Origin of the sequence: Roseateles sp., assembly GCF_046300915.1 — a bacterium.
GTDB lineage: Bacteria > Pseudomonadota > Gammaproteobacteria > Burkholderiales > Burkholderiaceae_C > Kinneretia.
Map to the genome: position 1 here is coordinate 1 of NZ_JBKCLH010000185.1, position 56,960 is coordinate 56,960.

At 66.0% G+C, this 56,960-nt stretch carries 39 protein-coding genes and 1 pseudogene; 9 read left to right on the top strand and 31 right to left on the bottom strand.

The features are described from left to right. A pseudogene (locus tag ACK5F2_RS13775) lies at positions 1–330 on the bottom strand (hypothetical protein); the annotation flags it as partial. Between the two features lie 170 nt (positions 331–500). Between ACK5F2_RS13775 and ACK5F2_RS13780 the strand changes: the two are divergent. Beyond that, positions 501–857, top strand: a complete 357-nt coding sequence (locus tag ACK5F2_RS13780) for a phage holin family protein (protein ID WP_409865560.1) — start codon at positions 501–503, stop codon at positions 855–857. Positions 858–881: 24 nt separating this feature from the next. Here the strand turns inward: ACK5F2_RS13780 and ACK5F2_RS13785 are convergent, their stop codons facing one another. Beyond that, entirely contained in the window at positions 882–2,462 is a 1,581-nt protein-coding gene (locus ACK5F2_RS13785) for a M48 family metalloprotease (RefSeq protein ID WP_409865562.1), read from the bottom strand. 98 nt (positions 2,463–2,560) lie between these two features. Here ACK5F2_RS13785 and moaC point away from each other — a divergent pair, with 98 nt between their 5' ends. Then, a complete protein-coding gene (gene moaC / locus ACK5F2_RS13790; RefSeq protein WP_409865497.1) occupies positions 2,561–3,043 on the top strand; it encodes a cyclic pyranopterin monophosphate synthase MoaC in 483 nt (160 codons plus the stop codon). 18 nt (positions 3,044–3,061) lie between these two features. Here the strand turns inward: moaC and ACK5F2_RS13795 are convergent, their stop codons facing one another. From ACK5F2_RS13795 to recA, 14 genes are all read right to left on the bottom strand, one after another. After that, positions 3,062–4,828 (bottom strand): Wzy polymerase domain-containing protein, encoded by a 1,767-nt coding sequence (locus tag ACK5F2_RS13795; protein ID WP_409865499.1) that lies wholly within the window; start codon positions 4,826–4,828, stop codon positions 3,062–3,064. A gap of 57 nt (positions 4,829–4,885) precedes the next feature. Next, entirely contained in the window at positions 4,886–6,568 is a 1,683-nt protein-coding gene (locus tag ACK5F2_RS13800) for a Wzy polymerase domain-containing protein (protein WP_409865500.1), read from the bottom strand. 218 nt (positions 6,569–6,786) lie between these two features. Next, on the bottom strand, positions 6,787–7,236 hold the full coding sequence (locus ACK5F2_RS13805) for a prepilin-type N-terminal cleavage/methylation domain-containing protein (protein WP_409865502.1): 450 nt from the start codon (positions 7,234–7,236) through the stop codon (positions 6,787–6,789). A gap of 225 nt (positions 7,237–7,461) precedes the next feature. After that, on the bottom strand, positions 7,462–8,247 hold the full coding sequence (locus ACK5F2_RS13810) for an MBL fold metallo-hydrolase (protein ID WP_409865504.1): 786 nt from the start codon (positions 8,245–8,247) through the stop codon (positions 7,462–7,464). 174 nt (positions 8,248–8,421) lie between these two features. After that, entirely contained in the window at positions 8,422–9,078 is a 657-nt protein-coding gene (locus ACK5F2_RS13815; protein WP_409865506.1) for an FHA domain-containing protein, read from the bottom strand. A gap of 64 nt (positions 9,079–9,142) precedes the next feature. Continuing rightward, positions 9,143–9,931: a Stp1/IreP family PP2C-type Ser/Thr phosphatase gene (locus ACK5F2_RS13820; RefSeq protein ID WP_133602137.1), complete on the bottom strand. Its 789-nt coding sequence runs from the start codon at positions 9,929–9,931 to the stop codon at positions 9,143–9,145. A 30-nt stretch (positions 9,932–9,961) separates the two neighbouring features. Continuing rightward, positions 9,962–11,026 carry a serine/threonine-protein kinase gene (locus ACK5F2_RS13825; RefSeq protein ID WP_409865508.1) on the bottom strand — a complete coding sequence of 355 codons (1,065 nt, stop codon included), beginning with the start codon at positions 11,024–11,026 and terminating at the stop codon, positions 9,962–9,964. Positions 11,027–11,033: 7 nt separating this feature from the next. Then, the gene (locus tag ACK5F2_RS13830) at positions 11,034–11,780 is read right to left on the bottom strand and encodes a TerC family protein (RefSeq protein ID WP_409865510.1); all 747 of its coding nucleotides are present in this window, start codon (positions 11,778–11,780) and stop codon (positions 11,034–11,036) included. A gap of 203 nt (positions 11,781–11,983) precedes the next feature. Beyond that, positions 11,984–12,877, bottom strand: a complete 894-nt coding sequence (gene sucD, locus ACK5F2_RS13835) for a succinate--CoA ligase subunit alpha (RefSeq protein ID WP_133602134.1) — start codon at positions 12,875–12,877, stop codon at positions 11,984–11,986. A gap of 23 nt (positions 12,878–12,900) precedes the next feature. Beyond that, positions 12,901–14,061, bottom strand: a complete 1,161-nt coding sequence (sucC, locus tag ACK5F2_RS13840) for an ADP-forming succinate--CoA ligase subunit beta (RefSeq protein ID WP_133602133.1) — start codon at positions 14,059–14,061, stop codon at positions 12,901–12,903. Positions 14,062–14,085: 24 nt separating this feature from the next. Then, entirely contained in the window at positions 14,086–14,637 is a 552-nt protein-coding gene (locus tag ACK5F2_RS13845; RefSeq protein WP_409865512.1) for a DUF2889 domain-containing protein, read from the bottom strand. Between the two features lie 234 nt (positions 14,638–14,871). Then, a complete protein-coding gene (locus ACK5F2_RS13850; protein ID WP_409865514.1) occupies positions 14,872–15,423 on the bottom strand; it encodes a regulatory protein RecX in 552 nt (183 codons plus the stop codon). Then, positions 15,423–15,893 carry a hypothetical protein gene (locus ACK5F2_RS13855; protein WP_409865516.1) on the bottom strand — a complete coding sequence of 157 codons (471 nt, stop codon included), beginning with the start codon at positions 15,891–15,893 and terminating at the stop codon, positions 15,423–15,425. The genes ACK5F2_RS13850 and ACK5F2_RS13855 overlap by 1 nt, the downstream gene beginning before the upstream one ends. Positions 15,894–15,912: 19 nt before the next feature. Beyond that, positions 15,913–16,950: a recombinase RecA gene (recA, locus tag ACK5F2_RS13860; protein ID WP_409865518.1), complete on the bottom strand. Its 1,038-nt coding sequence runs from the start codon at positions 16,948–16,950 to the stop codon at positions 15,913–15,915. A 147-nt stretch (positions 16,951–17,097) separates the two neighbouring features. On the opposite strand from recA, the gene ACK5F2_RS13865 reads away from it, so the two are divergent. Further along, the gene (locus ACK5F2_RS13865) at positions 17,098–17,769 is read left to right on the top strand and encodes a response regulator transcription factor (protein WP_133602128.1); all 672 of its coding nucleotides are present in this window, start codon (positions 17,098–17,100) and stop codon (positions 17,767–17,769) included. Positions 17,770–17,824: 55 nt separating this feature from the next. Continuing rightward, positions 17,825–19,342 carry a sensor histidine kinase gene (locus ACK5F2_RS13870; protein ID WP_409865520.1) on the top strand — a complete coding sequence of 506 codons (1,518 nt, stop codon included), beginning with the start codon at positions 17,825–17,827 and terminating at the stop codon, positions 19,340–19,342. Positions 19,343–19,355: 13 nt separating this feature from the next. Here the strand turns inward: ACK5F2_RS13870 and rodA are convergent, their stop codons facing one another. The 5 genes from rodA to ACK5F2_RS13895 form a co-directional block, all read right to left on the bottom strand. Then, positions 19,356–20,510: a rod shape-determining protein RodA gene (gene rodA / locus ACK5F2_RS13875; RefSeq protein ID WP_409865522.1), complete on the bottom strand. Its 1,155-nt coding sequence runs from the start codon at positions 20,508–20,510 to the stop codon at positions 19,356–19,358. Further along, positions 20,507–22,543, bottom strand: a complete 2,037-nt coding sequence (mrdA, locus tag ACK5F2_RS13880; protein WP_409865524.1) for a penicillin-binding protein 2 — start codon at positions 22,541–22,543, stop codon at positions 20,507–20,509. The genes rodA and mrdA overlap by 4 nt, the downstream gene beginning before the upstream one ends. Beyond that, a complete protein-coding gene (gene mreD / locus ACK5F2_RS13885) occupies positions 22,540–23,058 on the bottom strand; it encodes a rod shape-determining protein MreD (RefSeq protein ID WP_409865526.1) in 519 nt (172 codons plus the stop codon). The genes mrdA and mreD overlap by 4 nt, the downstream gene beginning before the upstream one ends. Continuing rightward, positions 23,055–23,999: a rod shape-determining protein MreC gene (gene mreC, locus ACK5F2_RS13890; RefSeq protein ID WP_409865528.1), complete on the bottom strand. Its 945-nt coding sequence runs from the start codon at positions 23,997–23,999 to the stop codon at positions 23,055–23,057. The genes mreD and mreC overlap by 4 nt, the downstream gene beginning before the upstream one ends. Positions 24,000–24,077: 78 nt before the next feature. Then, on the bottom strand, positions 24,078–25,121 hold the full coding sequence (locus tag ACK5F2_RS13895; protein ID WP_133602122.1) for a rod shape-determining protein: 1,044 nt from the start codon (positions 25,119–25,121) through the stop codon (positions 24,078–24,080). Between the two features lie 287 nt (positions 25,122–25,408). On the opposite strand from ACK5F2_RS13895, the gene gatC reads away from it, so the two are divergent. From gatC to gatB, 4 genes are read left to right on the top strand one after another with little or no spacing between them, the layout of a single operon-like run. Continuing rightward, a complete protein-coding gene (gene gatC, locus ACK5F2_RS13900) occupies positions 25,409–25,708 on the top strand; it encodes an Asp-tRNA(Asn)/Glu-tRNA(Gln) amidotransferase subunit GatC (protein ID WP_409865530.1) in 300 nt (99 codons plus the stop codon). Next, complete coding sequence (gene gatA / locus ACK5F2_RS13905; protein WP_409865532.1) at positions 25,708–27,201, top strand: Asp-tRNA(Asn)/Glu-tRNA(Gln) amidotransferase subunit GatA; 1,494 nt, start codon at positions 25,708–25,710, stop codon at positions 27,199–27,201. The genes gatC and gatA overlap by 1 nt, the downstream gene beginning before the upstream one ends. Beyond that, positions 27,198–28,145 (top strand): alpha/beta hydrolase, encoded by a 948-nt coding sequence (locus ACK5F2_RS13910; protein ID WP_409865534.1) that lies wholly within the window; start codon positions 27,198–27,200, stop codon positions 28,143–28,145. The genes gatA and ACK5F2_RS13910 overlap by 4 nt, the downstream gene beginning before the upstream one ends. Before the next feature lie 19 nt (positions 28,146–28,164). Further along, positions 28,165–29,613: an Asp-tRNA(Asn)/Glu-tRNA(Gln) amidotransferase subunit GatB gene (gatB, locus tag ACK5F2_RS13915; RefSeq protein WP_409865535.1), complete on the top strand. Its 1,449-nt coding sequence runs from the start codon at positions 28,165–28,167 to the stop codon at positions 29,611–29,613. A gap of 60 nt (positions 29,614–29,673) precedes the next feature. Here gatB and ACK5F2_RS13920 read toward each other — a convergent pair whose 3' ends face one another. The 10 genes from ACK5F2_RS13920 to ACK5F2_RS13965 all read right to left on the bottom strand — a co-directional run bounded on the left by ACK5F2_RS13920 (position 29,674) and on the right by ACK5F2_RS13965 (position 56,003). Further along, complete coding sequence (locus ACK5F2_RS13920; protein ID WP_409865537.1) at positions 29,674–31,128, bottom strand: S10 family peptidase; 1,455 nt, start codon at positions 31,126–31,128, stop codon at positions 29,674–29,676. 53 nt (positions 31,129–31,181) lie between these two features. After that, positions 31,182–32,321, bottom strand: coding sequence for a hypothetical protein (locus tag ACK5F2_RS13925; RefSeq protein WP_409865539.1), 1,140 nt, complete (start codon positions 32,319–32,321; stop codon positions 31,182–31,184). 4 nt (positions 32,322–32,325) lie between these two features. Beyond that, positions 32,326–32,970 carry a lysozyme inhibitor LprI family protein gene (locus ACK5F2_RS13930; RefSeq protein ID WP_409865541.1) on the bottom strand — a complete coding sequence of 215 codons (645 nt, stop codon included), beginning with the start codon at positions 32,968–32,970 and terminating at the stop codon, positions 32,326–32,328. Between the two features lie 129 nt (positions 32,971–33,099). Further along, entirely contained in the window at positions 33,100–46,482 is a 13,383-nt protein-coding gene (locus ACK5F2_RS13935; protein WP_409865543.1) for a VCBS domain-containing protein, read from the bottom strand. A 590-nt stretch (positions 46,483–47,072) separates the two neighbouring features. Next, positions 47,073–48,416, bottom strand: a complete 1,344-nt coding sequence (locus ACK5F2_RS13940) for an HlyD family type I secretion periplasmic adaptor subunit (RefSeq protein WP_409865545.1) — start codon at positions 48,414–48,416, stop codon at positions 47,073–47,075. Beyond that, positions 48,413–50,575 carry an ATP-binding cassette domain-containing protein gene (locus ACK5F2_RS13945; protein ID WP_409865547.1) on the bottom strand — a complete coding sequence of 721 codons (2,163 nt, stop codon included), beginning with the start codon at positions 50,573–50,575 and terminating at the stop codon, positions 48,413–48,415. Before ACK5F2_RS13945 ends, ACK5F2_RS13940 begins: the two co-directional genes overlap by 4 nt. After that, positions 50,572–52,194, bottom strand: coding sequence for an ABC transporter transmembrane domain-containing protein (locus ACK5F2_RS13950; protein WP_409865549.1), 1,623 nt, complete (start codon positions 52,192–52,194; stop codon positions 50,572–50,574). Before ACK5F2_RS13950 ends, ACK5F2_RS13945 begins: the two co-directional genes overlap by 4 nt. Before the next feature lie 133 nt (positions 52,195–52,327). Beyond that, positions 52,328–52,960 (bottom strand): hypothetical protein, encoded by a 633-nt coding sequence (locus ACK5F2_RS13955; protein WP_409865551.1) that lies wholly within the window; start codon positions 52,958–52,960, stop codon positions 52,328–52,330. A gap of 41 nt (positions 52,961–53,001) precedes the next feature. After that, the gene (gene pyrE / locus ACK5F2_RS13960; protein ID WP_409865553.1) at positions 53,002–53,679 is read right to left on the bottom strand and encodes an orotate phosphoribosyltransferase; all 678 of its coding nucleotides are present in this window, start codon (positions 53,677–53,679) and stop codon (positions 53,002–53,004) included. A gap of 95 nt (positions 53,680–53,774) precedes the next feature. Continuing rightward, a complete protein-coding gene (locus ACK5F2_RS13965) occupies positions 53,775–56,003 on the bottom strand; it encodes a TonB-dependent receptor (protein ID WP_409865556.1) in 2,229 nt (742 codons plus the stop codon). Positions 56,004–56,251: 248 nt separating this feature from the next. Here ACK5F2_RS13965 and ACK5F2_RS13970 point away from each other — a divergent pair. Further along, a partial coding sequence (locus tag ACK5F2_RS13970; RefSeq protein ID WP_409865558.1) for an exodeoxyribonuclease III occupies positions 56,252–56,960 on the top strand: 709 nt, incomplete at its 3' end.

Sequence of the window (56,960 nt, forward strand, 5' to 3'; positions counted from 1 at the left end):
CGCCGGACGCGGCTTGACGGGCTGGGCCGCGGGCGGCGGCGGCGGAGCCGGCTTGGGCGGCTCGGGCGCCTGGATCAGGCTGACCATGATGGGCGCAGCCTCCACCACGGCTTGGCGCACCGCGTCCACCTGCAGCAGGGCCCAGACCCCCAGCACATGGGCGGACAGCACGCCGCCCGTCAGCAGGCGCCGCGCCAGCGGCCCGAGCTCATCGCGCTGAACGGCACGCAGAGGCGCCAACCCGAAGCCACCGCCAAAAGGCGGCGCCGGGGAGCGGGGCGATGTCGGGTGGTCGGTGGCCTGAAGAAGGGCCGGGGAGGCTTGGGTCACGGGCTTGCTGCGCCAGCGGCGCCACAGGGTTCACGGCAAGCCAAATAGTAACACTAATGCGAACTATTCTTATTAGTAGTTCATAAATCAGGATGGCTTGCGGCCGATCATGTGCACGGCGTGCAACAGCCGCGCGGCATGCGCACCGCGCTTGTATGCTCGCGCCCATGATCAAGACTCTCACGCGTTGGCTGCTGCTGGCGGGCGCCCTGCTGCTGGTGGCCAGTCTCTATCCCGGTGTACAGGTCACCAGCTATGGCGCGGCCCTGATCGCCGCCCTGGTGCTCGGTTTGCTGAACACCCTGCTGCGCCCCATCCTCGTGCTGCTGACCTTGCCGGTCACGGTGCTGAGCCTGGGCCTCTTCCTCTTCGTGATCAATGCCCTGATGTTCTGGGCCGCCGCCTCGGTACTGGACGGGCTGGCGGTCACGAGCTTCGGAGCGGCCCTGATCGGCTCGCTGATCTACAGCCTGTGCGGCATGGGCATCGATGTGATCATCGAGCGCCTGTTCCCCGAGACGGACTGAGTTGCGGCGCTGCAGCCGCCCTGCTCAGGGCGCGGCGCTGCTGCGCAGTGGCAGCTCGGCGCCGGGTGGCGCGCCGCGCGGGTAGAGCTCGGCCAGCAGCGGGCGGCGCTCGTAGATCAGGCTGCGCAGTCGGGCATCGATGACGGCTGCCTCGATCTGGTCGACCTGGGGCCCGCGCGACTGGTTGAGCCCGGAGCGCAGGCGGTCGATGGCGCCATTGAGATCGCCCAGAGCCGCCCTCGCCTCGCCCAGGGCGCGCACCGAGCGCAGGGGTCGGTCCAGCTTCTGCCACAGCTGGGCCAGCAGATTCCAGGCCAGCGCGTCGCGGGGGTTGAGGCTCACATGGGTCTGCAAGGTCTCGGCCGCCTCGCGGGCCGGCTGCAGATCGGCGTCGTAAATGGCCAGCTGGGCCCGCTGCATCATCAGTGGGCGTGAACGGTCCTGGGCCAGCGGCGCCAGGGCGGCATAGCCGCGCGCGGACTGCTCCTGAGCCTGGGCCAGCTCGGCCCGCAGCAGGCGCAAGGCACGGCGAGCTCGGGCCTCATCGCCGATGAGCTCCAGCAGCTGCTCCGCGCTCTGCAAGGCCGTTTCGGCACGGGGCCAGTTGCGCAGCTTGATGGAGGCCAGGGCGCTGGCATAGCGCGCGCCCAGCTGCTCATAGGCATTTCCGCGGGTGCCGGCATCCAGGCCCTGCTGCTGGGCCAGGATCTCGGCGCGGCCGTCCATCAGCACGCGGGCCCGTGCCGCCATCAGGGCATGCTCGGCCAACCCCTGGGGACGCACCGGCGCCACGGCGCCCAGACGCGAACGCGCCTCACCAATGCGCTCGCTGGTCAGGGGGTGTGAGCGCAGATAGGGGTAGGCCCCCGAGTCCATCAGGTGATAGGCCTGCTCCATGCGCTCGAACATGCTCATCATGCCGGCCGGTGCATAGCCCGCATGGCCCATCAGATTGAAGCCCACGCGGTCGGCCTCGCGCTCCATATCGCGCGAGAAGCTGAGCGATGCCGCCGCCGCCGCGGCCTGACTGCCCACGATGGCCGCCTGCACCGCATTGGCATTGCCCGAACGCGAGGCCGCGAGCACGGCGGCAATCATGCCGGCCGTGGCCAGCAGGCTGTTGCGCGAGTCGCCCGCCATGCGTCGGGCGATATGGCGCTGGCTCACATGCGAGAGCTCATGCGCCAGCACCGAGGCCAGTTCGTCCGGCGCGCCGGTCATCGCAATCAGGCCCAGATGCACGCCCACAAAGCCGCCTGGCAGCGCAAAGGCATTGACGCTGCGGTCGCGCACCAGAAAGGTTTCCCAGGCAAAGCGGGTGCTGGTGTCCTCGCCAATATGACCCAGCTGACGCCCCGAGGCCACCAGCGGTGCCCACAGACGCTGCACGTATTCGAGCAGCATGGGGTCATCCAGATAGTCCGGGTCGACACGGATCTGCCGCATGATCTGATCGCCGAAGCGGCGCTCGTCATTCACATCCAGGTCTTGCGAGACCGAATCCCCCAGCGCCGGCAGACTGACTTGGGCCTGCGTCAGGGGCGTGGCCGACAGGCTCAGGGCAGCCACCAGGGCCACCGCGAGACGGCGCGGCCGATTCATCATGCGGGTCAAGGGCGTCACTCCCGAGGCACGGAGCCGGAAAACAAGGTCACTATGATGACAGACCTTTGATTGCTCGATTGTTTCCAGCCGCCATCATCATGAGCTCACCGCTGACGCATTTCGACTCCCAGGGCCAGGCCCATATGGTGGACGTGGCCGGCAAGTCCGAGACCCATCGCGTGGCCCGCGCGGCCGGTCGCATCCGCATGCAGCCGGGCACACTGGCCCTGATCGCCCAGGGCTCGGCCAAGAAGGGCGATGTGCTGGGCGTGGCCCGCATTGCCGCCATTCAGGGGGCCAAGCGCACATCCGATCTGATCCCGCTGTGCCACCCCCTGCCCATCACCCGGGTGGCGGTGGAATTCGAACTGGATGAAGCCGCCAGCGCCGTGATCTGCAGCGCCCAGGTCGAGACCCTGGGCCGCACCGGCGTGGAGATGGAGGCCCTGACCGCCGTGCAGATCGGTCTGCTCACCATCTACGATATGTGCAAGGCCGCCGACCGCGGCATGGTGATGGAGCAGATCCGCGTGCTGGAGAAACAGGGCGGCAAGAGCGGGGCCTGGCACGCGGAGATCTAGGCCGCGGCGCGCCACGCCTCAGCGCATCTCGCGATAGCCGAAGTCGCGGGCCGGGGGCTCACATTGGAAGGGCAGGTCGCGGATGCCTGCCTCCCGCAGGGCCTCGCACTCGAGCAGCCATTCCTCGCCCTGCTTGCTGCGGAACTCGCGCAGGCGCGCCACCACATAACGGGCTCGCTCCACATCGCCGCTGGCGTTCAGCGATTTGGCCCAGGCCATCATCAGGCGGACGTCGATGAGGTTGTGGGCCGTGCGCTGGGCCGCCTCAAGGGCCAGGGGCCCCGGGATCCAGGTGGTGGCTGCCGCATAGTCGGCCTGGGTGGAGAAGAACAGACTGCCCTGCCCTCGCTCGATACGCGACTCCAGCGACGCTGCCTTGGCTGGCGGCATGTAGATGTCCACCACACGCAGATAGTCCCAGACCGCCAGCGTGCTGCCGGCCAGCATCAGCACACCGCCCAGACGCAGCAGGGTTGGCGCGGTGCCGGGTCTTGCCCCCAGAGCCGGCTCGCGTGCCGGCTCCGGCGCCAGACAGACGCCCAGCGCGAACAGCGTGGGCAGCAGGAAGTAGGCATACCAGAGCGGGTACTCCAGCAGGCTGTGCAGGCCGATCATCAGCACCACCATGAAGGCACAGCGCTTGATCAGTGCCAACTCGCCCTGGGCGCAACGGCTGGCCCACCAGGCCGCGGCGACCGCCCCTGCCAGCAGACCCAGCACCAGCAGGCCCAGGGGCCAGCCCAGCTCCACCAGCAGCTGCATGACGATGTTGTGCGTGTGATCGAAGAAGGCCACGGGCCGATCCGGGAAGGGCGTCATGCTCCAGGCCAGATTGAACTCACCCCAACCCACGCCGGTCCAGGGATGCATCTTGAGCAGGGTCCAGGCATTGGCCAGGATGGCCAGGCGCGAGGGCGAGCCCGCGCCCTCGGCCAGACGGGACTCGGCCCCGAAGGCCTGACCGCTGGCATGCGACCAGCCGGAGAGCGCAGCCCAGCTCAGGGCCAGCATCAGGGGCGTGGCCATCAGCGCCCAGCGCTCGGCCCGCGGCAGACGCCGGTCGAGCAAGCCCCAAAGCGCCAGCAGCACCACGCCCAGCATGCCGGTGCGCGAAGCACTCAGCACCACACCGAACACCAGGGCGAACAAGAGCACAGGCAGCAGCCAGGGCCGGCTGCGGCGACCGAGCTGCCCAGCGGCAGACAACCAGACCGCGGCCACGCAGGCCCACATCAGCAGGCTGGCCAGATGATTGGGCTGGCGCAGATTGCCCACGGCCCGACCGGCAATGCCGGAGCGGGCAATGAGATTGCCGTCGGCCAGCTGAGGCGCGAAGACCTGAATCACGCCGATGAGCAGGGACAGCAGGCCCGCCGCCAGCAAGCCCCAGCAGAAGCCCGCCCAAAGGCTGGGCGCCGAGCCGGTCCCGCCCGGGCCGAGGCGCGCGCCGTACTGCAACACCAGCAAGGCCGCCACCAACAGGGCCCCGGCCTGCCAAGCCAGGCTCATGGGCAGGTCATTGAGCCAGGGCGACAGCAGGGCGCTGCCCAGGAGCAGCAGCAGAGCCAGCACCGCCGCACGCATGGCGGCGATGCCGCCACGCTGCGATTGACCGACAGACGCCACCGGCCAGAGCCACAGCGCCGCACCCCAGGCGCCCAGGGCCAGGAGTTGATTGAAGAGGGTGGCCGAGGGTGTCAGGTTGTAGGCCAGCAGGGGCGGCAGCGCAGTGGCCAGCAGCGGCCCCCAAGCCGGGCGGCCCTGACCTTGAGACATGGATTGCATGGGGGCGAATGATGGCATGGCGCACGTGCCCCCAATTGAGCCAGCACGAACAACGCGCTAACGGAAGTCTTGCGGCAAGTAACTTTGCGCAGGGCTGTCGCACCACAATGGGGTGGCATGGGCAAGTGCAACCACATCGCAACGAGATCGCCACGATGTGGTCGCGGGCTCCCAGTGAGTCACCACTTGCCGAGCAAGATATCTGGCCCTATCGACGTCACCTTCGCTAGCCAGAGTCTCGGACCAGCGCATTAACAGCCGTGGGTCAACAAGCACATGCGCGGTCCGCTCTATGGCCTGCAACTTCGCCTCTGATTCGGGCATCAGATCTGCATAGATCCTATCCGCCCAAGGGCCAAACAATACTGATCGTTGCCCGTGCCCAATCTCTTGGGGCATCGGGAGAGCCTCATCTAGATATAAAGAGGCCACTCGCTGATAGTCAAGCCAAGCAGTCAAGCTACAAACGATCATCAGCAACCCCGCCAAAGCAAACGAACCTCCTCTTTTCCTGATCGTCCGCGCATCAGATTTGGCTGGATCACTATCGCTCTCTGGCACAGCCCGAAAAGCCAAACAAATGCCAAGCAGAAGAGCACTTGGCAACAAAAAATAGAGATACCAAAGCGGGTACTCGAGCATGCTGTGAATCAGAACAATAACTAGCTGAGCAACGGCACACTTGTATGCAAAAGGCAGGCGATTCGACAAGTACTCCTTAGGGTTTATGGCATATATCAATGTGACAACCAAAAATACTATTACCAAACCACCAAGCGGCAGACCTAGCTCAGTCAGAACGTGAAGAGGCAAGTTGTGCACATGGTCCGGCAATTCAGCCGACTGTCGCTTAAATTCAGTAAGCGCCCAAGCACGATTAAACTCCCCCCAACCGACTCCAGTCCACGGTTCCCGCAGCAACAGCACAAAAGCATCATGCCATATTGCGACTCGGGTAGGTGAACCAACGCCCTCACTAAGCCTGGTAGCGCTTCCAACCGCAAAGCCCCCCCATCGCGCCAATATGGCCATCACCGCCATAGAAACAAAAAGAGCCAAAACCGCAACTAGGAGCCCATGTTTTGCACGATCAACAATTCTCCGATCAAATTGAGCCAAGATAAACAGTAGCACCAAACACAGCACCCCCGTCCTCGAAGCCGTCAGTGCAATCGCAAACGACAACACGACGAGCGCCGGCCACATTACAAAACCGAACTTTGCGCGCGAGCACCCGAGCCAAACGGCAGAGATACAAGCCAAGCAAAGAAATGACGCCGTATGATTCGGCTGCCGCATATTCCCAATTGCACGACCCGCATCGCTCGTGCGCGCAATCCAGTCTCCGTCAGCAGCCCCGGGAAAGAACACCTGAATGACACTGACAACTGCGAGCATCAGCCCAAGAATAAGCCACCCAACACAGATCAATTCAACCCATTTCTCCATTTCACCAGCCTGCCCTATCGCGCAGCCAGCAAGAAACGAAATCGCCGCAGCCAGCAAAAATCCTGCACTGATCAGGCCAATGGCAATGGGCAGGTCTCTGTAGACAACCGACCACACAACACCGAACAGCAGCAAAGACCAAAGAGACAGCGGGGCAAATACCTGATTAGGCAACTCAGCTGCCCTTACTTGCCGTTCAAACCCAGCCAGTGCAATGACTATTCCCCAGCACAATAGGGCCGCGAGCTGATGAAGCGCACTACTGATTGGTGCTTGGACGAAGCCAATCATAGGAGGGCTTGCACAGGCCACGACGACTGCTAGTCGCTGCAAGAAATCCCCGTGTCTATAGATAATGCCGCCGTATAGAACCATGAGGCACCGAAAACATCAAACTAACGCAGATGTACGCCGACGGCAGAGTAAGTCGTCAGTCAAATATCACCACCAAAAGAAAAGGGCGCCATCAAGGCGCCCCATCATACTCAAAGAATATCTAAATGATATCCTTAGGTCTTAGGCATGAACTTCGAAGCCACGTCGCCACCCACCGAGGTCTTGCAAGAGGCTCCAGCCGTGCAGGTGACCGTATAAACGATATCCTTACCATCAACGGAACTGTTACCAGTGGCACGCATACGCATGGTAATCGTAGCGGTGGTAGCATCCACGCCCGCCGCGGTTACGGATGCAACATACTTACCATTAATGTTGGTCGGCGTAGCGTCCAAGCCAAAGGCAGCGTTCGACAGACCTCCTGCCAGCGCTCCCTCGTTGAACATCACCTGCGCATTGCGAATTGCAGTGGAAGCCAAAGAAGATGCCTCGGACACCTTGCCCTTGGTGGTGTAGTCCTGATACGCGGGCAACGCCACAGCGGCCAGGATACCAACGATCGCCACGACGATCATCAGTTCGATCAGGGTGAAACCCTTTTGGACTTTGCGCTTCATGCTCATGTCAGACTCCTGCGGAAAGAGAGGTTGGGGAAGAGACATCCCCCCTGAATGCAGGGGTCGTGCCAGCCCGGCAGACCGCTCGCCACGTGACACAGATCACGGATATTTCCCATTCCGGGGCCGGTGACTGACATTTTTTGTCAGCCCCGCTGGCGCGATTTGTTGCCCCCGGCTGGATCTGACAAATTTTGTCAGACGCGGAAGAAGCCCTTGTGTAACAAGGACTTACAGCTCGATGAGCTGGCCGGCACGCAGGGCAGCCATGCGGTGAGCGCCAGGCAGGGCGGCAATCTCGGCCATGACCGCCTCCACCTCACCCGGCTTGATATGGGTGATGTGGATGTGCGGCTCACCCTGAAGCTGGGCCAGCTCCCGGCCCAGCGCCGCGGGGCAGAGGTGGCGGCTGATGGCCGCGAGCTGCTGCTCCTCGTCGCTGAACGCCGTCTCGATGACGAGATGCGAGACCCGCAACTGGGCCAGGCGCTGCCAGAGCAGGGGGTTGGGGCCGGTATCCCCGGTGTAGACCCAATGGGCGTGATCCCGGGCGGCCCCCGTGTCCACCGCAAAGCCGCAGGCCGGCACGGTGTGGGCGGCGCTGAGCACTTCGATCATGCGGCCGCCCAGGTCCAGGCGCTGCCCCACCTCGAAGGGCTGCAGGGTCAGCACGGGTCGCTCGGCGCTGGGCAGGCGAGTGAAATCGGGCCAGATCACGCCGTTGAAGAGGTGCTGACGCAGCGCCTCCAGCGTGGGCGCCAGGGCATGGACCTGGATGGGCGGCCGGCCGGCCTGGGCGCGCAGGCGCAGCACCGAGTCGGCCAACAGAGGCAGGCCCAGCACATGGTCAAGATGGGAGTGGCTCAGCAGCACATGGTCCACCCGCGCCAGGGCAGACAAGTCCAGATCGCCCACGCCGGTGCCGGCGTCGATGAGCACATCGTCGTCCAGCAAAAAGGCGGTGGTCTTGTAACCGGCGGCGATGGCGCCGGAACACCCCAGGACTCTGATCTTCATGCGCGGCGTTTTCTTGAGCCCGGGGCTCGTTCAGCAGGGCTCCCAATTTACGCGGCCCTGCCGCCAGCGCGAAGCCTGATGCTGTGAGATTGTCCCGACTTCATGGGAGAAGCCCGTCAGAGCGTGACTTGCTGCACGCGGTGTAACTGGCGGCGGGCGCCGACCCGCAGGGGTTCAGCCCGGCTGAACGAACTGCATTTGCGTGCCCGCCAGCTCGATCACATCGCCGCTCTTGAGGGCGATGGACTCGCCCGTCAAGGGTGCGCCGTTCACCGTAGGACGGGCGCCGCCTTCCACATGAGCGAAGACATAGCCGCTGGGCCGCTTGGTGATGGAGGCTACCTGCACGCCGGGCTTGCCCACGGTGGTGACCACCTTGGTGAGGCTGACCTCGCGGCCGGCAGCAGCGCCAGTGAGCACGCGAATGGAGGCCGGGCTGGCTGAACTTGCGGGGGTGCCCAGGGGACCGAAGGCCGAGGGCATGCCGAAACCACTGGGCGTGGCACCCGGCTTGAGAATCATGGTCTTCTCGTAGTCGGCACTGTCTTCGAGCAGGAACTTGATCTTGTACTTGCCGACCTCAACGACGTCGTTGCTGTTGAGCAGCTGCTTCTTGATGGCCGTGCCGTTGATGTAAGTGCCGTTGGTGGAGTTCAGGTCTTCAATGAAGACGTCGTTACCCACCATCTGAAGCACGGCGTGTTCGCCACTGACCGCCAGATTGTCGATGACGATGTCGTTGTAAGGCCGCCGCCCGAGCGTGGTCTTGTCCTTGGTGATCTGCACCTCCTTGATCACCACGCCGTCGAGCGAAACCACCAGTTTGCCCATGCTTGACCTCAGTCCTGTTATCTCATTGTTGTGCCGCCCGGAACGGAGGGCGCCGGCCGCGCCTTCAGCGCCGACCGAAAGGCCACCAGGTCCGGCTGACGGGCTTGACGCGCCCCTCGGCACGAGCCAGCACGATCGCAATATTATCCTTGCCGCCCATGTCATTGGCGGCGGCAATGAGTGCCTGAGCCGCTTCGGACAGCGAAGGGTGGTTTATCAACAACTGTGCCAGGGCGTCGTCGTCCAGCATGTCGGACAGGCCGTCGGAGCAGAGCAGGAAGAGATCGCCCGGCTGTACCTCATGCTGATGCAGCTCCAGCATGACGGTGTCTTCCACCCCCACGGCGCGGGTCACCAGATTGCGATTGGCAGAAAAGGCCGCCTCTTCGGGCGTCAACAGGCCCGCATCCAGCTGTTCCTGGAGCAGAGAATGGTCACGGGTGAGCTGGGTGAACTGGCCGCCGCGCAGGCGGTAGGCGCGTGAGTCACCCACATGGCCCAGCAGGAGTCCATCCTCGCGGAACACGGCCACCACCAGGGTGGTACCCATGCCCGCATAGCGCGGGTTGGTGTTGGCGGCATTGAAGATGGCGCGGTTGGCATTGTCCACGCAGATGTCCATGGCCCGGCGCACATCGGCAGGCCCGGCCTTGCCGCCCGTTTCCTTGAGCCAGCGGCCCAGCTCGGCCTTGATGAAGCTGGTCAGCATCTGGCTGGCCACCTCTCCGGCGTTGTAGCCGCCCATACCGTCGGCCAGCACGGCCAGACCCACGTCCGCCTCCACGGCCACCGAGTCCTCGTTGTTGTCGCGGGCGCGGCCAACATCGGTAGCGCTGTAGATCTCCACGGTCATGGGCTGAGATAGTAGGTCGGAACGAAGAGCTCAGGCATTGTGCCCCGGTTCACCGCGATCAAGTCGCGCGGTCCGATCGAAGGCCGCGGCAGACGTGAAATCCTGAGCGGCTGGTGCCGGGTCTTGCCACTCAGCCCCCACCTGGGCCAGCACGGCATCCAGGTCCTCGGCCATGGCGTCGCCGGTGGCATAGCGCAGCTCGGGTCGCTTCTCCAGGGCCAGGGCCAGGACCAAGGCCAGGGACTCGGGCAGACCGGGGCGGTAATGCCGCACATCCGGCGGAGCCTGTCTGGCAATCTGCTGCATCAGCGCGGCCATGGAGTCTGCTTGATGCGGCAGGCGCCCCGTGAGCAGCTGGTAGAGCATCACCCCGAGTGAGTAAAGATCACTGCGCCCATCCACATGCAGGCCCGCCAGCTGCTCGGGCGACATGAAGGACGGCGTGCCCAGGACCAGGCCGGTGCGTGTGCGGCTGCCGTCGGCCAGGCGAGCAACGCCGAAGTCCATGATCTTGAGCGAGCCCGAGACGGGCTCGTACATCACATTGCTGGGCTTGATGTCGCGGTGCACCACCCCGTGGGCATGGGCATAGGCCAAGGCCCGTGCCAGGCGCACCCCCATGGCCAAAACCTCACGCACCGGCAGGAGTCGGCCCGCCACCGCGTAGTGACTGAGGTCGCGGCCGGGCGCGTACTCCATGGCGATCCAGGCATCCTGACCGGACTGCCCGGCATCGAGAACGCCGAGTATGTCGGGGTGCTGCAGCTGACGCGCTGCACGCGCCTCGCGCATGAAGCGCTGGCGCACATCGATCAAATCCTCGGCAGCGAACTCGCGTTGCAGAGCCAGGCGCTTGATGGCCACTTGGCGGCCGCTGGACTTCTCGGTGGCCATACAGACCACGGCCATGGCCCCACGCCCGAGCTCGGCACCCAGGGTGTAGGCCGAGAGGTCACCCGCCCCCTCCTGCCCCGCAAGCTGGCGGGAGGGGTTTGCGACACGGGTACTGGCCCCTTCTGCGAGCGGCTCGGCCTCCGCCGCGCGACCGGCACCGCTCAGGCGGTCCAGGGTGCGCTTCCAGAAGCCGGATGCCATGGTGCGATCAGGCAGCGGCGCTGCCGCCGCCTCCACCCTGGCGGGCCGCGACCAGCTTGCCCAAGGCCAGCACCAGCAGTGCCCCGGCAACGCCGCATCCGTAGTACAGGGCGGGCAAGACCTGGCTGCTGCCCGGCTTGTCGCCCTCGACCATCGGCACATAGGCCGAGAACGCAGGATCGCCCACCATCATGGTGCCGGCAATCCAGCCCAGCAGCATGGCGCCCAGCACGATGACCATGGGGAAGCGATCCATCAGCTTGATCACCAGCTGGCTGCCCCAAACGATGATGGGGATGGAGACCAGCAGACCGAAGATCACCAGCGGCATCTGATGACCACCGCCCGCGCCTTCGGCGGCGCCCGCAATGGCGATCACATTGTCCAGGCTCATCACGAAGTCCGCCACGATCACCGTCTTGACGGCGGCCCAGAGCTTGTCACTGGCCTGGATATTGCCGTGCTCGTCCTCGTCTTCTGGGACCAGCAGCTTCATGCCAATCCACAGCAGCAGCAGGCCGCCCACCAGCTTGAGGAAGGGCAGCTTGAGCAGGGTGAGTGCGAAGAAGATGAGCACGACGCGCAGCAGGATGGCTCCGGCCGTGCCCCACAAGATGCCCAGGCGCCGCTGGGCCTCGGGCAGCTTGCGACAGGCCAGCGCGATCACGACCGCGTTGTCGCCGCCCAGCAAGATGTCGATCATGATGATCTGGCCGACGGCAAGCCAGAACTCGGGGCTGGTGAACATGTCCATGTGAGGAGCTTTGTAATAAGGGGTTACCACGGCCCGTGCCGGACTATAGCCGGGCCTCTTGCGCATGGGGTGCGCCAATGCAAAAAGGGGCCAAAGCCCCTTTTTGCCTGGCCGCAAAGACTGCGACCAAATTGTGCGCTGCGGCAGGCCGGACGCCGATGCGTGGATTTACGCATCGGGGACCGAGCCCCGCGGCGGGTCGATTACAGCAGGCCCTTGAGCAAGCGGCCCATCTCGGACGGATTGCGGGTCACGGTGAAGCCGCACTCTTCCATGATGGCCAGCTTGGCATCGGCCGTGTCAGCACCGCCGGAGATCAGCGCGCCAGCATGGCCCATGCGCTTGCCCGGAGGGGCGGTGACACCAGCGATGAAGCCGACGATGGGCTTCTTCATATTGGCCTTGCACCAACGGGCGGCTTCTGCCTCATCCGGGCCGCCGATTTCACCGATCATGATGACGGCATCGGTGTCCGGGTCGTCGTTGAAAGCCTTCATCACATCGATGTGCTTCAGGCCGTTGATCGGGTCACCACCGATACCGACAGCCGACGATTGGCCGATACCCAGCTCGGACAGCTGCGCCACGGCTTCATAGGTCAGGGTGCCGGAACGCGAAACCACGCCGACGCGACCCTTCTTGTGGATGTGGCCGGGCATGATGCCGATCTTGATCTCGTCGGGCGTGATCAGGCCGGGGCAGTTGGGGCCCAGCAGCAGGGTGCGCTTGCCACCGGCAGCTTCCTTGGCCTTCATCTTGTTGCGCACTTCCAGCATGTCGCGCACGGGGATGCCTTCGGTGATGCAGATCGCCAGATCCAGATCGGCCTCAACGGCTTCCCAGATGGCGGCGGCAGCGCCGGCGGGCGGCACGTAGATCACGGAAACAGTGGCACCGGTCTGGGCAGCGGCTTCCTTGACCGTGGCGTAGATGGGAATCTCGGAGAACTTCTCGCCCGCCTTCTTGGGGTTCACGCCAGCGACGAAGGCGTTCTTGCCGTTCGCGTAGGCTTGGCAGCCCAGGGTGTGGAACTGACCGGTCTTGCCCGTGATGCCCTGGGTGATGACCTTGGTGTCTTTGTTAATGTAGATCGACATGATTTCTTTCCTTGCAGCAGGGCTTACTTGACGGCGGCGACGATCTTGGTCGCGGCTTCGGCCATGGTGTCGGCGGCGATGATGGGCAGGCCGGATTCAGCCAGCATCTTCTTGCCCAGCTCTTCGTTGGTGCCCTTCATGCGAACCACCAGCGGCACGGACAGGTTCACGGCCTTGCAGGCGGTGATCACGCCTTCGGCGATGGTGTCGCACTTCATGATGCCGCCGAAGATATTGACCAGGATGCCCTTCACTTCCGGGTTCTTCAGCATGATCTTGAAGGCCTCGGTCACCTTCTCGGCCGTGGCGCCACCGCCCACGTCCAGGAAGTTGGCCGGCTCGCCGCCGAACAGCTTGATGGTGTCCATGGTGGACATGGCCAGACCGGCGCCGTTCACCAGGCAGCCGATATTGCCGTCCAGGCTGATGTAAGCCAGGTCGAACTTGGAGGCTTCGACTTCGGCCGGATCCTCTTCGTCCAGATCGCGGTAGGCCACGATCTCGGGGTGACGGAACAGGGCGTTGGCATCGAAGTTGAACTTGGCATCCAGGGCGATCAGATTGCCCTTGGAATCACAGTTCAGCGGGTTGATCTCAACCAGGGACGCGTCGGTGTCCATGTAGCACTTGTAGAGCTTGGCGAACAGGTCCACGGCCTGGTCGATCGAAGCGCCGGTCAGGCCGATGGCCGCAGCGATCTTCTTGCTCTGCTCGGCGGTCAGACCCACCAGCGGATCGATCATCTCGGTGATGATCTTCTCGGGGGTCGAGTGGGCGACCTCCTCGATGTCCATACCGCCTTCGCTGGACGCGATGAAGGCCACCTTCTGGGTGCCGCGGTCGGTGACCAGCGAGACATACAGCTCGTTCTTGATGTCCGCGCCTTCTTCGATGTAGAGGCGGCGGACCTTCTGACCTGCCGGGCCGGTCTGGTGCGTGACCAGCTGCATGCCCAGGATCTGCTCGGACAGGGTCTTCACATCATCCATCGAACGGGCCAGCTTGACGCCGCCGCCCTTGCCACGGCCACCGGCGTGGATCTGTGCCTTGACCACCCAGACCGGGCCGCCCAGCTTCTGCGCGGCTTCCACCGCTTCTTGCACGGTGAACGCGGGAATGCCGCGCGGCACCGGCACGCCGAACTGGCGCAGGATTTCCTTGCCCTGGTACTCGTGAATCTTCATAGGGGTCTCGCTTAGAGGGAAAAGTCAGGAAGGGGATGTGGTCAGCGCGGCGGCCGGAGCCGGGCGATACCAACGCGGGTAATGGGTTTGCACCACAGGGCCATCGCTGCGCAGGGCATGGCATTTGTCGATCTGGAAAGGCGCACGGCCGGAACCGGCGTCGCCCTCCTGGGTATCGAGCACGACACCGGCGAAAGCCTGGATCACCGCCGTCGGCAGAACCTGGCTCAGTTCGGTGAGGTGGGTGCAGGCCCGGGTACCGGCCAGGCGCTCTTTCACGCCGGCGCGGAAGCCTTTGAGTAGATTGAGTCCGGCAAGGCCGGCATAAGCATCGCCGTGCTCCCCGCAGTAGCCGGGATAGGGCATGCCCATGGTGGTCGACGTCGCGGCCAGCACATTCAGGGTCCGGTCCACAACCAAGCGCAGCAGCATGTCGTGCACCGGCTCGCCAGCGCGGCGCAAGCCCGAGGCCAAGGCGATGTCGCGGGTCTTGATGTCCTGCAAGGTCGCTTCAACGTCGAACAAGCCGTCCTCGCGCGCAAACACCTGCACATCGATCGCGCGACGGTGCAGCAAGCGGCGCTCGGCAACAGGATTGAGCAAGGACATGGAGCGTTGAAACTAGCGCGCAATCAAGCCCGCCAAACCCCAACAATGGGGGGCGGGCACGACTGCCAAAGACCATCAATGTAGCATGCTGCGCTGCCGCAAGCCTTTCGCCAGGCTGTCAGCGCCCACTGTGGAGCCACAAAATCGACCATCCGGTCGATTCTGCCCCGGTCAGCTTCCCGCCTGCAAGCATCCGGCGATTCAGTCGTGATCTCCGCGCAGTACACGACGCACCACCTCGGACGAAAACCCTCGGCCGACCAGGAAGCGAGTCTGCTTGGCCCGCGCTGACGCGTCCTCGGGCGCCGCGCCGCCAAACTTGCGCCGCCAGACTTCCCGAGCCCGCTCCAGCTCGCTGTCCTTGAGCCGCGCATGGGCCTCGGCATCCAGGCTCAGCCCATGCTGGGACAGCTCCTGCTGGATGCGACGGTTGCCATAGCGGGCGGCACGGGCATGCACGCGCGACTCCACGAAACGGCTCTCGTCCAGGTAACCCTGGGCCTGCAGCCAGACCAGCAAGGTATCGACCTCGATCTCGAGGTCGGGCGAGGCGGCGCCGGATTCAGGTTCGAGCATCGCCGGCGTCTGCGCCCCCCCTTCCTCAGCGAAAGCGGCAGCCGCCTCGGCCTGCGCCGCCCGCTCGGCCGCCCGAGCGCGGGCCAGACGCAGCAGCTTGCCGCGCAGCTCCATCAGGCTGTGCTCGCGCTGGGCCAGCAGGGCGATGGCGCGCATCTTGAGCGAGAGCGGCTTCATCAGCCCTCCGGCAAGGCCAGGCTCAAACCTTGGCGGCGATCCGGCGGCAGCAATTCCCGGCCGGGCAGCCCGGACTGGCGCCAGGCGGGCGGCGCCTGCACATCGCTCCAGTACTCGTCCAGCGCCGTGATACGGCCGCCCTTCAGCTGGAAATAGCTATTGGCGTAGAAGGAACGGCCATCCTGGTCCACGCGCAACAGGCTCAGCACCTGGCCAGGCGCCAGGCTGTGCAGGGCCAGCAGGTGCAGGCTCCAGCCCTCGGGATAGATTTCGTTGACATGCACCACCGCGGCCGCACCCACAAAGCGCTCGGCCGTGGCCCACCACTGGCAGCAGGCCTGGGGATGCAGCAACTCGCGCGCCTCGCCCCAGCGTCGGGCCTGGTACAAGGCCCAGAAGCGCTGCACCAGGGCACGCTCCTCAGCCTCGGGCCCGGTGGCCGGCGCCGGCATGCTGTGCGGCGGGCTCACAGCCTGAACGACGCCGGTCTTAATCGGCGTCCACCGCGCCCAGCAAGGGCACGCCCAGGGACTCGCGGATCTTGTTTTCGATCTCGCGGGCGATGTCGGGGTTCTCGCGCAGGAACTCACGGGCATTGTCCTTGCCCTGGCCGATCTTTTCGCCGCTGTAGGCATACCAGGCGCCGGACTTGTCCACCACCTTGGCGACCACGCCCATATCGATGATCTCGCCCTCGCGGCTGATGCCCTCGCCGTAAAGGATGTCGAACTCGGCGGTCTTGAAGGGCGGCGAGACCTTGTTCTTGACGACCTTGACCTTGGTCTCGGAGCCGATCACCTCCTCACCCTTCTTGATCGAGCCGATGCGGCGGATGTCCAGGCGCACCGAGGCGTAGAACTTGAGGGCATTGCCGCCGGTGGTGGTCTCGGGCGAGCCGAACATCACACCGATCTTCATGCGGATCTGGTTGATGAAGACCACGGTGCAATTGGTCTTCTTGATGGTGGCGGTCAGCTTGCGCAGGGCCTGGCTCATCAGGCGAGCCTGCAAGCCGGGCAGGGCGTCGCCCATCTCGCCCTCAAGCTCGGCCTTGGGCGTCAGGGCGGCCACCGAGTCGATGATGATCAGGTCCACCGAACCGGAGCGCACCAGGGCGTCCACGATTTCGAGCGCCTGCTCGCCGGTGTCGGGCTGGCTGATCAGCAGGTCTTGCAGGTTCACGCCCAGCTTCTGGGCGTACTGAACGTCCAGGGCATGCTCGGCGTCGATGAAGGCGCAGACGCCCTGCAGCTTCTGCATCTGGGCGATGACCTGCAGGGTCAGGGTGGTCTTGCCAGAGGATTCCGGGCCGTAGATCTCGATCACACGGCCGCGCGGCAGGCCGCCCACACCCAGGGCGATATCCAGCCCCAGGGAGCCGGTGGAGACCACCTGGATGTCCTCGATCACCTCGCCCTCACCCAGGCGCATGATGGAACCCTTGCCGAATTGCTTCTCGATCTGGGCAAGTGCGGCCTGCAGGGCCTTGGCTTTCTCGGTATTGGCGTTCTTGACGGGGGCGTCCATGGGCTATCTCCTGTTTCGGCTGTGCGCATTATGGCGCAATCTGTATATGCGTACAGTAGTTTAGGCAAGCCCTGCTGCCATTCAATGTCAGCAGTCCCGGTCTCCCTAGAATGTGGGTCCATTGCCGGAAAAGAACTGGGGACAAGCATGCGCATCCTGATCGCGGAAGACGACCAAGTGCTGGCCGATGGACTGCTGCGCGCCCTGCGCGCCTCCGGCTATGCCGTGGACCAGGTCAGTTCCGGCACCGAGGCCGATGCCGCCCTGGCCTCGCATGAATTCGATCTGGTGATCCTGGACCTGGGACTGCCCAAGCTGCATGGCCTGGAAGTGCTGCGCAAGCTGCGCGCCCGCGGTGCCACCATGCCGGTGCTGATCCTGACGGCCGCGGACAGCGTGGAGCAACGCGTCAAGGGGCTGGACCGGGGCGCCGATGACTACATGGCCAAGCCCTTCTCCCTGCAGGAACTGGAGGCGCGGGTGCGCGCCCTCACCCGCCGCGGCCTGGGCACCGCCTCCTCGGTGATCAAGCATGGCCCACTGAGCTTCGACGCCACCGGGCGCGTGGCATACATCAATGACCAGATGGTGGAGCTCTCGGCCCGCGAACTGAGCCTGCTGGAGGTGCTGCTGCAGCGCGCCGGCCGCCTGGTCAGCAAGGACCAGCTGGTGGAGCGCCTGTGCGAGTGGGGCGAAGAGGTGAGCAACAACGCCATCGAGGTCTACATCCACCGCCTGCGCAAGAAGATCGAGCAGGGCCCCATCCGCATTGCCACGGTGCGGGGACTGGGCTACTGCCTGGAGAAGATTCCCGGATGATGGCCTCAGCCCGCCGGAGCCCGGCATGCACGCGCGTCTGATCCGGAAAGACTAGATGGCCGAGCGCGAGCACCGCTCCCTGTTTGGCGAGATCCTGGACTGGATGCTTGCCCCCTTGCTGGTGATCTGGCCCATCAGTGTGGCCCTGACCTGGCTGGTGGCCCAGGGCATTGCCGGGCGGCCGTATGACCGCGAGCTCGGGGAGATGGCCCGCAATCTGGGCCTGCAGGTGGCTGCCGCCCAGGCGCCCGAGGGCCGGCGCTCGCGCTACGCCTTGGCGCCCGAGGCCGCCGCCCTGCTGCGCGCCGACGAGGCTGACACGGTCTTCTACCAGGTGCTGGGCCTGCGCGGCGAGTTCCTCAGCGGCGACCGCCAGCTGCCCGTGCCGGAGGCTGAAGCGCCCATCGTGCCCTGGGTGCTGCACTTCCGCGATGACGAGGTGAGTGGTGAGAACGTGCGCGTGGCCTACCTCTGGGTCGCCCCCGAGGGCATGGCCGGCAGCACCCAGACCATGCTGGTGCAGGTGGCCGAGACCCTGGGCAAGCGCTCACGCCTGGCCAGCGAGATCATCAAGGGCGTGATCCTGCCGCAGTTCGTGATCCTGCCACTGGCCGTGCTGCTGGTATGGATGGCGCTGGCGCGCGGCATTGCGCCCCTCAATGATCTGCAGCGCCGCATCCGCTCGCGCGAAAGCTCGGACTTGAGCCCGATCGACGAGCGCCGCATTCCCGACGAGGTGGCCCCCCTGGTGCGCGCCATCAATGATCTGCTGGGCCGGCTGGACCAGTCCATCAGCGCGCAGAAGCACTTTCTGGCCGATGCGGCCCATCAGCTCAAGACCCCGCTGGCCGGCCTGCGCACCCAGGCCGAGCTCGCGCAGCGCGAGATCGACGAGGGCCGCAGCTCGCCGGCCGAGCTCAAGCGTTCGCTCAAGCAGATCGCCCTGTCCAGCCAGCGCGCGGCCCATATGGTGAACCAGCTGCTGGCCATGGCCCGCGCCGAGGACCAGGAGCACGCCCAGCGGCGCAGCGATGTCAACCTCTCCGGCCTGGCCGTGGAAACCGTGCGGGACTTCGTGCCGCGCGCCCTGGACAAGCACATCGACCTGGGCTTCGAAGGGCCGGATGCCAGCCAGAGTGCGCTGCGCGTCCACGGACATCCGCTGCTGATCCGCGAACTGATCCGCAATCTGGTGGACAACGCCCTGCTCTACACCCCGGCCGGAGGCACGGTGACCGTACGGGTGGTGGAGGACCCCTTCGGCCAGGTGGTCGTGCTCCAGGTGGAGGACTCCGGCCCCGGCATTCCCGAGAGCGAGCGCGAGAAGGTGTTCCAGCCCTTCTATCGCGCCTTGGGCACCGATGTGGATGGCTCGGGCCTGGGTCTGGCCATCGTGCGCGAGATCGCCCAGGCCCATGAGGTGGAAATCACCCTGGACGACACCCGCAGCCTGCGCCCCGGCCAGAGCACGGAGGACGGACAGGGGCCGGGTGCGCGCTTCACCATGCGCTTCGGCGCCAGGCCACGCGCCGAGGGACGCAGCGCCGAGGGCGATGCGGGCCTGGAGCCCTGAGCGCCGCCCCGCCTCAGCCCTTCTTGCCGCGCCGGCTCTTGGCGATGGCCAGCAGAATGCCCAGGCTCAGGCCCAGGGTGACCATGGCCGTACCGCCATAGCTGATAAAGGGCAGGGGCACACCCACCACCGGCAGGATGCCGCTGACCATGCCCATGTTCACGAACACATAAGTGAAGAAGGCCAGGGTGATGGCCCCCGCCATCAGCCGGCCAAACAGGGTGGGCGCCTCGGAGGCGATCATCAGCCCGCGCAGGATCAGCGCCGTGAAACCCGCCAGCAGCGCCAGCGCGCCCATCAGGCCGAACTCCTCGCCATAGGCCGCAAAGATGAAGTCGGTCGTGCGCTCGGGAATGAATTCCAGATGGGTCTGCGTGCCCTTCATGAAGCCCTTGCCGGTCAGCCCCCCGGAGCCGATGGCGATCTCACCCTGAATGATGTGAAAGCCCTTGCCCAGCGGATCCTTGTGCGGGTCCAGCAGGGTGCAGACCCGGTGCTTCTGGTACTCACGAAGCACCGGCCACTCGAGATCGGGTTGACAGATCTTCTCCTCGCTCATGACCAGGGCGGTGATTCCGGCCACCCCCAGAATCATGGCCGGCAGGATGATGCGCCAGGGAAAGCCGGCAAAGAACACCACGAAGAAGCCGGCGCCGAACACCAGAATGGAGGTCCCCAGGTCGGGCTGCTTGGCCACCAGCAGCGTGGGCACGGCCAGCAACGCCAGGGCAATGCCGAAGTCCAGCGGGCGCAGCTGCCCCTCACGGCGCTGGAACCACCAAGCCAGCATCAAGGGCGTGGCGATCTTGAGGATCTCGGAGGGCTGGATCACGATGCCCACATTGAGCCAGCGCGTCGCGCCCTTCTTGGTGATGCCGAACAGGGCCGTGGCCACCAGCAGGGCCACGCCCACGGTGTAGAGCGGCACGGCCAGGGCCATCAGGCGCTGCGGCGGCACCTGGGCCACCACGAACATGATGCCAGCCGCCAGGGCCATATTGCGCGCATGGTCCACAAAGCGGGTGCCATGGTCAAAGCCCGCCGAATACATGCTCATCAGGCCCAGGCCGGCCAGCCACAGCATGGCCAGCAGCAGGGGGATGTCAAAGCCCTCCAGCAATGGCTTGAGCCGCTGTCGCAGCGGCGGCTTGCTCAGTACGGCATTCATGGACGCACTCCTGGGGCGGACGAGGCGGCGGCAGCCGGGGCCGGGGCCGGGGCCGACGCTGCCGCAGGCGGCGGCGCCGAGGCCGCCATGCCCGGCAGGGCCAGGGCCGAGATGGGGCGCGGCACCCCGATCGGAGCCATGCTGCGCCCCTGCTGGGTCAGGGCAATATCTTCCTCGCTGGGCAGCTGCCCCGCCAGCACAAAGTCAAACACCCGGCGCGCAATCGGCGCGGCGGCCGCCGAGCCCCAGCCCGCGTTCTCCACGATCAGGGCCAGGGCGATGGTGGGCTGCTGCGCGGGCGCGAAGGCCACGTAGAGCGAGTGATCGCGCTTGCGCTCGTCGGCCTTCACATCCTTGTACTTCTCGCCGGCACGCAGGCCCACGGCCTGGGCCGTGCCGGTCTTGCCGCCGCTGGTATAGGGTGCGCCCGCAAACACCAGGCGCGAGGTGCCTTCCTGGGTCACGCCAAACATGGCATCGCGGATCACCGTCACATCCTGGGGCCGCAGCGGCAGGGGACTCAGGGCGTCACTGGAGATATGGCGACGCTCATGGCGCACCACATCCTCGATCTCGCGGACCAGGCGTGGCCTAAAGCGCTGCCCACCGCTGGCCAGCACGGCGTAGGACTGAGCCAGCTGCAGCATGGTGAAGTTGTTGTAGCCCTGGCCGATGCCCAGGGAGATGGTCTCGCCGGCGTACCACCTCTGCTGTTCCGGGCGCCTGAACTTCTTGCGCTTCCAGTCGGTGGAGGGCAAGTCCCCGGTCACCTCCCCCTGCAGATCGATGCCCGTGCGCTCGCCCAGGCCAAACGGGGCCAGTTCGTCATGGATGAGGTCCACGCCCATCTCATTGGCCAGGGTGTAGAAGTAGACATTGCTGGAGCCCACGATGGCCAGGCGCATGTCCTTGGGACCCGGCCTGTCGGTCTCCGGGCTGCCAAAGGTGCGGCCGCCGAAGTTGAAGGTCAGGTTGTCCATGATGACCGTGCCCGGCGCCCGCTTGCCGCTGGTGAGCGCGGCCATGGCCATCAGCGGCTTGTAGGTGGAGCCCGGCGGGTAGGTGCCGCGCAGGGCACGGTTGAGCAGGGGCTTGTCGGGGTTCTCGTTGAGCTCGCGCCAGTTCTCCACATCGATCCCGTCCACGAAGAGGTTGGGGTCGAAAGTGGGCTTGGACACAAAGGCCAGCACCTCGCCATTGCGTGGGTCCAGGGCCACCAGAGCGCCACGGCGGTCCTTGTAGAGCTCCTCCACCAGGGCCTGCAGGCGGATATCGATGGACAGCACCAGGGTGTTGCCGGGCGTGGGCGGCTTGTGGGCCAGGCGGCGCACCGCACGCCCGCCGGCACTGGTTTCCACCTGCTCGAAGCCGGTGATGCCATGCAACTCGCGCTCGTAGGCCTGCTCCAGCCCCAGCTTGCCGATGTACTCGGTGCCGCGGTAATTGGCGATGTCCTCCTCGTCCCACTCATCCATGGCCTTCTTCTCGGCCTGGTTGATGCGGCCGATATAGCCGATCAGATGGCTACCCACCTCGCCCAGCGGGTAGTGACGGAACAGGCGTGCCTTGATCTCCACGCCGGGAAAGCGATAGCGCTGGGCGGTGAAGCGGGCCACCTCTTCATCGCTGAGCTTGGTGCGTATGGGCAGGGACTCGAAATTCTTACTCTCGTCCATCAGGCGCTTGAAGCGCCGGCGGTCGCGTGCCTGAATCTCCACCACCTGGGACAGGGCGTCGATGGTGGCTTCCAGATTGCCGGCCTTGCTGGGCGTGATCTCCAGGGTGTAGGCCGAGTAGTTGCTGGCCAGCACAATGCCGTTGCGGTCCTTGATCAGGCCGCGGTTGGGCACGATGGGCACCACGGTGACGCGGTTGCTCTCGGCCCGCTCCGCCAGATTGTCATGCTGCAGCACCTGCAGATAGACCAGACGCGCCACCAGCAGCCCGAAGCAGAAGAGCACGAAGACCGCCGCCGCCAGCACCCGCAGGCGAAAGCGCGAAAGCTCCTGCTCAAGGTTCTTGAGAACGGTCACAGCGGTCTATGGGCATCGGGATCGGGCGGACGGCGCTGGGGCGCGAGCAGCAGCCAGCTGGCCAGGGGCCAGAGTGCAGCCTCCAGCACCGGTGCCAGCAACAGGGTCCAGCCCGGCCACATGCCGCCCACCATCAGGCGCACCAGCACGGAAATGGCCTGGGCCAGCAGGAAGAGCGGCAGCACCTGGACGGCCTGACCCAGCAGGCCGAACCAGAGCAGACGCCGGTGCAGGGCAATGGCCCCGAAGCTCAGCACGCTATAGGCCAGGGCATGCTGGCCCAGCAAGGCGCCATGCTGCACATCCACCAGCAGGCCAAACACAAAGGCCCAGCCCACGCCCACACGGCGGGGCTGATGCACATTCCAGAACACCAGCACCAGGGCCAGCACATCGGGCATCCAGGCCTGACGCCCCACGGGCACCATGTCCACCAGCAGAGCCAGCAAAAGGCTGAAGGCGATGAAGAGGGGATTGGCCGGCAGCAGCAGCTGGTGGCCACGCGGCATGATCATGGCTTGCCTCCCGAGGCCTTGGCGCTGCGAGCGGGCGCCGAGGCCGCAGCCGCCGCCGAGGCGGCTTGGGCCTGGGCCCGCATCTTCTCCAGCTCCTGCAAGGGCCCCAGCACCAGCACGTGGCGCACATCATCGAGCTGGGCCACCGGCTGCAGACGCACGCGAGCAAAGCTGGTGTCGCCACGACGCTCCACGCTGGCGATGCGCGCCACGGGCAGGCCGGGCGGATACACCCCGTCCAGGCCCGAGGTGGTCAGCAGATCGTTCTGGCGCAGATCCGCATTGGCCGCCATGAAGCGCAGCTCCATGGCGCCGCCCTCGGCCCCGCCGAAAGCGGCCCCGCGTTGCTGGCTGCGCGTGTTGAGCACCGGAATGGCGGCGTCCTTGTCCGACAGCAGGGTGACCTCGGCCGAGAGCAGATAGACCCGCGTCACCTGGCCCAGCACGCCGGCGTCATTGATGACGGGCGCACCCAGGGTCACGCCCTGGCGGCTGCCGCGGTCAATGACGACGCGGCGCGAGTAGGGATCCGAAGCCTCGTACAAGACCTCCGCCGCCAGCGAGGGCACCTGCAGGGCGGGCCGCAGGTCCAGCAGGGCGCGCAGGCGCTGGTTCTCCTGCTGCAGCTGCTCGGCACGCGAGAGCCGCTCGGCCTGCTGCACCAGCTGGCGGCGGGCCAGGTCCTCGGCGGCCATGGCGCGCTCGGTACCGCGCAGATAGTCGCCGGCACGCTCCCAGGCGTCGACCGGGGCCAGCAAGGCGCGCTGCAGGGGATGCAGGGCCAGGGCCAGGGCGGCCCGGGCCGGCGCGGCCAGCTTGAAGCGCGCATCCGCCACCATCAAGAAGATGGCCAGGGCGGCGCACAGCAACAGCTTGGTCAGGGCCGTCGTGCCCTGGCGGAAGAAAGGGGGCGGGGTGCGATCCAGGGTGCCCAGGGACATGGCGTAAAAAGAGTCAGACCGCGTTCAGACAAAGATCCAGGCAATGAACAAGGGGCCCGCAGGCCCCCTTGCTGGCGTTTACTCCGAGGTGAAGATGGAGCCCAGACGCTCCATGCGCTCCAGCGCCATGCCACAACCGCGCACCACGCAGGTCAGCGGGTCCTCGGCCACCAGCACCGGCAGGCCGGTTTCCTCGGCCAGCAGACGGTCCAGATCGCGCAGCAGGGCGCCGCCGCCGGTCAACATCATGCCGCGCTCGGCGATGTCGGCACCCAGCTCGGGCGGGGTCTGCTCCAGCGCGTTCTTCACGGCCGAGACGATCTGGTTCAGCGGGTCGGTCAGGGCTTCCAGAATCTCGTTGCTGGAGATGGTGAAGCTGCGCGGCACGCCCTCGCTGAGGTTGCGGCCCTTGACTTCCATCTCCTTGACCTCGGAGCCGGGGAAGGCGGAGCCGATCTGCTTCTTGATGGCTTCGGCCGTGGGCTCGCCGATCAGCATGCCGTAGTTGCGGCGGATGTAGTTGATGATGGCTTCGTCGAACTTGTCGCCACCGACGCGCACCGAGCCCTTGTAGACCATGCCGCCCAGCGAGATCACGCCCACCTCGGTGGTACCACCGCCGATGTCGATGACCATGGAGCCCGAAGCCTCGGAGACCGGCAGGCCCGCGCCGATGGCGGCGGCCATGGGTTCCTCGATCAGATAGACCTCGGAGGCGCCGGCACCCAGGGCGGCGTCACGGATGGCGCGCTTTTCCACCTGGGTAGAGCCGCAGGGCACGCAGATGATGATGCGGGGCGAGGGACGCAGCAGCTTGGTGTCGTGCACCATCTTGATGAACTGCTTGATCATCTGCTCGGTGACCACGAAGTCGGCGATCACGCCGTCCTTCATCGGGCGGATGGCCTCGATATTGCCGGGCACCTTGCCCAGCATGGCCTTGGCCTCGGCGCCCACGGCCTGGATGGTCTTCTTGCCGTTGGGGCCGCCCTCGTGGCGGATGGCGACCACGGAGGGTTCATCCAGCACCACGCCCTTGCCGCGGACGTAGATCAGGGTGTTGGCGGTGCCGAGGTCGATGGCGAGGTCGGTCGAGATGTAGCGACGCAGGGAAGCGAACATGGTGTGTCGGGAGAAGCCTTCAGGGCATCGAGGCCGGAATGGGGATCGCGCTGAAAGCGGGCTAGGGGCTCGTCGGTTCAAAAAAACGGCAGCCTCAGAAGGGGCTGGCGGCTGCCGCCGGACTTGTTCGTCGTCCCATGTGCAAAGAGGCTGCTCGACCTGGGCAGGCCGTGCAGCCCCGTTGCCATGGAGATAAGCGGAGATAATACCCGATCACCCCTGCTTTTCCGGGTAGCGCAAGCCCGTATCGGGGCTTTGAATTTGCCACTTTTCGATACCGCCGACCCATGGCCCTGACCCCCCAAGATGTGAGCCGCATCGCCAATCTGGCGCGGCTGGAGCTTTCCGAGCAAGAGCAGACCGCCATGCTGGGTCAGCTCAATGGCTTCTTCTCCATCGTCGAGCAGATGAGCGCGGTGGACACCAGCGGCGTCGAGCCGCTGTACACCCCGCTGTCCGCGGTGCAGGAGGTGCAGCTGCGCCTGCGCGAGGACCGGGTCACCGAGACCGATCAGCGCGCGCTCAATCAGCGCAGCGCCCCCGCCGTCGAGGACGGTCTGTTCCTGGTCCCCAAGGTGATCGAGTGATGAGCCCCAAATCCCTGCACGAGATGGGCGTGGCCGAGCTGGGCCGCGCACTGGCCGACAAGGCCGTTTCCAGCCGCGAGCTCAGCCAAGAGCTGCTTGCAAGAGTAGCCGTCCACGACAGCCGCCTGGGCGCCTTCCTGCATGTCGATGGCCCGGCCGCCCTGGCCGCGGCCGATGCGGCCGATGCCCGCCGCGCCGCCGGTGAGACCAGCCCCCTGCTGGGCGTGCCTCTGGCGCACAAGGACATCTTCGTCACCCAGGACATGCCCACCACCGCCGGCTCCCGGATGCTGAACGGCTACCTGAGCCCCTTCGATGCCACCGTGGTGGCGCGCCTGAAGGCCGCGGGCACCGTGTCCCTGGGCAAGCTCAACTGCGACGAGTTCGCCATGGGCTCGGCCAACGAGAACTCGGCCTACAAGCCCGTGGCCAACCCCTGGGACAGCAGCCGCGTGCCCGGCGGCTCCTCGGGCGGCTCGGCTGCCGCGGTGGCGGCCCGCCTGGTGCCCGCCGCCACCGGCACCGACACCGGCGGCTCCATCCGTCAGCCGGCCAGCTTCACCGGCATCACCGGCATCAAGCCCACCTATGGTGTGTGCAGCCGCTACGGCATGATCGCCTTCGCCTCCAGCCTGGACCAGGCCGGTCCCATGGCCCGCTCGGCCGAAGACTGCGCCCTGCTGCTCTCCGCCATGAGCGGCTTCGACGAGCGCGATGCCACCAGCGTGCAGCAGCCCGCCCAGGACTTCCACGCCCAGATGCTGGCCGCGCGCGAAGGCGCCACGGCGGCCCAGCCGCTCAAGGGCCTGCGCATCGGCCTGCCCAAGGAGTTCTTCCCCGCCGGCCTCTCGGCCGATGTGGCCAAGGCCGTGCGCGAGGGCCTGGCCCAGCTGGAGAAGCTGGGCGCCACCCTGGTGGATGTGAGCCTGCCCCGCACCGAGCTGGCGATTCCCGTGTACTACATCATTGCCCCGGCTGAGGCCAGTTCCAACCTGAGCCGCTTCGACGGCGTGAAGTTCGGCCACCGCGCGGCCGAGTACAGCGATCTGCTGGACATGTACAAGAAGACCCGCGCCCAGGGCTTTGGCGCCGAGGTCAAGCGCCGCATCATGATCGGCACCTATGTGCTGAGCCATGGCTACTACGACGCCTACTACCTGCAGGCGCAGAAGCTGCGCCGCATGATTGCCGACGACTTCCAGCAGGCCTTCGCCCACTGCGACCTGATCGCCGGTCCGGTGGCGCCCTCGGTGGCCTGGAAGGCTGGCGAAGGCAGCGACGACCCGGTCAAGGCCTATCTGGCCGACATCTTCACCCTGCCCGGCTCCCTGGCCGGCCTGCCCGGCATGAGCGTGCCGGTGGGCTTTGGCGAGGGCGGCATGCCGGTGGGTCTGCAGCTGCTGGGCAACTACTTCAAGGAAGGCCAGTTGCTGCACACGGCCCATGCGCTGCAGCAGGCCAGCGACTGGCACAGCCAAGCACCCAGGCTATGAAACGACGTGGCCTGCTGTGCGCTGCTGCTGGTGCCGCCGCCGGCCTGCACTCGGTGCAGGCCTGGGCGCAGCCGGCTGTGGTGTCCAAGCCAGATGCCGCGCCCTTGGTGCTGGAGAACACGGCCGTCCATCTGCTGACCGCGCGTGAGAGTGAGCGGGTGTACCCGGTCTGGGTGGACCTGCCCCGCTCTTACGGCGAGCCGGAGTCGGCCCGACGCCGCTATCCGCTTGTGGTGGCTGCCGACGCGCCCTGGAGCCACGCCTATTTGCGCACCATCCGCAACTTTGTGGGCCGGCGCGGCCAGAACATCGAAGACTTCATCTTGATCGGTCTGGCGCCGGAGCAGGGTCTCAGCCACCTCGACTACCGCGCACGCGACTACACGCCCAGCGATCCCCGACGTCGCCCGAGAAAGGGCAGCCAGGACTATGGCTCGCTGCACTACGGCGAGGCGGCGCGTTACCAGGGCTTTCTCGCTGAGCAAGTGCTGCCCTTCGTCGCCCAGCACTACCGCTGCGACACCAGGCGCCAGGTTTTCATCGGCCACTCCTACGGCTCGCTGCTGGGACTGCATGTGCTGCTCAGCCAGCCCGCGCTGTTCAGCCACTACATTCTCGGCAGCCCCAGCCTGTGGTTCGATCAGCGCGTGATGTTCGATATGGAAAAGGCCACGGCCGGCCGGCGCAAGGACCTGCCGGCGCGCGTCAGGATGTATGCCGGCGGCTTCGAAACCTTGGGCAAGACACCACGGCACTACAAGACCACCGATCTGGTCGGCGACATGCAGGCCTTCGAGCGCCAGCTCCGCAGCCGGCGCTACCCATCCCTTGCAATTGACAGCCAGGTGATCGCGGACGAGGACCACTTCACCGTGTTCCCCTCGCTCGCCGCACGTGGCCTGACCTGGGCCTTGCCCGGCCACGGCCCCTACACCAGTGGCTGACCCCACAAGAATGCAATCTATGAGCACTGCCAAACTCATCCGCGGCTACGAGGTCGTGATCGGCCTCGAGAACCACGTCCAGCTCTCCACCCAGAGCAAGATCTTCAGCGGCAGCTCCACCGCCTTCGGTGCCGCGCCCAACACCCAGGCCAGCCCCGTGGACCTGGCCCTGCCCGGCACCCTGCCCGTGCTCAACCGCGCCGCGGTGGAGCGCGCCATCCGCTTCGGCCTGGCCGTGGGCGCCAAGGTGGCGCCGCTGTCCATCTTCGCGCGCAAGAACTACTTCTACCCCGACCTGCCCAAGGGCTACCAGATCAGCCAGTTCGAGATCCCGGTGGTGCAGGGCGGCACGGTGGAGTTCTTCCTGGGCGAGGAGAAGAAGACCGTGCGCCTGACCCGCGCGCATCTGGAAGAAGACGCGGGCAAGAGCCTGCACGAGGACTACCACGGCCAGTCGGGCATCGACCTGAACCGCGCCGGCACGCCCCTGCTGGAAATCGTCTCCGAGCCCGATATCCGCTCGGGCGCCGAGGCCGCCGAATACGCCAAGACCCTGCACGCCCTGGTGATGTGGCTGGGCATCTGCGACGGCAATATGCAGGAAGGCAGCTTCCGCTGCGACGTCAACGTCTCGGTGCGCAAGCCCGGCCAGCCCTTCGGCACCCGCCGCGAGATCAAGAACCTCAACAGCTTCCGCTACCTGGTGGACGCCGTGAACTACGAGGTGAACTGGCAGATCGACCAGATCGAGGACGGCCTCACCATCCAGCAGGCCACGGTGCTCTACAACCCCGACACCGGCGAGACCCGCGCGATGCGCAGCAAGGAAGACTCGGCCGACTACCGCTACTTCCCCGACCCCGATCTGCCGCCCCTGGTGATCGCGCCGGAATGGGTGGAGCAGGTGCGCGGCGAGATGCCCGAACTGCCCTCGGTGATGGCCAAGCGTTTCGTGCAGGCCCACGGCCTGCCCCAGTACGACGCCAGCATGATGACCCAGAGCCAGGGCACCGCGCGCTACTACGAGGCCGCCAAGGCCGCGGGCGCCGCCCCCAAGCTGGTGGCCAACTGGGTGATGGGCGAGATCAGCAAGCGCCTGAACAGCGAGGGCATCGAGATCGCTGCCGCGCCGGTGGGCCCGCAGTTGCTGGCCCAGCTGATCGCCCGCATTGCCGACGGCACCATCTCCAACAACGCCGCCAAGCAGGTCTTCGAAGCCCTGTGGAGCGGCGAGGGCTCGGAGGTGGACGCGCTGATCGAAGCCAAGGGCCTGAAGCAGATGAGCGACACCGGCGCCATCGAAGCCATCCTGGACGAGGTGCTAGCGGCCAACCAGAAGTCGGTGGACGAGTTCCGGGCCGGCAAGGACAAGGCCTTCAACGCCCTGGTGGGTCAGGCCATGAAGGCCACCAAGGGCAAGGCCAATCCGGCCCTGGTCAACGAGCTGCTGAAGAAGAAGCTGGGCTGACTCGAGATCGGCCCCGCTGCTTCATGTCGGCAACTTCAGCGGCACAGCCCTGATCCGGCCTCAGGGCGCCGCTTCATAGAAGCGGCTCACATCCTTGTACAGCTGTGCCCGGCTTTGGGCGCGCAGGTAGAACATGTGGCCGCCCAGGTAGTTGCGGAAGGAGAGCCGTTCCCGGGCCGAGGGCATCACGACCAGCTGCTCCAGCAGGTATCGCGACAGGAAGTAGTTCGCCGCCTGGTCCTGGTAGCCGTGAACCACCAACACTCTCACGTCGGTGTTCTGAGCAAGCGCGACTGCGAGGTCTTCGGGCGAGCCCATGGGGGACTTCCGATCCCACAAGGCCGCCACTTCGAGGTTGAGCACGATGTAGGGGCGGTCCGTCACGTAGCCCAGATCCTGACGCACATAGTCCATGAACGGCGGCAAGAGCACGCCACTGAAGACTTCGAGCGTGCGAGGCATGGCGCCGAACCCGTCGCGAACCTCGGGTTTCGGGTTGTCACTGGGCTGGGTACCGTCATAGAGGTCGAGGACCTTGCCCCGCGCCGCGAGCAGGCTGGTCGCAAAGACGGCTTCTCCGACACGCCCCCGATGCAGGGCCACGAGCGCCGGATCCAGTCCGATCAGACCGCCCACTCGCGCATAGAAGGCTGCCTGCTCCTGGGGAGACATGCGGCCCAGGCTGGCCAGCCCCGTCAGATAGCCCGATAGCGCAAAGTCTTCTGCCTGCTTGTGGCCCGCGGCATCGTTCGTGATCGTGCTGAGCCCATGGTGAGCTGCCGTCGCGGCTTGCGTGGGCAAGAGGGTCATCGCATGCAGCAGATCATAGGCAGGGAATGGCTCGATCAAGGAGGGCACGCTCATCGCCGGAGAGATCAGCACCGCCCGGTTCAGATTGATGCCGTACTGGCGCGCGAGGACCGGCACCAGCGCGGCAATCCGTCGCCCGGCATAGCTCTCACCGGCGATGCCCTTGGGTGACCCCCAGCGCTTGTTGACCGTCAGCCACTGCTGGATGAAGACGGCGATGGAGTGCACATCGCTCTCCACCGCATAGTAGGGTCGAGGGTCGGCCGGCTTGCCGTCGGGCCCCGGCAGCATCCGGCTGTAACCGGTACCCACCGGATCGATGAACACCAGGTCGGTAAATCTGAGCCAGCTGTCCGGGTTCTCCTCCAGGCGCGCCGGTACCGCAGGAAAGCTGCCGTCCCCTGGCGTCACGATCACTTTGGGCCCGATGGCGGACAGGTGGAGGTAGATGCTGGCGCCTCCGGGGCCGCCGTTCAGAACGAAGGTGACCGGGCGCCTGGAAAGCTCTGCATCCTTGAGGGTGTAGGCCACGTGGAAGATCTCCGCGTCGGGCCGCTCGGGGTCCTTGCCGATCTTCAGCATGCCGGCCTTGGCGTTGTAGGCCGGAAACTTGGCTCCCGCAGCCTGCGCCGGACTCGCCAGCAGCGCGAACAGCGCCAGCGCGATTGATAGCAGGCCCTTGAACCCCATGTTCAGCAGCGTCATCTCGGCAGTCTCCAGGTTGGCAATCAGGGCGAATGAGCGGGGACGGCCCTGCGTCACTTCGCGGGGGATGTGCGAGCAAGGGTCGCCAGCTTGGGCTCGTCGGGCAGGGTCATGGGCCGCACACCCTTCACCGAGCGCAGGACGAAGGCCGGGTCGCGTTTCTGCAACTCGGCCAGAAAGCCTGGAAAGTGCGCCGCACCGTAGGTGATGTAGATCTTGTCATGGGGCGAGTCGGTCACAAAGCGAGCCAGGGTCCTGTTACGGTAGTCGAGAATGACACGCTTGGCCGGGTCATTCTCCTCACCCAATGCGCCCGATATCGCCATGCCAAGCACGCCGCGACAGATGATCCCGACAAGCTTTCTCTGCTCGGGTGTGGCGTGTGTCATGAACCCCAGGATGCCGCCGAAAGGATCGCCGAGCTCGGATTCCTCTTTCCGGGCCTTGGTCGCCTTGGCGGCCATCGCTGCCGCAAAGCCCGGCTCCTCGCGCAGCAGGCGCTCGTACTCGGTCTTCATTTCAAGAAAACTGGCGTCCGCGGTGATGTGGCGTGAGGGGTGGAGCGCCATATCCGCCTTGATCGCATCGAAGTAATTCAGCTGGAAGCTCAGGCCACACTGCTCGGCCATCTGCGCATAGCTCGCGCTCAAGTCCTGCTTGGTCCCACGCAAGGTCTGGTTGAACCAGTCCGTCAGGTCAGGGCGCCCAGGCACCGGCATCACGCCCTCGTAGAACAAGGTGTAGCCGTCGGTCAGCGCCTGCTGCAGGTCGAAGACCACCGACTTGTAGAAGTCCTCCGAACCCACATGCTGCATGCCCTGGAAGACCACCGTCTTCTTGCCGTTGGAAAGGGTGGCCAGCGGCACAGCCGTCGGACCACCCTGCACAAAGAAGGCCAGAGACCACACCGGCAGCGAAACAAGGCCCAGCATGCCCAGCATGCCGGCCAAAGCCCAGGCCAGGAACGAGCGACGGCCTCTGAAGGTCGGGGCGCGCCGCCTGACCAAGCACCAAGGCAGCCACAGCAGTGCCCCCAGCACGGCACCGGCCACAAGCACCAGGGCAAACATCCACGCGGGCAACTTGCCCAGCACCAGCACACCGGCCAGTGCAAACAGGATCAGCGCCAGCCAAGCCGCGCCGCTCAGGCGCGCGAACCACAGGCCGGTGTTTTGTGATGATGATGCGGCCACTTTCCTACTCCGCCTCGCACATGAGTTCGTCGGTCTTGCCGGTGTTGGTATCCAGCCAGCTCAGTTGCAGCGACTTGCCGTGCCTCTGCGCGCTGACATTTCGGCCCTCGTACCGCCCCACGCGCTCGGGGCCAACGCGCCACATCGTGACGGTGCGATCACCGCGCTCCACGCGCAAGGTGGCCGGATCGGTGGCAAAGGATCGGATCAGCAATTCGTTGGCCGGCTTGTTCTGGCAGGCATAGCGGATCGTTTCCGACGGCAGCAACTGCCACACCGCCTCCAGCTCCGACGTACGGAGTCGGTACTTGGCATCGACACAGGCCCTGACCGTGTTGACGGTCCATGTCGCCGTGATCCAGCTCTGTTGACCCGCGGCCTTCCAGCATTCGTCGCGGTCCTTGACCCAGCCTCGCTGGTCTGCCCGCAGCTGCGTCGCCAGCCTGCCTTGAGCCTTGGCCTTGGCCGATTGGTAGGTATCGGCGAGCTTGCGGTCGAGAGCCGCCAGCGCTGCGTCGTTGCACACCATTGTCTCGACCTCGCTGCCCGCGCTGGCACAGCGGAAGCTAGGCCCCTGTGCCAGCACGCTGCGTGAAAAGCTCGAACAGCCCGCGATGGCGACCAGCGCAAGGAGCAATTGCTTGTTCATCCCTCACTCTCCTTCCAGCTTCGGACCCCGGGCAGCCCACAGGCGCCGGGTCGGCAATGCGCCAACGCGGCCCCTGTCCCGAGCCGCGGAGTCCTCTGTGTTTGTGACAACAAGGCAGGGCCGCGCAAGTCAAACAGCGGGGTGCTGGGGATCATGTTGAAACCATGCGTCCTGCGTATCGGCTGCGGCGATATGGGCGGCGTCATCGGCCGTCGTGATCTCGGGCCCGGAACCATGCGCGGGCTCCAAGCCGAGTTCAAACGGCGCCTCGCCGGAAGGCTGGCCGAGATGCCCGTCATCAGGGGCCTGGGGCGCCTCGACACCCGCGGCACCCAGATAGCCACCCAAGGGCGATGCCTCAGAGACTGAGTGACTGTTTGCGCTGACGCCGCTGTCTTGGGCAGACTCGGCGAAATGGAGATAGGCCGCCAAGCCACCCTGCGAGGCGCTGGATTCGCCCACTTCGAGGGCGTGGTGAACCTCCGCCCCCCCCGTGTACGGGGGAGCGGCCGCAAGGGGCGGACCGCTGACCTCAAGCTCGATGTCATGGGCCGTGCCATCCACGCTGTGGACGGTCACCTGTTCGGTGATGTGTGAGTTGGGCAGCAGGTGCATCACAAAGCTGTCATTCCCGTCGACCCGGTAGGTCCAGTGGCCCTGGGCATCGATGCTTAAGCTGCCGAAGCTGCCATTGACGGTGCCGGCACGGAAACCGCTCTGGCCGGCATCAGCGTCACTGGCGTGCAGATCGCCCGAGGTCTCAGGATGAACGCCGGCTTGCACACTGCCGCTGTCCACGCCGTAGATGAAGGTGCTGTCGTCACGGCCGGTGATATGGACGCTGAGCATCTGGGTGGCCGTGGCCCCGGTGCTGTCGGTGACGGTGATGGGAATGTCGATGTCCCGTACCTGGCCCGCAGTCAGACTCTGGTAGTCATGGTGACTGGGGTCGAAGCTGTAGCTGCCGTCCGCGTTGAGCGTGAAGCCGCCCACCGCATTGGGCGTGCTGAAGTGCAGCGCATCACCGTGGTCCACGTCCTGCGCCGCCATCTGGCCGCGTAGCAGGCTGCCGTCTTCGGTCACAGACTGGCTCTGGGCCTGCAGCACCGGCGCATCGTTGCTGCCTTGCACGGTGACCGTCAGCACATGGGTGCTGCCGTCGACGCTCTTCACCGTCAGATGCTCACTGAAGTTCTCGCCGGCCTTGAGGGCCTGCACGGCGGTGTCCTTGTTATCCAGTGTGTAAGTCCAGGCGCCGTTGTCCTGCAGGCTGAAATGCCCGTGCTGGGCCGGCACATCGGCCTGGGCGATGAAATGCGCCTCGCCCGCATCGGGGTCCACGATGCTCAGCTGGCCGCTGGCCACATTCTGGGCGGCATCCTCGACCACGCTGCCGCTGTCCACGCCGCTGATCACCGCGCCATGGGCCGCCGGGGTGACGGTGAAGGTCAGGTTTTGCGTGCTGGTCGCGCCCGCGCTATCGGTGACCGTGATCGGAATGACCACCTTCTGAGATTGCCCGCTCGCCAGATGCTGGTAGGTGGCAACCGAGGGGTCGAACTGATAGCTGCCGTCGGCGTGCAGGGTAAAGCCCGCCACCGTGGCCGTGGTGCTGAAGCTCAGGGCATCGCCAACATCGGCATCCGTGGCGCTCATATGGCCCTGATAGAGCGCACCGCCGCCGTCCAGCGCCTGGCTCTGTGCCGTGAGGACCGGTGCATCGTTGCTGCCGGTGATAGTGACGCTGACGGTATGCGCCATGCCGTCGGCGCTGTGCACCGTGAAGCTGTCGCTCAGGGTGGCACCGGCATTGAGCTGCTGGATGGCGGCCTGGCCGTTATCGGCGCTGTAGTGCCAGTGGCCGTCTTCATCGAGGCTGAAAGTGCCGTAGCTGCCCGCAGCATTGGCCTGTGCCACGAACACCGCTTCACCAGCATCGGCGTCGGCCAGCGAAAGCTGACCCTGGGTTTCGATACGGCCGGCTGCAGTGACCTGCTGGTCTTCGATGACGCGGTCGTTGTCAGTACCGCTGATCACCGCACCATCCGCCTGACCATGAATGGTGATATTGACTTCATGCGGCGTGCCGTCGGCACTGTGCACGGTGATGGTGTCGATCAGCGTTTCGCCGTCTTTCAGCGCCTGCACATCGGGGCGGCTGCTGTCGAGCTGGTAGGTCCAGTTGCCGTTGACGTCGATGTTAAAGCTGCCGTGGGCCGTCTGATGGTTCGTCATCGCCTGCATGGACGACTGGCCTTCATCGGGGTCCTGCACCTGGATCAGACCCATGATCTGCTGGTCGCTGTCTTCCTGCACATGCGCGATATCAAAGGGCAAGTCGACATGGGCAGCCGACAGGCTGCCGGCCGTCGGGGCGATGGCGGCGGACGCATCAGGGTACAGCACAGCGGCCGCATTGAAGGGCCCGCTGAAACCGCTCACGTACTGGTTGAAGCCCGACAATTTGTCGGGGTCGCCGGCGTCGTGGGGGAAGACATTGACCGGCATGCCGGTGGCGTCCACCAGCACCACGTCATAGCCCTGGCCCTGGTTGTGCCAGTTCCTCAGCTCCATCAGCGGCACCGTCGTCATGCCACCTTCGGCGTGGTAGACGGTGGTCAGACGGCCATCGGGCGCGCGCAGCGCCACACCGGCGTTGGTGAAGGACATTTCCGCCGTGGCGTAGCTGCGCGGATCCAGATTGCCCAGCAGCACATCGGCCACGAACTGCAACTCGCGGTGCTCGCTGGACATCAGCTGCACGCCGACCATGGTGTAGATATCGGCGGAGCTGACTTTCGCCCCCTGGACCTGCGGCACAAAGGCGGCCGCATCGTCCTGCCCCTGAATCGTCACGGTGATGGTGTGCGGCGTGCCGTCGGCGCTGTGCGCGGTCAGGGTGTCGGTCAGCGACTCGCCGGTCTTGAGCTGCTGGATGGCGGGGTTCTTGTTGTCGGCTTCATAAAGCCAATAGCCGTCCGCATTGAGGGTGAAGCGCCCGTAACTGGCTTGCACCGCGTTCTGCTGCTGGAACTGCAGGGGCCCGGCGGTGCCATCGGGGTCGTCGGCATGCAGTTGGCCGGTGACATGCAGATTGCCGTAGCCATCGACATCTTGGTCCTCCGTCACCGTCCGCTGATCGTCGCCGGCGATGACGGTGGCGTCGTTCTTGCCGGTGAGGGTGATGCTCAGGTCCTGCACCGAGCTCGCGCCCATGCGGTCGGTGACGAATACCGGGATCACGAGCGTCTCGGTCTGGCCCTCGGCCAGATGCTGGTAGGCCGCGTTGGAGGGGTCAAAGCGGTAGCTGCCGTCGGCGTTCAGGGTGAAGCCAGCCACCGGCTGATCGATGCGGAAGCTCAGCGTGTCGCCTGCATCTGCGTCGCTGGCGTGCATCTGCCCGCTGAGCTGCGCGCCGTCTTCACTCACCGACTGGCTTTGCGCGAACAGCACCGGGGCGTCGTTCTTGCCGTAGACCGCTACCGAGACCACATGGCTGCTGCCGTCCGCACTGGTCACCATGAAGCTGTCGCTCAGCTGAGCGCCGGCCTGCAGGTTCTGCACTGCGGCCTGGCCGTTGTCCACGCTGTAGACCCAGTGGCCGCTGGCATCGATGCTGAAGCTGCCGTAGGTCCCGGCCACATCCTTCTGCGCGTTGAAGTGGTTCTCGCCGGCATCCGCGTCGCTGATGCTGAGCTGGCCGCTGGTCTGCAGCTGGTCGGCGTGATCGACGCTGATGTCGGTGACCGAGATGGTCAGCGAGTCGCTGACATCAGGCACGGTCCCCGCCGCGCTCAAGGGGGTGGGCAGGCCGTCGATGGGCAGCTGGCCCATGGGGTTGTTGGCCTGGTTGTAATGGGACAAGCCGCGGAAGTGCAGCTCCATCACGTTGCCGCTGTCGTGCAGATAGAAGCCACTGCTGCCGCCGACGTTGCCGTCCAGCACCAGCCGTGCGCCCGGGTGGCTCTTCAGCAGGTCCACCACCTGGCCCATACTGATGTCGTGGCCGAACGCGCCGAGACTGCTGCCGCTGGCCAGCACATGGCCGTTGGCATCCACCACGCTCGGGTTGCCGCTGTTGAAGGCCAACCTCATGGAACCTAGGGCGCCCACATCCCCGGCATCGATGGCGTGGCCGATCAGGTTGTAAGGCGCCCAGTTGCTCTTGATGGTGCTGACGATGCTGGACCAGATGTCGTGCCGGGGCTCGTCCGCGCCCTGGATGCTCAGGCTCAGGGTGTGGGCCGTGCCATCGACGCTGTGCACGGTGAAGCTCTCGGTGGCGCTTTGCCCGGCGTGCAGGGCCTGCACGGCGGCGCTGCTGTTCTCGGCCTTGTAGACCCAGCTGCCGTCTGCGCTCAAGCTCAGGTGGCCGAACTTGCCGGCCAGGTCAGCGAGGGGCGTGAACTGGTCGCCCCCGGCGTCAGGTGTGCTGGCATGCAGTTGACCGTGGGCGATGAGCTGGCCGCCGCTGACGTTCTGGTCCTCGGTCAGGGTCTGGTGGTCCTCACCGGTGATGAGCGCCGCATCGTTCTTGCCGGCGATGCTGATGTTGACCATGTGCGCCGTGCCGTCGGCGCTGCGCACGGTGAAGCTGTCAGTGACGTTCTGGCCGTCGCGCAGGGCCTGCACCTCGGGCTTGCTGTTGTCGATCTGGTAGTGCCACTGGCCGTTTTCATCAAGGCTGAATTGCCCATAGCTGCCCGCCGTGCCGCTTTGGGCGATGAAGTGGGCCTCGCCATCGTCGGCATCGGCCACCGTGAGCTGGCCGCTCAGCGTATCGGGCCGGTCTTCCTGCGTGGCGCCGGTCTCGACCCCGCCAAAGCTGGCAGCGTCGTTGGCGCCCCTCAGCAGGATGCTCAGGGTCTGCGTGCTGCTGGCCCCCGCGCTGTCGGTCACGGTGATGGGGATGCTCAGCGTCTCGCTCTGGCCGGCGGCCAGGTGCTGGTAGCTCGGGTGGGCCGGGTCGAAGCTGTAGCTGCCATCGGCGTTGAGCGTGAAGCCGTCCACCGGCTGCCCCAGGCTGTAGCTCAGGGTGTCGCCCACATCGATATCGCTGGCGTGGAACTGGCCGCTCAAGGGGGCAGCGCCTTCGGTGGCGGTGAGCAGGCCGCTGTCACTGGCCGTACTGGTGCTGGCACTGGCCTGCCAGGCGTGGAAAGGCGGCCAGATGTTGACCTGGTTGACGTAAAGGCTGGCCTGGCCCTGCGGCCCGGTGATGTGGTTGGGGTCGCCGGCATCATGGAAGCTGAGGTCCAGCCCGGTCGTGCCCTTGGGGCCGAACACGCGGAATTCGTGGCCTGGGCCTTGCTGCTGCCAGTCCACCAGGGTCTGCAGCTTGAACTCCTGCCCCGGCGCAAAGACCTGGGCCGCCTGCCCATCGGGCCCGATCAGGGCTAGGCCGCCCAGGCTCACCGTGACGCAGGTGTTGGCATAGGCGCCGATGGGGGCCTGGCCTTGCAGGATCTGCTGGATGTCCAGGTACTGTGCGACCCGGGTGAAGCCGATGTTGCTGATGATCAGGGGCAAGACATCGTTTGACTCCAGCTCCGGGTGGTAGTCCGGCGCGACCTGCAGATGGAACTGCGGCGCGTCATTGGTGCCGGTCAGCGTCACCGTCACGGTGTGCTGGGCGCCATCGGCCCCTTGCACGGTAAAGGAATCGTTCAGTGTGGCGCCGGCGGCCAGCTGCTGGATCGCCTTCTGGCTGTTGTCCGCGCTGTAGCTCCAGTGACCCTGCGCGTCCAGGCTGAAGCGGCCGAGACCGTAGCTGCCCAGCACATCGGTCTGCGGGATGAAGTGGTTTTCGCCGCTGTCGGCGTCGGTGATGCTCAGCTGGCCTGAAGCCTGCAACTGCCCGGACTGGACGGCCTGGTCCTCGGTCACCGCGCCGGTGAAGACGCCGCCGATCACGGCGCCGTCATTGGTACCGGTGATGGTGATCGTTAGGTTCTGCGTGTGGCTGGCCCCGGCGCTGTCGGTGACGGTGACCGGGATCACGAGATCCTGGGTCTGGCCGGCGGCGAGCTGCTGGTAGGCCGCGTTGGCGGGATCAAAGCTGTAGCTGCCATCGGCATTCAGGGTGAAGCCGTCCACCGCCTGAGCGAGGCTGAAGGTTTGAGTGTCGCCTTGATCGACATCCGTGGCGACCATCTGGCCGTGCAGTGCCGAGCCGTCCTCAAGCACGGACTGGCTTTGCGCTTGCAGCACAGGGGCGTCGTTCGTGCCGGTCAGCGTCACGGTGACGGTGTGCGTGCTGCCGTCGGCGCTGGTGGCAGTGAAGCTGTCGCTCAGGGTGGCGCCGGCTTTGAGCTGCTGGAGGGCGGCTTGGCTGTTGTCGGCGCTGTAGTTCCAGTGGCCGGTGTCGTCGAGGCTGAATTGCCCGTAGCTGCCCGCTGCGCTCGTCTGCGCGATGAAGTGGGCCTGGCCAGCGTCCGCATCGGTGATCGTGAGCTGGCCGCCGGTGCTCAGGGTGGCGGCCTGGTCTTCGGTCACCGTGCCGGTGTCGGCGCCGGCGATGACGGCGCCGTCATCCTTACCGGTGATGGTGACCGTCACTTGCTGGCTCGTGCCGTCGGCACTCGTGACCGTGAAGCTGTCGGTGACGCTGTCGCCGCCCTTGAGGGCTTGCAGCTCGGGCTTGCTGTTGTCGAGCTGATAGCTCCACTGGCCGTTCTCGTCGAGCGTGAATTGGCCGTAGCTGCCCGCGCTGCCGGTTTGGGCGATGAAGTAGGCTTCGCCATCGTCGGCATCGCTGATGCTGAGCTGGCCGGTCGTGAGCCGGGCGCTGTCTTCGCTGGTGCTGCCCGTGCTGTCGCCGCCGAGGGTGGCGCCGTCGTTCGTGCCGGTGAGCGTGATCGTCAAATGCTCGGTGCTGCTGGCACCGGCGCTGTCGGTCACGGTGATGGGGATGGTGAGCGTTTGCGTCTGGCCTTGTGCCAGTTGCTGGTAGCTGGCGTGGGAAGGGTCGAAGCTGTAGCTGCCGTCGGCATTGAGAGTGAAGCCGTCCACCGCCTGGGCCAGGCTGAAGCTCTGGGTGTCGCCCTGGTCCACATCGCTGGCGAGCATCTGGCCGTGCAGGGCGCGGCCGTCCTCAAGCACGGACTGGCTTTGCGCTTGCAACACCGGCGCGTCGTTCGTGCCTTGGAGGGTGATGCTGATGGTGTGCTGGGTGCCGTCGGGGCTGCTGACCTGAAGCAGGTCAGTCAAGGTTTCGCCTTGACCCAGGGCCTGAACATCAGGGTGTTGGTTGTCCGCCAGATAGTCCCAGTTCCCGTGCGCATCGATGCTGAAACGACCGTAGTTCGATGGGGTCCCGGCTTGCGGCACAAAGACGGCTTGCCCCGGGTCGGGGTCCTGGATACTCAAGCGACCTCGCGCCTCCAAGTCGCCTGCGGCGCTAACACCGGCGTCTTCCGTCACGCCGCCGTGGTCCTGGCCTGAGATCAGGGCCGGACTGTCGGTCGGCGCGATGTCCAACTGAATGCTGACCTCGGTGGTGACCGGGTCGCCGGCGTCATTCAAGGTCACACCCTGCGCACCCGATGCCGTGGTGGTGACATGACCGTCGGGGCCGGTGGTGGTGACTTCCAACACCACATGCGCCCCGACATGCGAGCCGGCCGGCAACTGCGCTGTGAGGCCGGCGAGATTCCAGTGGGTGATGTCCGCCGCGTCAGCGGGGCCGTGGATCACGTAGCTGTGGCCTTGGCCATCGCTCAGCTCCGTGCCAGCCGAGAAGCCCTTGATGGCTACCGCGCTCACATGGTCGTCCGGATCCGCGGGCGCCCCCACATGGGCGCTCAGGTGCAGCAAGGCACCGGGGTTCGGGTTGGCGATGCGCGTGTCGACCTGGGTCGTGGGCGTCGTCACCGGGCCGGAGGTGGCGAAGGAATGGTGGCCGGTCAAGTCCACGACCTGTCGACCCTGTGCTTGCACGTCCATGATCAGGTTCGAGCCTGTCGCCAGATCGCGCAGCGCATGTTGCGTCATCGCGGCAGCCGACACGCCCTTGGCCATGCTGGCGCTGAACAGTTGGCCGTGCCAGGCGTCTTCAGGCGCGAAGCCTCCGCCGAGGCTGTCCTGATCATTGCCGAAGGCCATGACGCCGCCACCCGTCAATGAACCGCCTTTGGCGACGTTGTCGAGATGCTTGACGATCTGCCCGTCCCGCAGCACATCGAAGCTGCCGGCGGCACCGTTCCAGACGAAGCCGTAGCGATGGCTGCCGGTGTCATGACTGATGTCGACGCCCGTGTCGTAATCGCGCCCGCCCAAATGGAGCTGCAGGTTTTCAGGGCGCCAGATGTACATCGCGTTCATGTCAGCTGCGGTCGCATAGCTGATCAAGGTGGGGCCGTTATGCCCCTGCACCGCGACTTGTGAGCCCCCCACGACCGTCATCTCAATGGCAAAGTCGCCCAGATCGCCGCCACTCTGGATGCCTCCGGTGGTGTAGATGGCCGGCGCGCCCGCATCGCCGAATTGGATGACATGTTGCTCGGCCATCACGGACAAGCTGGGCGCGGCCGCGTCGGTGACTGACTTGATGTCCAGCGTCGCCTGCGCCTGTGTCGTGGCCTGTCCGTCGCTGACCGAAAGGGTCAGCGGGACATCGCGATGGTGGGCATTGGCCACCGGCGTGAAGGTCCAACTGCCATCGCGCTCTTGTGCAAAGCTGCCATAGGCCGCGTCTACATGGATGGCGGTGATATGCAAAGCGTCCCCATCGGCGTCGGAGGCGCCGACCAGCCTGAGCAAGTCGGCCTCGCTGAAGTGCTTGGGGGTGTCCTCCAGCGTCGTTCCCAGGTCAGCGGGGGAAGCGGAACTCGCGGTGAGCACCGGGGCATCGTTGCTGCCGGTGATGGTGACCGTCACCGTGTGCGCGCTGCCGTCCACGCTATGCGCAACAAAGCTGTCGGTGAGGGTGTCGCCTTGCTTGAGGTGCTGGATGCGGTCCAGGCTGTTGTCGGCGATATAGGTCCAGTCGCCCTGGGCTGACAGGGTGAAAACGCCGTAGTGGCCCAGCACGCGGGCGCGCGGCACGAACTCGGCCTCGCCCTGGTCGGGGTCCAGCACGGTCAGGCGCTCGGCGATCAGGAAGAAGCCGCCTTGCGTGCCCTGGTCTTCGGTCAGCCTGCCGCTGTCGGTGCCGGCGATCACGGCCCGGTCGTTCTGGCCGGCAATGGTCACGGTGACCTGCTGGCTGCTGCCGTCGACGGTGGTGACGGTGAAGTGCTCGTTGACGCTGTCACCGTTCTTGAGCGCCTGCACTTCGGGTTTGCTGTTGTCGAGCTGGTAGCTCCACTGGCCGTCTTCGGCCAGTGTGAAGCTGCCATAGCTGCCCGCCGCGCCACTCTGCGCGACAAAGTGCGCTTGACCGTCGTCCACGTCGGCAACCGTGAGCTGACCTGTGACCGCCTGCTGGCTGTCTTCGCTTGTTGTGCCCGTGCTGATACCGGCGATGGTGGCGCCATCGTTGCTGCCGGTGACGGTGATGGTTAGGTTCTGGGTGCTGGTCGCGCCGCCGGTGTCGGTCACCGTGACAGGGATGACCACATCTTGCGTCTGTCCTGCCGCCAGATGCTGGTAGGCCACGTGGCTCGGGTCGAAGCTGTAGCTGCCGTCGGTGTTCAGCGCAAAACCATCGATTGCTTTGGCCAGGCTGAATGCCTGGGTGTCGCCGGCATCCACATCGGCGGCCACCATCTTGCCGGTGAGCAAGGCGCCGTCTTCGGTGATGGCTTGCGCCTGCGCTTGCAGCACCGGCGCATCATTGCTACCGGTCACGGTGACGGTCACCGTATGCGCCGTGCCATCGGCACTGGTGACGGTGAAGCGGTCGGTTAGCTTGGCGCCGGCCTTCAATTGCTGGATTTCGGGCTTGCTGTTGTCGGCGCTATAGGTCCACTGACCAGCGGCATCCAAAGTGAAAACGCCGTGGTGGCCGTTTGAGATCTGCGCATTGAAGTGATCCTGCCCGGCGTCTGGGTCGGTCACCGTCAATGTGCCCGATGTGCTGAGCTTGCCTGATGTGAGATGGCTGTCTTCGGTGACCGTGCCACTGTCGGTGCCGGCAATGGTGGCGCCGTCGTTGCTTCCTGTCAGCGTGAGCGTGATGTTCTGGGTGCTGGTCGCGCCGGCGCTGTCGGTCACCGTGACGGGAATGACAAGATCTTGCGTCTGTCCTGCCGCCAGATGCTGGTAGGCCGCGTGGCTCGGGTCGAAGCTGTAGCTGCCATCGGCTTTGAGCGTGAAGCCGGCGATGTGGGCACTTGTGCTGAACGCTTGCGTGTCGCCCGTATCGACGTCGGTGGCGACCATGCGGCCGGCGAGCCGGGGGCCGTCTTCGGAGACCGACCGGGTCTGGGCGGTGAGGATCGGCGCGTCGTTGGTGCCGCAGATGGTGACGGTGACGGTGTGCTTCGCGGTGCCGTCGGCGGAGGTGACGTCGAAGCTGTCGGTCAGCGTCTGCCCGGCGCCGAGCGCCTGGATCGCCGGGTGGCTGTTGTCGACCTCGTAGAACCAGTGCCCCATGGTGATGTTGAACTCGCCATAACCGCCCGTGCCCGTCACTCCCAACTGCTCAAGGAGATCCCCTTCGCCAGTGTCGACATCGGCAACATCCAGCTTGCCGGCAGTCGCGAGCTTGGTGCCGTGTTCGACGTTGGTGTCTTCCGTGATCGTCTCGTGGTCGAAGCCGGAGATCACCGCCGCGTCGTTGGTGCCGGTCAGGGTCACGGTTACGGTCTCACTCGTGCCGTCGGCACTCATCACAGTGAAGCTGTCGGTGACTTTCTGGCCGTCGGTGAGGGCCTGGATGTTGGCGTGGCTGTTGTCGGCGGTGTAGGTCCAGTGGCCGGCGGCGTCGATGCTGAACTGCCCATAGCTGCCCGCAACATTCGTCTGCGCAGCGAAGCTGGCCTGGCCGGCATCGGGGTCGGTGATTGTGAGCTGGCCGCTGGTGCTCAGCGTGGCGGCCTGGTCTTCGGTGACGCTGCCAGTGTCGGTGCCGGCAATCACCGCACCGTCGTCTTTGCCGGTGATGGTGATGCTGACGTGCTGGCTTGTACCGTCGGCACTCGTGACCGTGAAGCTGTCGGTGACGCCGTCCCCGCTCTTGAGCGCTTGCACCTCGGGGCGGCTGTTGTCGAGCTGATAGCTCCACTGGCCGTTCTCGTCCAGGCTGAAGTGGCCGTACTGGCCAGCGCTGCTGGTCTGGGCGATGAAGTGGGCTTCGCCGTCGTCCACATCGGCCACCGTCAGCTGGCCGGTCGTGAGCTGGGTACTGTCTTCTCTGGTGCTGCCCGCGCTCACGCCGCCGATGATGGCGCCGTCGTTGCTGCCGGTGAGGGTGATCGTCAGGTTCTGCGTGCCGCTGGCGCCCGCGCTGTCGCTCACCGTGATGGGGATGGTGAGCGTCTGGGTCTGGCCAGCAGCGAGATGTTGGTAAGCCGCATCAGATGGGTCGAAGCTGTAGCTGCCGTCGGCATTCAGCGTGAAGCCGTCCACCGCCTGGGCCAAGCTGAAGGTCTGACTGTCGCCCTGGTCAACGTCGGTGGCCACCATCTGGCCGCGCAGGGTCGCGCCATCTTCGCTGACGGCTTGGCTTTGCGCTTGCAGCACTGGCGCGTCGTTCGTGCCTTGGAGGGTGACGGTGATGGTGTGCGTCGTGCCGTCCGCGCTGCTGACTGTGAGCTGCTCGGTCAAGCTGGCACCGGCCTTGAGCTGCTGGATGGCGGCCAGGCTGCTGTCGGCGCTGTAGGTCCAGTGGCCGGCCTCATCGAGGCTGAACTGCCCATAGCTGCCGCTGACTCCGTTTTGCGCGATGAAGTGGGCTTGGCCGGCGTCGGGGTCGGTGATCGTGAGCTGGCCGCTGGTATGCAGCGTGGCGCTCTGGTCTTCGGTGACGGTGGCGGTGTCGGTGCCGGCGATGACGGCGCCGTCATCCTTGCCGTTGATGGTGACGGTGACCTGCTGGGTCGTGCCGTCCGCACTCGTCACGGTGAAGCGATCGGTGACGCTCTCGCCGCTTTTGAGCGCCTGCACCTCGGGCTTGCTGTTGTCGAGCTGGTAGTGCCAGTGGCCGCTCTCGTCCAGAGCGAACTGCCCATAGCTGCCGGCCGTGCCGGTCTGGGCGACGAAGTGAGCCTGGCCGTCATCGACATCGGTCACGGTCAGCTGGCCGGTCACGGCATCGGGCTTGTCTTCCAAGGTGCTGCCGATATGGACGCCGCCAATGGTGGCGGTGTCGTTGCTGCCGGTGAGCGTGATCGTGAGCTTGGCGGTGCTGCTCGCACCCGCGCTGTCGGTCACGGTGATCGGGATGGTCAGCGTCTGCGTCTGGCCGGCGGCCAGGTGCTGGTAGGCGGCGTGACTGGGGTCGAAGCTGTAGCTGCCGTCGGCATTGAGCGTGAGCCCGTCCACCGCGTGGGCGAGGCTGAAGCGCTGGCTGTCGCCCGCATCCACATCGCTGGCGACCATCTGGCCGTGCAGAGCCCTGCCGTCCTCAAGCACGCTCTGGCTTTGCGCTTGCAGCACCGGCGCGTCGTTGCTGCCTGTGAGCATGACGATGACGGTGTGCGTGCTGCCGTCCGCACTGCTCACGGTGAAGCCGTCGGCGACCTGCTCGCCGTTCTTGAGTGCCTGGACCTCGGGCTTGCTGTTGTCGAGCGTGTAATGCCACTGGCCGTTCTCGTCCAGGCTGAAGCTGCCGTAAGTGCCCGCGGTCCCGGTCTGCGCGAGGAAATGTGCCTCGCCATCGTCCACATCGCTCACCGTCAACTGGCCGCTGACCGCTTGCGTGCTGTCTTCCGTGGTGTCACCGGTGTTGGCTCCGGTGATGATGGCGCCGTCGTTGCTGCCGGTGAGGGTGATCGTGAGGCTTTGCGTGCTGCTGGCCCCCGCGCTGTCGGTCACCGTGATGGGGATGCTCAGCGCCTGGGTCTGGCCGACCGCCAGATGCTGGTAGGCGGCGTTGGAGGGGTCGAAGCTGTAGCGGCCATCGGCGTTGAGCATGAACCCCGCCACCGCTGCGCCGGTGCTGAAGCGCTGCGTATCGCCGGCATCGACATCACTGGCCACCATCAGGCCCTGCAGCCGAGCACCGTCTTCCCTGACGGTCAGGCTTTGCGCCGCCAGCATCGGCACATCATTGCTGCCAACGATGTGGAGCGTGATGGCGTGGGTGCTGCCGTCGGCACTGCTGACGCTGAAGGTCTCGCTCAGCCCCTGCCCGCGGCCAAGCTGCTGCACTTCGGGCCGACCATTCTCGACGCTGTAGGTCCAGTGGCCCGAGGCATCAAGATCGAGCTGCCCGTAACGCCCCGCGATACGGCCGGCGACAAAGTGCTCCTCACCCGGGTCCGGGTCTGCGATGCTGAGCGTTCCGCTGGCTTGCAGCCAAGCTGCATTGACCCCGACATCCTCCTGGACCTGGGCCGCGTCGACCCCGGCTATGGTGGCGGCCCTTTGCGAAGCCGCCTGCCCCTGGTTGCCGACGGCAGACGGCACGGGGAGGCCAGCCCCCGGCTGCAGCCCGCCTGCTCGGGCGGGTGCCTGCAGCTCATGAGTCTGCAAGAGGTCTGTCGTCACTGCAGCTGGCACCGGCTCCTGGCCGCCTGCCGGGCCCTGGGGAGGCAACAGCGGGCTCGTGGGCGGCGGCACGGACACTCCCGCAGCCGGGGCCGCTTCCAAGACAAAGTCATCCGCGCCGGACATGGATCGCCTCAGCACCGCCTCAGTGCTGGCGCCGGCCGGCGCCAGCGGTATCTCGCCCGCGGAGCCATCGAGCACGGCTGAATGGGCGCTGGTAACCGCCGTCGGCAATGCTGCTGAGGACGGCTCGCGGTGTGTGGCGGGAGAGGAAGCCGCCGCAGCCTCTGAGCTCTCCGTCAAACTCGGCGCGTCAGCCAGGCCCTCGTCCCAAGCCATGGGGGCTTCTTCGGTGCTGGTATCGGGCGCGCGGAGTCGTCGCTCCTTGGCCTTGAGCAGATCAATCTCGTCAGAAGCCTTGGGCTTGGTGTCTTGAGACGCTGATTTGCTGCTGTCACGCATGGTAGCCCCCTCATCAGGCGCCGCTGAACCGGGCGCCCCGCACAGACTCATCGCTCGTGGAAAGCGGTGTCGGCGCTCATGAACACCGGCTTGGCCAGATACTGAAACACCGACTTGCGGCCCGTCACGATGTCGACCTCGGCAGACATGCCCGGAAGCAGCAGCTTGCTCGTGTCCTGGCCCACATGAGCCTGGGACAGGGCGACGTCCACCTTGTAATAAGCCGCTCCATTGGAGGCCTGGTGAAACGCCGTCGGCGAGATACGCTGAACCTTGCCACGCACAGCACCGAAACGGCTGTAGTCATAGGCATCGACCTTGACCAGTACGTTCTGCCCTTCGCGAACAAAGCCGATGTCTTTCGGCGACAGCATGGCCTCAACCAGCACCCCACCCTCCGTGGGGACGATCTCGGCGACTACGCCCCCCGGCGCAATGACGGCACCGACCCGCGTTTCCGGCAGCTGCTTGACAATGCCGGCCACGGGCGCGACCAGCTCGCTCAGGTCCTGCTTGGCCCCCACGGCCGTCGACTGCGCGTCAAGCTCCTGAACCTGCTCCAGCAGCTCGCTGCGCTTGGCACGCGCGCGTTCAGCGGACTCGCGCTGGGTCTGCGCCAGCTCGCCACGCGCGGTTCCCACGCTGGCCTCCAACTCGGCGACGCGTCCACGCAAGGCAATCAGGTTGCGTGAGACCTCAGCCACATGCTCCCTGGCCTCGCTGAGGCGCATCTTGGTCACCACCCCCTGGGCGACGCCATCGGCATAGCGCTTCTCCACGTCCTGGGCCAGCCGTAGCGCCGTCTCGGCCGCGGGCAGTTGCGCCTGTACAGCTCGCAGCGCCGACTGCTGCTGCTGCACCGCACTCTGCCGGCTCTCCAGCATGGCTCGCTGGGCCAGGCGCTGTTCGGTGAACAAGGCCTGGGCCTCGGCGACCAGCTTGGGGCGATGGGCGAATGCCTTGAAGTCTGGTGAACGCCCCTCAGCCAGGGCAGCCCAGCGCTCCAGATCGATGCGCAGCGCATCACGGCGCACATCGACCTGGGTACGGTCACGCACAAGCTCGCTCTGCGCAAACCTTGCCAGCACCTGCCCGGCCTGGACCCGATCACCCACCTGCACCAGCAGCGCCTCGATCTGTCCTCCATATTGGGACTGAAGCACCTGCACCCGCTGTGCGGGCTGTACTTCGCCTCTTGCCTTGGCGAGCTCGTCGACATGCGCGACAAAGGACCAGATCAGTGCCACCGCAACCAGTCCCGTAATGCCCAGCAGCATTCGGCGCAGGGCACGAGCATTGCCAGCCTCGTCCAGCAAGCCGTCCAGATACGCCGGGTCGCGCTGGCTGCCGGCGGCAAGGTCAGCGATTGTGGAGTATTCGAGATTGCTCATGCCGGAGCTCCAGGTGTTTGTTCGGCAACGGCCGCGACCACCGGCCCGAAATGGATTTGATTGCCACGGTCGAGCACCAGCACCTTGTCTGCCGCCTTGATCCACTCCGGCCTGTGAGTGCTCATCACGATGGTGCAGCGCCCCCGGAGTGCCTTGAGCGTCTCTAGAAACGCGGCCTCAAGCACCGGATCGCCATCACGCACCGGATCGTCCAGCAACAGCAAGGCCGGAGGTCCGATCAGGGCTTCAGCAAAAGCAGCCAGATGGCGGATGCGCAAGCCCTCAACATCGGCACGCCAGGGGTCCAGCGGCGTTTGCAGGCCTTGGGCTTCGTCGGCGGCGCCCATCAGGGCATACCAGCTCCGCCCACCCGCCATGCGCAAGGCCGCCAGCAGCTCCGCTTCGCTGGCCGCCGGATGGGCAAGCTTCAGAAACGCTGCAATGGGCAGCGGCAACACCCGCGGCAGCTGCGGCAGATAACCCACCCAGGCCCGATACTCGCTGCGGTCGAACTGGCGCAGCTCATGTGCTCCCAACATGATCGATCCGCCCTGTGCCGACCTCAGGCCGGCCAGGCACTGCAGCAGCAGGGATTTGCCGGCGGCGTTCGGGCCGATGACCGCCAGCATCTCGCCCTGGGACAGCTCGAAACTCAGTCCGTTCAAGCTGAAATCCTGATCGGCAGCCGGGCGGTAGCTCAGCCGCTCGACTTGCAGGACACCCGGCGCAGGCTTGACTGGCGACTGCTGCTGGGAGTGGACCGGATCGCCGGTGCTCATCATGAGGCGCTCAATCTGCAGGCGCGACTGCTGGAGCTGCGCCCATTGAACCCGCATGCCGAACCATTGCTGGGCAGGGCTGCTCACGCGCCAGATCAACATCATGGAGGCGATCAGACCTCCCATGCTCATACTCCCTTCCAACACGAGGGCCACGCCGACCACCATGGTGCCCAATACCATCAGGCTCCCCAAGGCCTGGCTCAGGCTGCTGCTCAGCGCCTGCACCTTGGCCAAACGCAGTTGGGCCAGGGCGGCCTGCTCCGCCAGAGCGCGCTGCCGGTTCAGCCAGGGGCCTGCGCCACCCAGGCCCTGCAAGGCCCGCTGGCGCTGCACCGCGTTGGCAAAGTCTTCCGCCAACAGGCTGCTCAGGCGGCCCTGGGTCGCCAAGGCTCGCTGCATGGGGCCGTGCAGCAGCCAGGCCGCGCCAGAAAAGAGCAGCAATCCCAGCACCGGGACCAACACAATCCAGCCGCCCAGCATGGCAATCACCAGCAGGAAAATCAGCACAAAAGGAGCATCAGCCAAGGCGGAGCCAGCACCGCCGCTAAGGTACTGACGCACGCTCTCCATCGAGCGCAGCCGGTTGAGATGGTTGAGCGGGCCCACACGCTCGGAGGTCTCTATGGGCAAGCCCAGCGTCTTGCGAAACGCAGCCACGGCAACACGATCACCCAGGGTGGCTCCGAGCCGGGCCAGCAGCGCCATGCGGCCCTGCCGCAACAACCAGGCTGCCAACACCGCCAACAAGGCGCCCGAAGCGACCGAGAGCAAAGTGCCTGTGGCCCCGCTGGGAATCACATGGTTGTACACCACCATGGTGAACAGGCTCACCGCCAAAGCCAGCAGGTTGGCAACCAGGCTGATCAGGAACAAGCCGATCAGGGCACCACGCCCCTGATCCAGCAGCCTGCCCATCCAGCCCGGCTGCGGTGCATCGACGGGCTGGAACAGCGCATCGGACTGGACGTTCAGAAAGCGGGCACCGGCAGGCGGCGCCCAATCCCGCAGCAACTGCTCGCCGTCGTGCCAGGCGTCCACACCATCATGTCGCCCGAGGTAGACCGCGCAGCCCTCAGGCCACACAGCCAGGCCACCGGCCAGCAGCCCCTGCACAGAGGCTGTCCAGCGCGAGCGCAGGCCCAGTCCGCGCAGCCACTGACGGAAACCCGCCATCGACCAAGCCTGACCCGCAAGGGGCAGACCGTCCATCAGATGCAAGCCCCCACCGCGCCAGCCCAGGGCCATGAGCTGCACTGGTGCGCAGCGCAGCAAGGCGCTGTCGCCCGCCGTCTCCAGCACGGCACGCCACTCCCTCAGGCGCGCCGCCTCCATGGGTAGCTCATCGCCAGACCCAGGGTGCCAAGCTGTCGCACTCATAGCTGCCCCTTCAGGGTGTGGCCCCCCAAGCCGCTCAGGGTACGGCTGCACGCGGCACGCAGAGCGGTCTTCTGGCTGAACATCAGCACGGTGGCTGAACTTTGCTCACGCAGCCACTTCGCGAGGCGATCCTGACCATCCAGGTCCAAGCCGCTGCCCGCCTGGTCCAGCAGCAGCACCCTCGGCTCCCGGATGAGGGCTCGCAGCAAGGCAATCCGTTGATAAATGCCCTCATCCACCTGAACCGCATCCAGCGCCACGACTTCGGTCAGCAAGCCATGGCGGTAACGTGCCAACAAGGCACTCAGCCCCAGGGCCTGCGCCCCCTCGCGGGCCGCAGCCTCAAGGCGAGGATCGAACAAGGTCAGGTTATCCAGCAAGGTGCCCGGCAGCAGCGCGCAGTGGCGTGTGACCAGGACCACAGCATCACGCCAGGCATTCGGCGACCAGGCGTCGCGGGGCCTGCCATCAAGACTCACCTCCCAGGAACCTGCCTGGGTCCCGGCCACCTGGGCCAGCAAGGCGCTGGCCGCCACGGGATCCGCGGCTTCGAGGCAGACCCGCTCGCCGGCTGGCAAGAGCCAGTCCTCGCCGGCCGGACCCCGCAGACGCAAGCCCTCGCCGCATGCGGGCGCTTCGGCACCTGTGGAGAGGGCGCCCTGAGCCGCCACAGGCGCCTGGGGCAACTGCAGCAGCCGCTGCACCTGCTGCTCCGCCGCACTCATCTGGGCCACACGTGTCCAATGAGACAGAGCCTGTATGGCCGGCCCGATCGAGCGTCCTGCCAGCAAAGTGCAGGCCGACAAGGCCCCGGTCGTGATGGAGCCCTCGATGACCCGCCCTGTGCCCAGCACCACGATCAGCACCGTACAGAGCTGGCTGAACAGCGCGGCGTTCTCCCGCAGGCGTCCACCCAGGATCTCCAGGTGTGCAGCGGCTGCCTGATAGGCGGCCTGCCGACTTGCATACAGCCTGGCGATGCCACGTTCAGCCCCGCTGGCCTTGAAGCTGGCCAGGCCGGCCAGGGTCGCCCACAGCCATTCGCGCCGCCCGTGGTCTCGCGCCTCCACGGCGTGACTGGCCCGGGCCAATGCGCGATTCAGGCGCAGGCCGCCCAGGGCCAGGAGCAGGAAAAGCACCAGGGGCACCAAGGCCAGCCAGCCCCCGACGTAAGCGATCAAGCCCACATACATCAAAGTGAACGGCAGTTCGAGCAGACCCACGCCGGCGCTGCCGGACCAGAGATCGCGGAGCTGGCTCAGCTGCCGCTGAGCCTGCATCCAATGCGCGGCACCGTGCCGCTCCACTGCGGCCACATCGGCCACCGCCAGCCGGTCCAGAACAGCCGTCTGAGCCCTCACCTCCAGGCGCACACCCACGCTCGCCAGAAGCTGGGCGCGTCCATAACGGAGCATGGCCTCCAGAACAATGGCCAGCCCGACGCCAACTGCAAGTGCCACCGTGGTGCCCAGGGCCTGGGCCGGCAGGATGCGGTCGTACACCTGCAGCAGGGCGAGCGGCAGGGCCATGCCCAGCACATGGATCGCCAGGGTCACGCCCAGCACATCGACCCGATTCCAGGGGGCCTGGGCTTGCCAGTCAGAACAGTCTGGGCGCATAGCGCGGCACCTTCCTTCCTCTGGAGATATTGCGTACAGACAGACAGTCTGCCCGCTCATTCTGGCAGGGAAAGCAAGGGATTCCCTGAACCCCCAGGGATGAGCGCTCCCGCAGCGCGGGGCGCAAGAGGCCTCAGTCCAGAGTGCCCGGCGCGGCGCCAGCCCACAGGCGCTTGAGCCGGGCCAGCTCGGTGTCGTAGAGCTTGTTCACCCGCACCAGCTCGGCCTTCTGGTTCTCGATCAGCAGGCGCTGGGCATCCGCGGCGGCCTCGTTCTCGGCCAGCTGCTGCTTGAGCTTGGCCGGCAGGGTCTTGCCCTTGTAGAACTCGGCCTCGTCCAGCAGGGGCTTGCGCTCGGCGGCCAGCTCCTGCAGCCGGCGCTCGGACATTTGCGTCGCCTTGTTCACATCATCCAGCGCCGCTTCGCGGGCGGCCTGGTGAGCCGCTTCATTGCGGTAGCGCTGCAGCAGATTGCGGTCGCGCCGGATCGCATCCTGCTGCGCCGCACGTTCCGCAGCGGCTCGGCGCTCACGCGCTTCGCTGGCCGCCTTTTCCTCGGGCGACATGGCCGGCGGCAGCACGGTACGCAGCGAGCCATCGGAGTTGAGGACGCGCTGCTCGCGGCTGTTGCACTCCGCAATCCACCGATCCGATGTCAGGCGGCGGCCATCCGGGGTGACGCAGGTGTAAATGCCGCCCCCTCCACTCTTGCTCTGAGCCCATGCAGCCGGCAGATGGAAGGCTGTGCCCAGGCAGGCAAGCGCCAAGACGGGCAGAACTGCGGGCAGCGAAGAGGGGCGGGGCAGCATCACACTCCGTAGCGGTCTCGATAAGCCTGCACCGCAGCCTGATGGCCCGCGGCGCCGGGATGGCTGGTGGTCTTCAGATACTGCAGCAGGTCGGCCAGGCCGGCAATGGCGCAAACCGGCAGTTGCAGCTGCTGGGTGACGTACTGCACGGCCGACCAGGGCATGTCCACCCCGTTCTCGGCCGCCTTTTCCTGGCGATCCAGGGCGATGGCCACAGCACAAGGGGTGGCACCGGCGGCCTTGATCATCGCGATGGACTCGCGCACCGAGGTCCCGGCGGAGATCACGTCATCGATGATCAAGACCCGACCCTGCACCGGCGCGCCCACCAGGGTGCCGCCTTCGCCATGGTCCTTGGCTTCCTTGCGGTTGTAGGCAAAGGGCTTGTTGTGCCCCAGGCGGGCCAGCTCCATGGACACCGCGGCGGCCAGGGTGATGCCCTTGTAGGCCGGGCCGAAGATCATGTCGAACTGCAGGCCCGAGGCCAGCAGGCGCTGGGCGTAGAAGCCGGCCAGACGGCCCAGCTTGGCGCCGTCATCGAACAGGCCGGCATTGAAGAAATAGGGCGAGAGCCGGCCGGCCTTGGTCTTGAACTCGCCAAAGCGCAGCACGCCCGCCTCCACCGCGAAGGCGACAAATTCCTGGGCCAGGGGATCGGGGGTGATGGTGCTGCTCATGACGGGGCTCTCGTTCAAATCGTTGCGGATTGTAGAGGCCGAAAAAAGGCCCGGCCCCTTGCGGGACCGGGCCTGCTGCCCAGTCAGGTCCTGGCTTAGAACAGGGCCTTGAACTGCACACCGTAGGTGCGCGGGTCGTTGATGAAACCGGTCAGGTTGTTGAAGTCGATGGCGCCGTTGACCACCACCTTGTCGGTGATGTTGCGCACGAAGCCCGCCACCTCGTACTTGCCGTTGTTCCACAGATAGCCCACGCGCAGGCCGCCTTCGGTCAGCGGCTTGCCGGTGAACTCCACCGCACGGTAGAGGAAGAAGTTCACCTTGGAGCGATAGGCCCAGTCCGTGTAGATGTAGTACTCGTTGCCGTCGGCCGTCGGGATGCTGTAGCGCGCCGTCAGGTTGGCGATCCACTTGGGCGCATTGGGCAGGGGGTTGCCGTAGATGCTGTAGTTGCCCTTGGCGTCGGGCGTACCGATCATGGTGGCGCCGCTGCCGGCCGGGGGCATGGCCAGGCTGCGATCCTTGATCTCGGTGTCGTTGTAGCTGGCGCCCAGGGTCAGCAGCAGATTGTCGGTGGGCAGCAGCTCCAGGTTGAGCTCGAAGCCACGGCCCTGGCCCTTGCTGGCGTTCAGCAGGGTGTTGACGTTCTGCGTGCCACCCACGGCGGTGAGCTGCTGGTCCTTGACGGTGTAGCTGAACACGGTGGCCGAGAGGCGGCCGCGACGCTGCCAGAACTCGCTCTTGGCGCCCAGCTCGTAGGAGGTGACCGTCTCGGGGCGGGCCTGGCTCTGCGGGCCGAAGCCGCTGGCCGGGTAGATGGAGGCGGCACGGAAGCCGGTGGCCACGCGGGCATAGAGATTGGTCTCGGGGCTCAGGGTGTAGGTGCCCGAGAGATCCCAGCTGACCTTGTTGTTGTCGGTGCTGGCGCTGGTACCGGCGCTCGCGTTGACCTTGCCGGTGGTGGACAGGTTCTTCTTGTCCTGGGTGTAGCGCAGACCGCCGCGCAGATTCAGATCGGCGCTCAGGCGGTAGTTCACCGAGCCGAACACGGCCCAGGCGCGGTTGGTCTGGCGGGTGCTGACCAGGGCGTCGGCGGGCGCGGCCAGGTAGTCGATCGACTCCATGGTGTAGCGCTCGTCGAAGAGGTAGAGGCCGGCCTGCCAGCGCAGCGGGCCATTGCCGCTGGACTCCAGGCGCACTTCCTGGCTCAGCTGGCGGTGGTCGCGCAAGGCGTCGGAGGTCTCGACCGGGAAGAACACCTCGCCTTCCTTGTCATAGGGCGGCAGCTTGAAGTTGCTGGGGATGACGCGCAGGATGTAGCCGCCGTCCACATCGGCGCGGCTGAAGGGCTGCACCGTCTCGATGCCGGTGATGGAGTGCAGGGTCATGCCATCCAGCGCCCACTTGATGCGCAGGCTGCCGCCGGTGGCGTGCAGGGTCTGCTCATTCTTGGCATTGAGGTAAGACTTTTTGGGATCGAAGCCCGCGATCAGATCATTCGTGCCCGGCTTGATGATGCTGGCGCGGAAGAGGCGCGGGCTGCCCTCCAGCTCGCGGTTGTGCAGATTGAACAGGGCGCTGAAGCCCTGGTTGGGCTCGTACAGGGCCTGCAGGCGCACCGCGCGGTCTTCATAGCCCTCGGTCTTGCTCGTGGGGCTGTTGGGCACCTGGTTGGTGACCCAGTCGTCGCGGCGCTGCAGCTGGGCCGAGACGCGGGCCGACCAGTCACCGCCCAGGGGCAGATTGGCCGCACCTTCCAGCGTGGCACTGCCAAAAGTGCCGTAGGAGGCGCTGATATAGCCGTCCTGCTTCTTGGACGGGCGCACCGAGTCGAACTTGACCACGCCACCCGGGGTATTGCGGCCGAACAGGGTGCCTTGCGGGCCGGCAATCACTTCCACCGACTTGACGTCAAAGACCGGGAAGCCCTTGAGGATGGGGTTCTCCTGCACCACATCGTCATAGATCAGGGAGACGGGCTGGGAGGCATTGAGGCGGAAGTCGGTGTTGCCATAGCCGCGCAGGTAGAAGCGCGGAAAGGCCCGCCCGAAGGAGGACTCGATGTTCAGGCTAGGCACGCGGCCGGAGAGGAAGCGCACGTCCTGGCCGCCGGAGGCCAGCACGTCCAGCTTTTCGCCGGACAGGGTGGACACCGCGGTCGGCACGTCCTTGATGTTCTCGACGCGGCGCTCGGCCGTGATGGTGACGGTTTCGAGCTGGGTCTTGTCACTGCTCTGGGCCAGGACGGGCCAGGCACTCAGGGCCAGGCTCACGGACAGGGCCAGCTGCACGGGACGCAGGGCTTGGGGCTTGATGTCGCGCATGCGCATTACTCCGGGGAAGAGATGAGGGGGGCTTGGGGCGGATCGGGCTCTGAGGGCCGCAGCGGCCTGACGTGGGCCGACAACGATCTGGGGCCAATCTAGCAAGCCGGGCCTGGAGGCGTCATCCCAAGTTGGCGTTCCGACCCCGGCGCTGTTGCCAAAACCCCGCATTCGTTTGCGCGCCATTTGCGCAAAGCGGCGCTGCGATACTGGCGCCCCGCTTCTTTCTGCCCCGCCTCATCCAGACCATGCGCTTCATCACCGCCAACCTCAACGGCATACGCTCCGCCGCCACCAAAGGCTTTTTCGACTGGCTGCCCCAGCAGCAGGCCGACGCCCTGGGCGTGCAGGAGGTCAAGGCCCAGGCCGATGTGGTCGAGGGTCAGTTCTGCAGCCCCAACGGGCTCAAGGGCCATTTCCACTACGCCCAGAAGAAGGGCTATTCCGGCGTGGGGCTCTACACCCGCGAGGAGCCCAGCGATCTGATCGTCGGCTTCGGCGTGCCCGAGTTCGACGACGAGGGCCGCTGGATCGAGAAGCGCTTTGACAAGCCCGGCCGCAAGCTCAGCCTCATCTCCTGCTACTTCCCCAGCGGCAGCAGCGGCCCCGAGCGCCAGGAGGCCAAGTACCGCTTTCTGGCGGCCATGGCGCCGCACCTGGCCGCCCTCAAGGCCGAGCGCGAGTTCATCCTGGTGGCCGATGTGAACATCGCGCACAAGGAGGCCGACCTGAAGAACTGGAAGGGCAACCTCAAGAACAGCGGCTTCCTGCCCGAGGAACGCGCCTGGCTGGACCAGCTCTTCGGCCAGCAGGCCGGCCAGGGCGGTCTGGTGGATGTGTACCGCCAGCTGCACCCCGACACCACGGACGCCTGCTACACATGGTGGAGCAACCGCGGCCAGGCCTACGCCAAGAACGTGGGCTGGCGCCTGGACTACCACTTCGCCACGCCCAAGC

Coding starts and splice junctions, on each gene's coding strand:
- ACK5F2_RS13785 (WP_409865562.1), bottom strand. CDS start 2,462: ATGATGAATCGGCCGCGCCGTCTCGCGGTGGCCCTGGTGGCTGCCCTG.
- moaC (WP_409865497.1), top strand. CDS start 2,561: ATGAGCTCACCGCTGACGCATTTCGACTCCCAGGGCCAGGCCCATATG.
- ACK5F2_RS13795 (WP_409865499.1), bottom strand. CDS start 4,828: ATGCAATCCATGTCTCAAGGTCAGGGCCGCCCGGCTTGGGGGCCGCTG.
- ACK5F2_RS13800 (WP_409865500.1), bottom strand. CDS start 6,568: ATGATTGGCTTCGTCCAAGCACCAATCAGTAGTGCGCTTCATCAGCTC.
- ACK5F2_RS13805 (WP_409865502.1), bottom strand. CDS start 7,236: ATGAGCATGAAGCGCAAAGTCCAAAAGGGTTTCACCCTGATCGAACTG.
- ACK5F2_RS13810 (WP_409865504.1), bottom strand. CDS start 8,247: ATGAAGATCAGAGTCCTGGGGTGTTCCGGCGCCATCGCCGCCGGTTAC.
- ACK5F2_RS13815 (WP_409865506.1), bottom strand. CDS start 9,078: ATGGGCAAACTGGTGGTTTCGCTCGACGGCGTGGTGATCAAGGAGGTG.
- ACK5F2_RS13820 (WP_133602137.1), bottom strand. CDS start 9,931: ATGACCGTGGAGATCTACAGCGCTACCGATGTTGGCCGCGCCCGCGAC.
- ACK5F2_RS13825 (WP_409865508.1), bottom strand. CDS start 11,026: ATGGCATCCGGCTTCTGGAAGCGCACCCTGGACCGCCTGAGCGGTGCC.
- ACK5F2_RS13830 (WP_409865510.1), bottom strand. CDS start 11,780: ATGGACATGTTCACCAGCCCCGAGTTCTGGCTTGCCGTCGGCCAGATC.
- sucD (WP_133602134.1), bottom strand. CDS start 12,877: ATGTCGATCTACATTAACAAAGACACCAAGGTCATCACCCAGGGCATC.
- sucC (WP_133602133.1), bottom strand. CDS start 14,061: ATGAAGATTCACGAGTACCAGGGCAAGGAAATCCTGCGCCAGTTCGGC.
- ACK5F2_RS13850 (WP_409865514.1), bottom strand. CDS start 15,423: ATGAAGCCGCTCTCGCTCAAGATGCGCGCCATCGCCCTGCTGGCCCAG.
- recA (WP_409865518.1), bottom strand. CDS start 16,950: ATGGACGCCCCCGTCAAGAACGCCAATACCGAGAAAGCCAAGGCCCTG.
- ACK5F2_RS13865 (WP_133602128.1), top strand. CDS start 17,098: ATGCGCATCCTGATCGCGGAAGACGACCAAGTGCTGGCCGATGGACTG.
- ACK5F2_RS13870 (WP_409865520.1), top strand. CDS start 17,825: ATGGCCGAGCGCGAGCACCGCTCCCTGTTTGGCGAGATCCTGGACTGG.
- rodA (WP_409865522.1), bottom strand. CDS start 20,510: ATGAATGCCGTACTGAGCAAGCCGCCGCTGCGACAGCGGCTCAAGCCA.
- mreD (WP_409865526.1), bottom strand. CDS start 23,058: ATGATCATGCCGCGTGGCCACCAGCTGCTGCTGCCGGCCAATCCCCTC.
- mreC (WP_409865528.1), bottom strand. CDS start 23,999: ATGTCCCTGGGCACCCTGGATCGCACCCCGCCCCCTTTCTTCCGCCAG.
- ACK5F2_RS13895 (WP_133602122.1), bottom strand. CDS start 25,121: ATGTTCGCTTCCCTGCGTCGCTACATCTCGACCGACCTCGCCATCGAC.
- gatC (WP_409865530.1), top strand. CDS start 25,409: ATGGCCCTGACCCCCCAAGATGTGAGCCGCATCGCCAATCTGGCGCGG.
- gatA (WP_409865532.1), top strand. CDS start 25,708: ATGAGCCCCAAATCCCTGCACGAGATGGGCGTGGCCGAGCTGGGCCGC.
- ACK5F2_RS13910 (WP_409865534.1), top strand. CDS start 27,198: ATGAAACGACGTGGCCTGCTGTGCGCTGCTGCTGGTGCCGCCGCCGGC.
- gatB (WP_409865535.1), top strand. CDS start 28,165: ATGAGCACTGCCAAACTCATCCGCGGCTACGAGGTCGTGATCGGCCTC.
- ACK5F2_RS13920 (WP_409865537.1), bottom strand. CDS start 31,128: ATGACGCTGCTGAACATGGGGTTCAAGGGCCTGCTATCAATCGCGCTG.
- ACK5F2_RS13930 (WP_409865541.1), bottom strand. CDS start 32,970: ATGAACAAGCAATTGCTCCTTGCGCTGGTCGCCATCGCGGGCTGTTCG.
- ACK5F2_RS13940 (WP_409865545.1), bottom strand. CDS start 48,416: ATGAGCAATCTCGAATACTCCACAATCGCTGACCTTGCCGCCGGCAGC.
- ACK5F2_RS13945 (WP_409865547.1), bottom strand. CDS start 50,575: ATGAGTGCGACAGCTTGGCACCCTGGGTCTGGCGATGAGCTACCCATG.
- ACK5F2_RS13950 (WP_409865549.1), bottom strand. CDS start 52,194: ATGCGCCCAGACTGTTCTGACTGGCAAGCCCAGGCCCCCTGGAATCGG.
- pyrE (WP_409865553.1), bottom strand. CDS start 53,679: ATGAGCAGCACCATCACCCCCGATCCCCTGGCCCAGGAATTTGTCGCC.
- ACK5F2_RS13965 (WP_409865556.1), bottom strand. CDS start 56,003: ATGCGCGACATCAAGCCCCAAGCCCTGCGTCCCGTGCAGCTGGCCCTG.